Below are 57,671 nucleotides of genomic sequence, written 5' to 3'. Positions count from 1 at the left end.
GCGCCGCCCGCCGAACGCAGGTGGATGGCGACGAAATCCCGCAGGCCGCCGGCGCCGATGTCGAGCCGCACCTGTCCGTCGCTCAGCTTGCCCAGGCGGGGGATGACCACATCCGCCACCTGAACCCCTTCCTTGGTCGGCCGTTGTTGCAGGAAGGGGTCTTCCGGCTCCTTTTCGGTCCCGTCGCCCGCCGCCTGCAAGACCTTGACGGTGTCCGTGCCCGGCTCCATGCGCAGGTAGTAAACCGTCCCGGTGGTGGCTGCACGGTCCTGCAGGTAGCGCAGGGTCGAGGCCAGGGTCCGTGCCGAGGTCTTCAGGTCCTCAGCCTCGGAGCTGGGCAGGCGGGGGATGACCAGCGTCATCACCATGCCGATGATCACCAGCACCACCACCAGCTCTATGAGCGTGAAGCCCCGGCGGTCAGACACCTTGCTGCACACCCGCCACAGCGGCGCAGAGACACGGAGACATCGCGGTGTTCATTTCAGAATGAACGATGCGGAAAGCACGATGCTCCCTGTTGTATTCCAGATGACCCGACATACTTTTGTTTTGTCTCCGCGTCTCTGTGGCTCTGCTGTGATTTACAGAAATTCCGAAAGTTTCTCCCGCTCGTCCACCAGATAAAACTCCAGGGTCTTGCGCAGGGCTTCGTCGGCGCTCGTTACCGGCTCCCATCCCAGGCATTCCTTGGCGCGCTTAATCGAGGGGACGCGGGTCAGCATATCCTGGTATCCCTTGCCGTAGAACTGGTCGGAGGAGGTCTCCACGATCCGGCATTTCTCGGCCTTTTCCCGGTAAAGCGGGAATTCGGCCACCATGTCGCGCAGCTTGTGGGCCAATTCCTTGACGGACAGATCGTTGGCCGGATTGCCGATGTTGAAGATCTTGCCGTCGGCGCAACCGTCCCGGTTCTCGATGATCCGCATCAGGGCGTCGATGCCGTCTTCGACAAAGGTAAAGGAACGGCGCTGGTTGCCGCCATCCACCAACTGGATCGGTTCTTCGGCCAGGATGTCGTACAGGAACTGGGTCAGGACCCGGGAGCTCCCCTCCTTGGCGGTATGGATGCTGTCCAGCTTGGGACCGATCCAGTTGAAGGGGCGGAACAGGGTGAACCGGAGCCCCTCGTGCATGCCGTAGGCGTAGATCACCCGGTCGAGCATCTGTTTGGCGCAGGAGTAGATCCAGCGCTCCTTGGCGATCGGCCCTAGCATGAGGGGCGAGTTGTCCTCGTCGAACTCCCGGTCGGGCGACATGCCGTACACCTCGGAGGTCGAGGGGAAGATGACCCGTTTCTTGTACTTGTGGCACAGCCTGATGATCTTGAGATTTTCTTCGAAATCCAGTTCAAAGACCCGCAGCGGGTCCTTGACGTAGGTCACCGGCGTGGCGATGGCAACCAGCGGCAGCACGACGTCGCATTTCTTGATATTGTACTCGATCCACTCCTTGTTGATGGTGATATCCCCCTCCAGGAAATGGAAGCGGGGATCGCCCAGGGAACGCTCAAGCTTGTCGCAGGCCATGTCCAGGCCATGGACCTCCCAGTCGGTGGTGGTGAGAATGCGGTGGGTCAGTGCGTTGCCGATAAAACCGTTAACGCCGAGGATCAGTACTTTCATGCTCTTTTCTCCTTGATGGCGGCTCCGTTGGGGAGCCGGCGAATTTCATATTTCAGATAAACTGCAGGGCATTCGTTATAAAATCTGCGGCGGCGACCTCGTCCCCATCCTCGGCCTGGAGCGACCGGATCTCCAGCAGCCCTTGGCCGGTACCGACCAGAAGCGGGCGGTGCGACACGATGCGCCCCGGCTCTCCGCTCCCCTCAACCGGCCAGGCGGACCAGATGACGACCTTTCTGCCATCCAGGTGGCTGAACGCGCCGGGGTAGGGGTGGGTTACGCCCCGGACCAGGTTATAGATGCGCAGGGCGCTTTGCTGCCAGTCGATTTTGCCATCGGCGGGCTTGCGGCCCCCAAAGTAGGCGCCCTCGGCCAGGTTCATGGGGATGCACGCCGCCCTCCCCTCCCTGAGTTGCGGCCAGGCGCGGGCCATAACCGCCACCGCCGCATCGGTAATCTTGTTGAAGACATCGAACGCCGTGTCGGTGAAAGCGATCTCCACCCGCTCCTGGTCCACGATGGCTCCGGCGTCGGGTTTCTCCACCATGTGGTGCAGGGTTGCCCCGGTTTCGCTCTCGCCGTTGATCACCGCCCAGTTGACCGGCACCCGGCCGCGGTACTTGGGCAGGTACGAGCCGTGCAGGTTGAACGCGCCTTGTTTCGGGATCTCCAGCACCGCCGGTTTGATCATGTTACGGTAGTAGAAGGAGAAGAGGAAATCCGGCGCAATGGCCCGCACCCGGTCCACGTTCTCCGGGAGGGAGATGTCCGTGGTCAGGTACGGAATACCGTGGCGGTCCGCCAGCTCCCGCACCGATTTGAACCAGATCTCCTCCGTGGGGGAGTCCTCGTGGGTGAAGATCAAGGCGATATCGGCCCCCTGGCGCAGCAGCTCCTCGATACAGCGATAGCCTACATTATGGTAGGCGCAGACGATCAGTTTGTCAGATTGCAAGGTTATTCCCATGGAATGGTTATTTTCAACTATCCACTCAGGTTGTTCAAAAATAGTCAGATCGTCGCACCCGCACGAAGGGCCTTTCGAGGATGAAGGCCTGATGGCTGTTTTTCAACAACCTGTTATTCTTCAAAGCCGTAGGTTTGCCGCACCACGTACCGGGGGCGTTTGCGTACCTCCTGGTAAATCCTGCCCACATATTCACCGACGATGCCGATGCCGAAGATGATGATGCCGACAAAGAAGAACAGGATGGCGAACAGGGTGAAGACCCCCTCAACCTCCGCCCCGACGATGAAGCGCCGCACCAGCAGGAACAGGGCAAAGATCAGGGAAAAGAGGGCGGTGCTGATGCCGAACAGGGCAAAGATCTGCAGCGGCACCACCGAAAAGCCGGTCATCAGGTCGAAATTGAGCCGGATCAGGCTATAGAACGAATACTTGCTCTCCCCTTCCACCCGCTCGGCGTGCCCCACCTGGATCTCCGTGGGGTTGGAGGCAAAGGTCTGGGCCAGGGCCGGGATAAAGGTGGTGGATTCCCGGCAGCGGTTGATATTGTCCACCACGTAGCGGTGGTAGGCCCGGAGCATGCAGCCGTAGTCCTGCATCTGCATGCCGGTGATCCGGTTGGTGGTTATGTTCACGATGCGCGAGGCGAACTTTCTGAAGAAGGAGTCCTGGCGTTTCTGGCGGATGGTACCGACCACGTCGTGCCCTTTTTCGATCTCCGCCACCAGGCGCGGGATCTCCTCGGGGGGATTCTGCAGGTCGGCGTCCAGGGTGATGACGATCTCCCCCCGGGACATCTCGAAGGCCGCAAGGATGGCCATGTGCTGGCCGAAGTTGCCGTTGAACTCGATCACCTTGACCCCCGGATACTGCTGCACCATCCGGCGCAGGATCTCCAGGGAGCGGTCGCGGGAACCGTCGTTGGTGAAGAGGATCTCGAACGGCTTGCCGATGCCCTGCACGGCCGGATAGAGCCGTTCCATCAGGGGGCCGAGGTTGCCCTCCTCGTTGTAGACCGGTACGACGATGCTCAGGTAGGGTTGTTCCGTGCGTATTGTATCATTGTCCATCAGCTTCAAGCACCTCGATCAGCTCTTTTCCGTAGAGCCCTTTTTGCCACTCCCGCATTCCGGCGATTCCGTCCAGTCCGGCACGTGTGGGTGGGTTCATATCCGCCGCAGCCTCAAGAAGCCAGTTGGGAGCGATCACTCCCGGCTCCAGCCCCAGGGCCGCACTCGATTTCTCACGCCACGACTTGAGCCGCTTGAGCCGTTCCTTGGCCCCCTCGGACGGGTCTTCCCTCCGGGTACGCGGAAACCGCGGCAGCCTCTCCTCGGGCAGTTCCAGGGCGGTTGTAACAGCCGCCAGTAGGGCAGACCCATGGCGGTTGAGCTGCTTGGGTGTCATCCCCTTGATGCCCGCCAACTCGCTCAACGAGCGGGGCTTCTTCTCCGCCGCCTCCAGGAGCGTCTCGGCCGACATGACCTTGAAGGGGGGCCGATCCACCTGTTGCGCCTGACGGTCGCGGTAGCGCAGCAACTCTTCCAGGGCAGCCAGGCTGCGCCCCTTGAGTTTACCCGCCCCCTTGCAGGAGAGAAACAGCGGCCCCTCCTTTTCGCTCACCCGCGCTTGGCACACCAGAGCGCACTCCTCCTCCTGCCAGGCAAGGCGGCCTTTCCCGGCCAGTTCGCCGTGCAGCTGGTCATACAGGGGCAGCAGGTCGGACGTATCTGCCGAGGCATAGGCGCACATCTCCGGGCTGAGCGGCCGCTTGCTCCAGTCGGCCTTCTGGTATTTCTTGTCCAGTTCGATGCCGAAGCGCGCCCTGAGCAGCGCGGCGAGGCCGAACTCGGCGACACCCAGAAAGCGGGCCGCCAGCATGGTGTCGAAGAGATTTTTCACCTCGATGCCGAAGTCCCGGTGCAGGGAGCGGATATCATAATCCGAGCCATGCATCACGATCAGGATGGCGGGGTTACCCAACGGTGCGGCCAAAGGCGACAGGTCCTCCAGGGCCAGCGGGTCTATCAGCCAGCTTTCGCTGCGGGTTGAGACCTGGATCAGGCAGACCTTCTCCCGATAGTGATGGAGCGAATCCATCTCTAGGTCTACGGCCAATTCATGGTGCCGGCAGAGGTGCTCTGCCAGTTCTTTCAGGCGTGCTGCGGTAGTGACGATTTCGCACGTTCCGGCCTGCCGGGTTAGATGTGTCAAGCCGGAAACTCCTTTACGATGTGGTAGGTGGTGGTGCGCTGGGCGGCACGGAAGCCGGCCCCGCGGATAAGGTCGATCATCTCTTCCCGGGACATGCGGAAGCTGCAACCGGCTGCGGCAACGACGTTTTCCTCCAGCATGGTGCCCCCCAGGTCGTTCGCCCCGAAAAAAAGCGCTACCTGCGCCATTTTGGCGCCCTGGGTGACCCAACTGGCCTGGATGTTGGGGACATTGTCCAGCACGATGCGGGCCAGGGCCAGCACCTTGAGGTATTCGACCCCGGTGGCGGTATCGCCGCCCAACTCCGTATTGCCCGGCTGGTAGGTCCAGGGGATGAAGGCCGTAAACGAGCCGCCCTTATCCTGAATCTCCCGCACCCGGAACAGGTGCTCGACGATGTCCTCCGGTTTCTCGCGGCTGCCGAACATCATGGTGGCCGTGGTCGGCATGCCGAGTCCGGCGGCCTTGGACATGACCTCCGCCCACTGGCGCCAGCCGATCTTGTTGGGCGAGATGGCGCCGCGGACCTCATCCACCAGGATCTCGGCCCCGCCGCCGGGTATTGAATCCAGGCCGGCTTGTTTGAGGCGCCCAAGGGTCTCGTCCAGGGACAGTCCCGAGTTCTTCGCGATGCTGACCACCTCGGCCGGCGAAAGGGAATGGTTCTGCACCATGGGAAAGCGGGACTTGATCTCGCGGAACAACTGTTCGAAAAAGCCGATCTTCAGGTCCGGGTTGAGCCCCCCCTGCATGAGGAGTTGCGTACCCTCCTGCCTCACCAGTTCCTCTATCTTGGCGAAGATCTCTTCCTGGGTGAGCACGTAGGCGTCCGCCGCGTCGCCGTCGCGGTAGAATGCGCAAAAGGCGCATTTCGAGTTGCAGATATTGGTGTAATTGACGTTGCGGTCAACGACAAACGACACCACCCCTTCCGGGTGGAGCTTGCGACGTATCCTGTCGGCGTAGATCCCCAGTTCCAGCAGCTCGGCGCTCTCCAGCAGCCGCAGCGCCTCCGCGCGCTCCATGCGCCGCCCCTCAACGATATCCGTGGTTTGTTGTATCATCATTGCCCCTGCGTCACACCTTCCTCAAGCACGCGTCTGACCTCGTCAGGAAGCCGTCGCGCCCGGCGTTCCGGGCTGATGCAGGCAAGGGTGACCTGGGCCTCCACCAGAACCCGGCCGTCCGACGGCCGCACCGCCTGTTGCCTGACGACGAAGGATGCGCCACCAATCCGCTCCGGGCGGGTGATGATCGACAGAAGTTCGTCGTGCAGCGCAGACGCCTTGAAATCGATTTCCATTCTGATCACCGGGAAAACGAAACCGGCAGTGGCGAGTTCCGCCACACCCAGGCCACGCTCCCGAAAATACTCCGTCCGGGCCCGCTCAAAGAACTTGAGGTAACTGGCATGGTAGACCACGCCGGCTGCGTCCGTGTCTTCGTAGTAGATGCGAACGTCCATGTCTATTTGAGCCTCAGGTTGAGCGTACGCACCGTACCGCTCTCGCGGAATCTGACCTGCAGGCGGAGTTCCCTGACCGATTCAGCTTCGCCGGGGAAGAAGATAAAGCCTGAGGCCAGGGCCTCGGCAGACATGATCTTGCCTTCCATCCCCTTCTCACGGACGTCGTCGGCGATCTTGTATTCCCGCTCCCGGTCGTCGCCCTTGGAGGCGCCGCCGATGACGGCCCCGCCTACCCCGCCCAGGACGCCCCCCTTGACGAGGGACGAGCCGGCATCATGGCCGGAGACGATCCCTATCGCCAAGCCCAGCAAGGCACCGGTTGCAGCGCCCCAGGCCGCCCCCTTGCCCGCCCCGCTGGTGATGGATCCCGCCTGGGTCGCCTTGTCGACCCGTTCCACGGCCTCGCGGTTGGAAAGGAGCTTCCAATAGCGGTTCGAACTGTCGATCAGAAAGGTTTGGCCGGAAACGACCTCCACCCCCTGGCCGCTCTTGTTATCGATGACAACCTGGACCGGCAGCAGCCCGGCGTCCCGAATATTGAAACCAAAGGCGTCCTCGGCCTGTTGCTTATCGGCAAAGGCCTCGGCCCCCACACGAATCCCGGCAACGTCCTGATAGTTTACATAGTCCTGCGGCGGTCGAAATGAAACCGAACGGCTCTCGTATGTGGCGCACGCGGAAAGATGCGCCGCCATCATCAAGAGCAAGATGATTTTCTTCATGGCTCATCTCCAATCGTAAAAGTACTGCCTACTACTGTCACTTTAGTGCAGAATCGGCCCGTCTGCAACTTCATTCTATGCCAAAAGGCCCCTTTCCGGCGCTTTCAGGAACAGGGCGGCCAAATTTGCCCCAGAAAACGTTTTGGCAGCCAAGGCAACCACATATATGGATAGAACCTTAAAATGGCGTCAGCGGCAATTTTTGGAATTTCATCTCTCAAACGCCCATTTCAAGCGGCTTTACGAGGTATAATCTCGATCAGGTTACGCTCTCCCTTGCTGAGCGGCAGCCGGTAGGGCGTGACCGACACGATTTCGAACCCCAGGGCGGCGAGGCGTTCTTCATCCGCCTTGATTTCATCGGCAACGCCCGGCCCCTTCATGGCGATCAACCGCCCGGTTCCGGCCAAGAGCGGTGCGGCCAGCCCGACAAATTGTTCCAGGCGCGAAAAGGCCCGCGAGGTTATCAGGTCAAAACCGTGGCCGCGGGTGCCGCACAATTCCTCAACCCGCCCGTGTATGGCCTCGAAGCCGTCAAATTTCAGGAGGCGGGCCACATGCCGCTGGAAGAGGATTTTTTTCCCAACCGCATCCACGGAGGTTACCGGGACCGAGGGCTTGACGATCTTCAACGGGATGGCCGGCACCCCTGCCCCGGAACCGATATCAAGCACCCGCTCGTTGTCACGGACGCAACCAGCAAACATCAGGGCGTCGATGATGTGCTTCACCGCTATCTCATCATCGGAGATGATGGCGGTAAGGTTGATTTTGCGATTCCACTTTTTGAGTTGATCGGCAAACAGTTCAAAGGCCTGGAGACTCTCCTCCGAAATTTCCAGCCCCATCTCCCGTGCCCCCTGTTCCAGTGCGTGGCGGATCACATCTCCTCCGGCCCGGCTTCCTGGCCGCTCTGTTTTCCGCCTTTGGCTTTCAAGGCTATGGACAGCACCGAGATGGCGGCCGGCGTCACACCGGGAATGCGCGAAGCCTGCCCCAGGGTGTCGGGACGGTTCTTGGCCAGCTTTTCGCGGACTTCGGTCGTGAGCCCATTGACCGAAAAATAATCCATTCCCTCGGGCAACGGCGTACCTTCCAATTTGCGCGCACGTTCCACCTGATCAAGCTGCCGTTCGATATACCCCCGGTATTTTACCTGGATCTCCACCTGTTCGCGAACCTCGGGCGGTGTTTCACGTGAAACATCGTCGAATTCCGCCAGCTCCTTATAGGTTATCTCGGGACGCCTGAGCAAATGTTCGAGAGAGGTCCCCTTCTGGATATCACCCAGGCCATGCAGGGCCAGAAATTCCTGTTCCCGGTCATTCATGGCCAACCGCCCGGAGCAGATCCGTTCGTATTCGGCGGCGACCATCTCCCGCTTCCGCAGAAAATGCCCGAAGAGTTCGTCCCGCACCAGGCCGACGTCATGCCCTTTCTCGCGCAGGCGCATATCGGCGTTGTCCTCACGGAGCAAGAGGCGGTACTCGGCCCGGGAGGTAAACATGCGGTATGGCTCCTTGGTCCCTAGGGTAACCAGGTCGTCGATCATCACCCCAATATAGGCCTCGCTGCGTCCCAGCACCAACGGCTCCCTCCCCTTGACCCGCAGGGCGGCATTGATGCCAGCCATCAGCCCCTGCCCGGCGGCTTCCTCATACCCCGAAGTGCCGTTGATCTGGCCGGCGTGGTAAAGGTTGCGGATCAGCTTGGTCTCCAGGGAGGCGCGCAACTGAATCGGGTCCACGTAATCGTACTCAATCGCATAGGCCGGGCGCATGATCTCCACCCGCTCCAGCCCTTCGATGGAGCGGTAAAACGGTATCTGGATGTCGATGGGGAGCGAGGTGGACATACCGCTGGGATAAACCTCAACGGTCTCCAGCCCCTCCGGCTCGATAAAGGTCTGGTGGCGCTCCTTGTCGGGGAAACGCACCACCTTGTCCTCGATGGAGGGACAGTAACGGGGTCCGATCCCCTCGATGACCCCGGCGTAGAGCGGCGAACGGTCTAGGCCGGAGCGGATGATTTCGTGGGAGCGCGGGTTCGTATAGGCGATGTGGCACGGCACCTGGGGCATGGTGATGCGCTCGGTGGAGAAGGAGAATGGTGCCGGCGGATCATCGCCATACTGGGGCTCCAACCGTGAGAAGTCGATGGTCCGCCCGTCTAGGCGCGCCGGGGTGCCGGTCTTGAGCCGCCCCACCTGGAAACCGAGGTGCCCGAGCTGGTCGGAAAGCCCCACCGAGGGGAGATCCCCCGCCCTGCCGCCCGGGTAGTTGGTCAGGCCGATGTGGATCAGACCGCGCATGAAGGTGCCGGTGGTCAAAATGACCGTTTTGCCGAGAAAGCGGATGCCGGAGCGTGTATCAACGCCCCGCAGCTCTTCGCCCTCCAGATAGAGTCCCGTCACCTCACCCTGCTTGAGATACAGGTTGTCCTGCTGTTCCAGTATCCGCTTCATGCGCAGCCGATAGAGCTGTTTGTCGGCCTGGGCGCGCGAGGCGCGCACCGCAGGTCCCTTACGGGTATTGAGGATGCGGAACTGGATGCCGGTGGCGTCGATGTTCCTGGCCATCTCCCCCCCGAGGGCATCGATCTCCTTGACCAAATGGCCTTTGGCAAGGCCACCGATGGCCGGGTTGCAGGACATGAGCGCAACCGCATCCAGGTTGATGGTCAACAGCAGCGTGGAACAGCCCATGCGGGCTGCCGCCAAGGCGGCCTCGCAGCCGGCATGGCCGGCCCCGACCACGATCACATCGTATATGGTTTCATAACAGTGCATCGATATCCTCTCCGAATCAGTGACGCCCGAATGCCGTAGTATCTGGAAGAGCCGGGGCACGCACGCCGCCGTGCCGTAGCAGCCCACTCACCGGGCCCATCCTCCACCTGATCGCCATAACCTCTTAAAATAAATAGGCAGAGGCCCTCCGGGCCAGCGCAGGCATGGAGGCGTCACGGGTTCAAGCCCTCACTATGTTTCACGTGGAACATGCCAGAATCCGTGATGCCGGAATGCCGTAGTGACCGGAAAACCGAAGCCCGCACATCGTCGTATCGCTCCAGCCCACTCACGAGGCCCGCCCTCTGCCCGATCGTCACAAACTCTTGAGACGCAAAGGCAGAGGCCTTCCGGACCAGCGGAGGCATGGAGACGTCACAGATTCAAGCCCTCGCCATGTTTCACGTGAAACATGGGCATCATTTTCCTATGCAAAATGACGAAAAGACCACGTCCAGAATATCGTCCGTCGTGGTTTCTCCGGTAACCTGCCCCACCGCGGACAGAGCATCACGCAGATCAATGGCCAGGGTCTCCAACTCGCGCCCCTCGCCCAATCCGGAGAGAAACCGGTGGAGGGCAGAACGGGCCGAGGCCAGGGCATCGCGATGGCGGACCCGGGAGATGGCCACGAATTCGCGGCTGTCCAGGGCCGATCCATGCAGAAAGGTCGTGCGGATCGCCTCACGCAGATCGTCGATGCCCGTACCGGTACCGGCGGACAAGGCAACGCGGGGCATTTCCCCCACAGTCGGCGGCAGATCGATGACCGGAGGGAGATCGCTCTTGTTCAAAACCACGATGGTGGTTTTCCCCTGCACGGCATCCAAGATCAGCCGGTCTTCGTCGCTGAACGGCCGCGCCGAATCGAGGACGAACAGCACCAGGTCCGCCAGGGGGATCTTGCCCAGGGCGCGGTTGATCCCCTCCCGTTCCACAACATCATCCGTGTGGCGGATACCCGCCGTGTCCAACAGACGGACCGCCAATCCGCCCAGATTGACGGTCTCCTCGATGATATCTCGGGTGGTGCCGGGGACATGGGTGACGATGGCGCGGTTTTCCTTGAGCAGGCGGTTGAGCAGGCTGGACTTGCCGGCGTTCGGCTTGCCGACGATCAGCACGGAAATCCCCTCCCTGAGGATGCGCCCTTCGTCGAAACCGGCCAGCAGGCCGCCGATATCGTCCAAAGCATCGCTGACCCCCGACCGCAGGGCAACGGTGTCGGTCTCGCCGATATCGTCCTCGGGGAAATCAATGGAGGCCTCCACAAAGGCCAGACTTCGCGTCAGGGCACGGCGAATGGTTTCAATCCGCTCGGAGAGCGCTCCGGCCCGCTGGCGTTGGGCAAGGGCCAGGGACGCCTCGGTCTTGGCGGCGATCACGTCCATGACCGCCTCGGCCTGCACCAGGTCGATCCTGCCGTTGACGAAGGCTCGGCGGGAGAACTCACCCGGTTCGGCCAGGCGCGCGCCGCAGGCCAAAACCGCAGTCAGGACCCGTTCCACCACCAGCATCCCGCCATGGCAGTGCAGTTCCAGCACATCCTCGCGGGTGTAGGAGCGGGGCGCCCGCATCAGGACCGCCATGGCTTCGTCCAGTACCGCATCGTCATCGGGAGCCACCACGGCGCCGTAGTGCAAAAAATGGCTGGCAAAAGCGGCACCCGTGCAAAAACGGAAGAGCCGCAGGCCGATGGCCTCCGCAAGGCTGCCGCTGACCCGCACGATGCCGATGCCCCCCTCACCCTGGGGGGTGCTGATGGCAGCGATGGTATCCTCAATATACATGGCTACGTCCTTGTTCCGTTCGTGGCATCAAAACAGATCCATCTGGCCCGGGTCCTTCGCGCCCTTCACCTTCCTGACTGGGCCGGCATTCGCGGCCGACAGCAGCGGCCCCGGTATCTCGGCGATGAACCGGGAGAGTTGCCGGGGAGACGGGCCGACCCAGGGACGCGCGGCGGAAGCGGTCAGAAGCAGCCACTCCTTGGCGCGGGTGAGGCCGACGTAGAACAGCCGCCTCTCCTCCTCCGTATCCACGTCACGCCAGAGGGTACAGGGGAGCAACCCCTCCTCCGCGCCGGTCAGGAAGACCACCGGGAACTCCAGTCCTTTGGCGGCATGCAGGGTCATAAGGGCCACAGCCTCGGCACGCTCGTCGTAGACCGTAGCTTCGGCGTAGCGACGCAGGTGGCTGCCGAAACCCGGCAGATCATGGCCGAAACTGCCGGCCAGGTCCAGGAATCTCACGGCGGCGGCATGGGCCGGGTCCAGGGAGAGGAACGGCAGCACGTCGAGCAACGCCGCAGCAAGGCCGCTACGGATCGCCACGGTACGGAACCGGGCCAGGGCCCGTTCCAGGCCAACGATACCGTCACGTAGCGCCTGGGGCAGTTCAAGGGGGGCAAGGGAGGCGAAGAAATCCCCCGTCAGGGGGAGTGCCGCCTCCATGCGACCGATGCTGGCCGCTCCGATCCCAGGAAGGGCACTCGCTAGGTGCAGCCAATCGGCGATGGTCTCCGACCCTGCGGCGGCCTGCACCCAATAATAGGCCTGCCGGATCTCCGCAGCAAGGTAAAAGGGGCTCACCCCGACCTGCTGAAACGGTATGCCGCGCCGCTCCAGGGCGGCAGAGATCTCTTCGGCCTGCCGCCCGAGGCGAAAGAGCACGGCGATGTCGCCGAAGCTCAAGCCCCTTCCCGTTCCGCCATCGCCGCCCCGGCCGGAATTGATGGAAAAATGCTCGATGCCCCCCAGCAACTCCTCGATGCGGCGCACGATGAATTCGGCCTCGGCCGCCCCGGATGGCGCGGTGTGCAGTTCGATGCCGCCCCGTCGCCCGGAAGCGGCGACCAGGGGCAGGCCGCTGCGCCGGCCATTATGGGCGATGACCGCCGTTGCCGCGGCGATGACCGGGGCGGGACACCGGTAGTTACGGCTCAGGGAAATCTGCTCGACACCGGCCATGCCGCCGAAACGGAAGAAAAACTCCGGGTCGCTCCCCCGGAAGCCGTAGATGGCCTGGTCGGGATCGCCGATGGCGAAGACGCGGGCCTGTTCTGCCAGGATGCTGACCAGTTCGAACTGGCCTGCATTCAGGTCCTGGAATTCATCGACGAACAGGTGCTCCACCGGGTTGCAGACCCGCTGGCGCAACTCGGGCTCCCGGCTCAGCCGCTGGGTGAACACCGGGACAACGGCATCCAGGTCCAGGGCGCCGAGACGGTCCAGCTCGTCGAGATAACGCCGGATGGCACCGGAGGCCTCGCCAGCCGGTTGGACAAAATAATCGGCCAATTCCTCGCCAAGGCGTTTGCGCTCCGTCACGCCCTGTTCCGGGAAGAGACGCTTGAACAGGCGTTCCCGGTCCTCCGGGCCAACCACCGCCAGCGTCGGTGCTTCACGACGGAGCCGGTCGAGGCAAAATTTGTGAAAGGTCCCCACGAAGACCGCCTCGCCGGCCCCACCCACCTGTTTCAATAGGCGCTCGCGCACCTCATCGGCCGCCTTGGTGGTAAAGGTGACGGCCACCATGCCGGCCGGATCGTTCCCCGCCGCCAGCAGTGCCGCGATGCGCGCTATCAGGGTAGAGGTCTTGCCGGTCCCCGGCCCGGCCGCCACCAGGATATGGCGGCTCGTGGAGGCGACGGCGGCCGTCTGCTCCGGGTTGGGGCCGGGGGTTGCCGCCGGGGCGTCGTCCACGGGCACCGAGGGAGTACCGAATTCCGGGAGCGCCACGGCCTCGGTCTTCCTTTTCCGGCGGCGAGGCGCCGGGCCATCACCGAACAGACTCCCCTGACCGGCCAACTGTTCCGCCTCCCCCGCTTCGAAGACCCTGATTACACCGTACTCACCGTCGAAACCGGGCTGGCGGATGACCCGGCCGGCGCGCATCCGCCCCACGGCCTCTCCCAGGACCGGCGAAGCGTGAAGGATCTCGTCCAGGGGGACGTGCAGCAGCAGGTTGAATTCCGACCCGAACCGCCCGATGGTGCGGCGGTACTGTTCCATGACCCCCTTGGAGGCCGGCCCGGCCCCAACGATCTCCCCCAGCACCTCGGGCAGGGGAATGAGGCTGAACACCTCCGGCGAATCCTCCCGGTAGAGCGGCTGCTCCCGGTCGGCCAGTTCCATCACCCGGTGGTAGACCCCAATGGTCAGGGGCCTGCCGCAGACCGGGCAGCGCAATCCGAGCCGGCGGGACTCCACGGGGTCGAGGCAGACATGGCAGGCCCGGTGGCCGTCGGCGTGGTACTTCCCCTCCTCGGGGAAAAACTCCACCGTGCCGCGGAAGGTCTCCCGCCGGTTCCCCTTGATGGCGTCCCGCAGGGCGAAAAAATCGAGGTCGGTGGCCAGGAGGTTGGCCTCTCGCCCCAGCTTGGCGGGGGAATGGCAGTCCGAGTTGGAGATCAGGGCGAAACGGTCCAGACCCGATATCAGGCGGTTCATATCCGGGTCGGAGGAGAGCCCGGTCTCCAGGGCAAAGATGTGGGGCGTCAGGTCGTCGAAACACTCCTCGATGGCGTTAAAGCCGGATTTCGAGCCGAACAGGGAGAACCAGGGGGTCCAGATGTGGGCCGGCACCAGAAACCCCTCGGGCGCCTGCTCCAGCAGGATCTCCAGCAGGTTGCGGCTGTCCAGCCCCAGGATGGGGCGACCGTCGGACTCGATGTTGCCGATGCCGGCCAGCTTGGCGTTCAGCCGCTCGGCAGAGGCGAAGTCCGGCACGTAGAGCAGGTTGTGGACCTTGCGCACCACGCCGTGGCGCTTGTAGATGCTGCTGATCTCCGCTGAGAGGAGGAACCGCACCGGGCCGGCAAGGGAGGTCACCCCCGGCAGCGGCGAGGCGACGGCAGCCTCGTTCTTCAACCGGAACAGGCCCGGCTCGGCAGGCTCCAACTCCTCCTTGAGGCGGCGGAACCAGCCGGGGTGGGTGAAGTCGCCGGTGCCGATCACCTGAATCCCCTTGACCCGCGCCCAACCGGCCAGGCCGGCAAGGTCACTCGCCGGGCTGGTGGCCCGAGAATAGGGGGAATGGATATGCAGGTCGGCGATGTAGTCCATGAAGGTGTCCTAGGGAGGTTGTTGAAAAACAGCCATCTTGCCGCCATCCTCGAAAGTCCTTTCGTGCGGCGTAGCGCTGCTACGCCTCCTCAGAACTTTCTGCGGGTGCGACGATCTGACTATTTTTGAACAACCTGAGCATTCCAACCGTTTGTTAAAAGCAAAAAGCGCCCGTGCTGTGCAAGGGCGCTTCGATTGTGCCGTAACCCACGGCGTCCGTCAATCCTTGACCAGCTTGTTGATGTACATCTGCTGGCCGATGGTCAGGATATTGTTCACCAGCCAGTACAGGACCAGGCCGGAGGGGAAGCTCAGGAACATGAAGGTGAATACCACCGGCAGGGCCAGCATCATCTTCTGCTGGACCGGGTCCATCTGGGAGGGGGTCATCTTCTGCTGCACGAACATGGTGACCCCCATGATGACCGGGGTAATGTAATAGGGGTCCTTGTCGGACAGGTCGGTGATCCAGAAAAAGAACGGCGCATGGCGCAGCTCGATGGAGGACATGAGCGCCTTGTAGAGGGCGAAGAACACCGGAATCTGGACGACCATAGGCAGGCAGCCCCCCAACGGGTTGACCTTGTGGTCGCGGTACAGTTCCATGACCGCCTTGTTCATGGCGTCCCGGTCGTTCTTGTACTTCTCGCGGATCTTGTTCATCTCCGGCTGGATCTTCTGCATCCCCTTCATGGACTTGTAACTCTTGTGGGTCAGCGGGAAGAAGATCCCCTTGAGGATAATGGTGATGATGATGATGGCAATACCGTAGTTGCCCACGTAGCGATAGAAGAATTTGAGGGTATACAGGAGCGGCTTGGCAATCACCGTAAACCACCCCAGATCGAGGGACTGTTCCAGCGAGCTGCCCTGGGCCTTGAGGATATCGAGATCCTTCGGGCCGACGAACAGCCTCTGTGTTACCGTGGCCGCCTGTCCCGGATTGATCGTGAACTGCGGGGCCGAGGCGATGGATTCCAGGAATCCGGCGGCGTTCTTTTTCAATTCAACGGAAGCGATGCTCCCCTTCTCGGCAAGGATGGCGCTCAGGAAATATTTGTCGGCAAAGCCGGCCCAGAGGATGCTCTTGTCATACTTCTTCGAGGCACCGGCCACGTCCTTGGCCTTGTCCGCCTTGAGGCTGTTGTCCGAGTAGAGGTAGGAGCCGGCCGTATCGAGGCGGTTGTCCTTAACCTTATGTTCCGCCGGATAGGTCATCACCTGCTGGATGGTCCCGACCAGGGGCGCAGCGGAGTTGTTGAACACCTGGGTGTCCAGCTTGATGCCGTAGGTGTCCCCCGCAAAGGTGAAGACCTTACGCACGGTGAACCCTTGACCGGACACGTAATTGAAGGTCAGTTGCCGGCTCTCGCCGCCGGTCAGGGTAATGGCGCTGGTATCCGGCACGAATACGGTGCCGTCCGGGAGGTTGAACCCGGCCCCCCTGGTGGAAAAGTTGAGAAGGGAGGGATCGGCGTGAGTCCCGAGCGCAACCGAACTGGCGGCGGGGGTATTCTGCTCGCGGTACTTCTTGAGGGTAAGGCTCTTGAGACTTCCGCCCTGCGAAGAGAAGACCGCCGTGTAGAGGCCGGTCTCCACGGTCACGTCCTTGACAACGGCCGGGGTGGGCGCGGGGGTTCCGGCCGCTGCCGGGGCCGGCTGTGCCGGCGTCGTAGCAGCCGGGGCCGCTGTTGGCGTGGCAGAGCTTGCTGTGGGGGTGGCTTTAGGCGGGATTTGTGTTTTTCCCGGTCCGAAGACCATGGAAAAAACGTAGAAAACCGCTATCGAAAGAATGACTGCCAGAAATGCGCGCTTTTCCATAAAAGCTCCAGTTGTGCTCTCTTGATTAAGGTACCGGATCGAACCCGCCCGGATGAAAGGGGTGACATTTACAAAGCCTGATCAGGGTAAGCCAAACGCCCCTGACAACACCATACCGTATAATTGATTCGCGGGAATACTCGGAACAGGAGGGATAAAACCGGCAGGTCTGCGGAAGAAGCGGCGATAGCAGCTTCTGGTACAGCCTGATTACGATGAGCGCAATGCGCTTGAGCATGGGGATATGCCGATATGCCTGAAGGCCTTTTCAAGTTCTCGTCGAACAGCGCCGAAATCCATCATTGCAGACTCGCGCCGTGCCACGACGTTCAAATCCACGCACGGTAGAAAGAGCCGCATCTGCCTGAATGTTTCTCTGGTATACCGCTTGATCCTGTTGCGAACCACGGCGCAGCCGACCTTTTTGCTGACCGTGACCCCCAGGCGCGCCTGACTGCCGTCGTTTTCCTGCCAGACAACGAGGAACCCCTTGGTGGCAAACTTGTGGGGAGAGTTCAAAAGCCTGAGGAATTCCAAACGCTTTCTCAGTCGTGCCGACTTTGGAAAACACCGGCACTCCACTCTCCCACAAGTATTACTTGGCAGCAATGCGAACGGACAGACTTTTACGGCCTTTGGCCCTTCTGCGCTTGATCACGAGACGGCCGTTCTTGGTGGACATGCGTACCAAAAAGCCGTGGGTACGCTTGCGAGAGGTGTTGCTGGGCTGAAATGTTCTTTTCATATCGTAGCTCCTCTGAATAATTGTATCAGGAAATGAGTTTTTAACCATATCACCTTGAAATTGTCAAGAAAATTATTACTCGTCCCGAACAACCACTTCCAAGTGATTTGCCTTGAAAAATGACCCCGCCTCTGTTAATCTGCATTAGCTCAAAAAGTCCTGAATATTCAGCAAAGTATGTTTAAACATCTGATTTAGTTATGGTATAAGTTATCAACAGGTGTTGAAAATCATGTTGATAACTGTTGATATTCATAAGGGTCCGCGACGTAAAAGCACTTCATACCATTGGTAATCTGTCACATGCGACCATTGTGGATAACCCCACTAACCTCCACCCTTTTGATAATGAGAATGTGATGTGAATATGCATGAAGCTTGGCAACAAGCCGCCGAAAATCTGGAAAAAGTTCTTTCCGAGCGAGATTTTGCCACCTGGATCAAGCCGGTAAATTACAGCCACCACGATGGCAATACGGTCTATCTTTCCGTTCCCACATCTTTTTTCAAGGATTGGCTGGAAGAAAACTATCAGAAGGTCATCCTCGGCGCACTGACGGTCACCTCGGGGCATAACCTCTCTCTCTCCTTTGTGGTCAGGGACCATAACAGCGAGTCCGAAACCCTTTTAGCGGAAGATCTCATCATCAAGGGTCACCAGGAAGAGGCTGAACAGGCGAAGAGCGCCCAGCTGGATTCCACCGTTACCCCCCTCAATTCAAAATACACCTTCGACCTGTTTGTCAGCGGCACCGGTAACCATTTTGCCCATGCAGCCGCCATGGCCGTGGCCAACAATCCGGCCGATACCTATAACCCGCTCTTCATCTACGGTGGCGTCGGCCTCGGCAAAAGCCACCTGCTGAACGCCATCGGCCACACCATCCGCAGCACATCGCCCTCGTTGAATGTCTGTTACTGCTCGGCAGAAAAGTTCATGTACGAGATGGTAAACCACCTTCGCCTCAAGAAGATGGATATATTCAGAAACCTGTTCAGGAATGTCGATGTGCTCCTTATCGACGATATTCAGTTCATATCAGGGAAAACAGGGACCCAGGAGGAGTTTTTCCACACCTTCAACGCCCTCCACGAGGCCCACAAACAGATCGTCATCACCTCCGACAAGTTCCCCCGGGAGATATCGGACCTGGAGGAGCGTCTCCGCTCACGTTTCGAATGGGGGCTGATCGCGGATATCCAACCTCCCGACCTGGAAACCAAGATAGCCATTCTCAAGAAAAAGTCGGAAGTGACCAAGATACGTCTTCCCGAGGATGTCACCTACTTTCTCGCCTCCAGCGATACGAGAAACATACGCGAACTGGAGGGCATGCTGATCAGGCTCGGCGCCTACAGCAGCCTGCAGAACATCCCCATTACCCTTGAGATGGCCAAGGAAAGCCTCAAGGACATCCTGGGTGACCGGCGCAAAGAGATCACCATAGAATTGATACAAAAAGCGGTGGCGGACCAGTTCGCTATTAAGATAGCCGACCTGAAATCGGAAAAGCGGCAGAAAAACCTTGTGCAGGCGCGTCAAATCGCCATCTGGCTCTGCCGGGACATGACAAAGGCCTCCTACCCCGACATCGGTTCGAAGTTCGGTGGCAAGGACCACTCAACCGTCATCTACGCCACCAAGAAAATCGACAAGGCGCTGCACGACGATCAGAAATTTTTCAAACTTGTCGACGATATCAGGCAGGGAATATTGAAATGAGACAACCCTGTTAACTAATTGTGGATATCTGTGCATAACCGTCGTACTGTTGATAACCGGGTCCTGCGTCCTGAAGTTGTCAACAGGGCTGAAATAGAAATTATTCCGCTAGATCGTCGTGTTGCACGGTTTTACCCATATCAACAGGACCAACAATAAACAACAAAGGTTTAAAGATTAAATACAAAACCTTTTCCTGTAAGGAGTGCCAGATGGAATTTACAATCGATAAGGAACTGTTCCTCAAGTCGCTGCAAAAGATTCAGGGTATCGTTGAAAAACGAACATCCATGCCGATTCTGTCGAATGTCCTTCTGGAGGCAACAGGCTCCTCGCTGCATGTAACCGCCACAGACCTTGAGGTGGGAATGAAGAGCACCTACCCCGCCGAAGTCACGACACCCGGAAAGATCACGGTCGGGGCCAAGAAGTTGTACGAGATCGTCAAGGAACTCCCCAACCAGGCCATCGTCTTCTCAACAAAGGACAACGACTGGGTCGAGATAAAATGCGGCAAGGTGAAATTCAACATCGTGGGGCTTTCTCCCGACGAATTCCCCTATTTTCCCGAAATCAAGGAAGAAAACCTTTTCGAGATAGAGAGCGCCCTGCTGAAGGGCATGATCGAAAAGACATCCTACGCCATCTGCACCGACGAGACGAAATACAACTTAAACGGCATATTCGCCAAGGTCGAGGTTAACGAAAACGGCGAAAACGCTTTCAAAATGGTTGCCACCGATGGCCACCGCCTCTCCATCGCCACCGGAGCCCTCAAGGGAACAGCCGGCCCAGAACTCCTGAAGGGGGTCATCCTCCCCAAAAAAGGCGTGTACGAGATGAAAAAGATCACCGACGAGGACAGCGGCACCCTGATGTTCGGCTTCATGGACAACAGCGCGGTGATCAAGCGGGGCGATTCCTACATGGTCATGCGTCTGGTTGACGGCGAGTTCCCGGATTATAACCGGGTTATCCCCGCGGCCAACGATCGCATCGTCACGGTCGACAAGGAAAATTTTACCCACTCCGTCCGCAGGATGGCCATACTCTCCAGCGAAAAATTCAAGGGGATCATGCTGGAGATATCTTCCGGCGGCGTGAAGATATCCTCGAGCAACCCCGAACTGGGCGACGCCATGGAGGATATCGACGTAGCGTACGACGGCGAGCCCATTTCCGTCAGGTTCAATGCCCGTTATCTCCTGGACGTGCTGGCCGTGGCCGAAACCGAAAGCGTGGAGATGAAATTCCGGGATGAACTCTCCCCCTCGATCATTGTGCCGGAAGGTTCGGATAGCTTTCTTGCGGTGATCATGCCCATGAGACTCTAGCGGCAGAGCGGGATGCTGCTCAAACACCTGGCGGTTGCCGGTTTTCGGAATATAGGTGCGGTTCGCATCAGCCCCGGCACAGGCTTTAACCTGTTGTACGGCCTCAATGGGCAGGGCAAGACCAACCTGCTGGAGGCGATCTACCTGCTGGGAAGTCCCCGCTCCTTCAGAACGGCCCGTCTTCCCGAACTCATCGGGCATGACCGGCAGATAGCCCAGATTCAGGGCGAGGTTCAGTCGGCCGGAACGCTGAACCGCATCAGGCTGACCCTGGAGGCGGCCGGCCGCCGGGTGGAGGTGGACGGCAAGGGGATTCAACGGGCATCGGACCTGCACGGCAGGCTGAATGCGGTGGTCTTTTCCCCCGACGACACCGGCATGGTCAGGCTGGGGCCCGACGCGCGGCGACGCTACCTGGACCGGGCCGTCTACACGGGGGATATCGGTTACCTGCATAGCTGGCACGGCTATCACCGGATTCTCAAGCAGCGCAACCATCTCCTGAAGAGTGCCGACCGGACCGGCCTGGATACCTGGACCGAGCAACTAGCCGAGGCGGGGGCTGAGGTCATCGAACGGCGCCTGCGCTACGTGGCGCAACTCAACGGCATGCTGCAACGCCACTATGCCACCATCTCCGGGGAGAAGGAGACGGCAGGCATCGGCTACCAGCCCGAAGGGGTGCAGGCGGAGGAGAGGGAAATCATCCGCGGCCAACTGCTGGAGCTGTTCGCCCGGCATGCCCGGAGCGATGAACGTTACGGCACGACAACGGCCGGCCCCCATCGGGACGACCTGATGCTCTGCCTGGATGGCCGGCCGCTGAAGAGCTTCGGTTCACAGGGGCAGCAGAAGAGTTTCGTTCTGGCGCTGAAGATGGCCGAGGTGGACAATCTCCAGGCCATTTTCCAAGAGCCGCCGCTCTTGCTGCTGGACGACATGAGTTCCGAGCTCGATGCCCGCCGGAACAAAAACTTGATGGATTTTCTCTTCTCCCGGGAGATCCAGGTGTTTATCACGACAACGGAACGATCACCCGCCCTGTTGGGCGCTGCTGCACACTGCGCCGTTTTCCGTGTGGAAGACGGCAATCTGACGTTTGAGGGAAATGAATCGCATGAGTGAACAGGCAAACATGACACAAACCGCTTCAGAAGAATACGGCGCCGACAGCATCAAGGTATTGGAAGGGTTGGCTGCGGTGCGCAAGCGCCCGGCCATGTACATCGGTTCCACATCCAGCGCAGGTCTGCACCATCTGGTGTACGAGATCGTGGACAATGCCATCGACGAAGCCCTGGCTGGTTACTGCGACAATGTCAGCGTGACCATCAACACCGACGGCTCGGTGACGGTGGTGGACAACGGCCGCGGCATCCCTACCGACATGCATGCCGGTGAAGGCCGGTCCGCGGCAGAGGTTGTCATGACCGTGCTGCACGCCGGCGGCAAGTTCGACAACGACTCCTACAAGGTCTCCGGCGGTCTGCACGGCGTCGGGGTCTCGGTCGTCAACGCCCTCTCCAAGTGGTTGGAACTGGAAATCCGCCGCGACGGCAAGGTCTGGCGCCAATCCTACCGCCGGGGCGATCCCCAGGCGCCGCTGGAGATAACCGGCGAGACCAAGAAGCGCGGCACCAGGGTTACCTTCATGCCGGACGAGGAGATCTTCGAGACCACCGAATATTCCTTCGACGTGCTCTCCCAGCGGCTTCGGGAACTGGCCTTTCTCAACGCCGGCGTGAGGATCAAGATCACCGACGAACGGGTGGAGAACAAGTCCCACGAATTCTATTACGAGGGGGGCATCAACTCCTTCGTTGAGTATCTGAACCGCAACAAGACGCCGCTGCACCCCAAGCCGATCTACATCAAGGGTGAAAAGGGAGGTGTGGAGACCGAGGTCTCCATGCAGTACAACGACTCCTACGACGAGAAGGTCTTCACCTTTGCCAACAACATCAACACCCATGAGGGTGGTACCCACCTAGCGGGCTTCAAGGCGGCCCTGACCCGCACCATGAACAGCTATGCCGCGGCCAACAACCTGCTCAAGAACGCCAAGGTGACCATCTCGGGCGACGACCTGCGGGAGGGACTGACCTGCGTCATCTCGGTCAAGATTCCCCAGCCCCAGTTCGAGGGGCAGACCAAGACCAAACTGGGCAACTCCGAGGTCAAAGGGTACGTGGAGACCCTGCTGAACGACAAACTGGCCCAGTTCCTGGAGGAAAACCCCCAGATCGCCAAACGGATCCTGGAGAAGTCCATCGAGGCGGCCCGGGCCCGGGAAGCGGCCCGCAAGGCCCGCGACCTGACCCGCCGCAAGGGCGCCCTGGATATGGGCGGCCTGCCGGGCAAACTGGCCGACTGCCAGGAAAAGGATCCGGCCCAGTGCGAACTGTATCTGGTCGAGGGCGATTCCGCCGGCGGTTCGGCCAAGCAGGGACGCGACCGGAAGTTCCAGGCCATCCTGCCCCTCAAGGGGAAGATCCTCAACGTGGAAAAGGCGCGCTTCGACAAGATGATCTCGTCCCAGGAGATTCGCACCCTGATCACGGCCCTGGGCACCGGCATCGGCAAGGAAGACTTCGACATTTCCAAGCTCCGTTACCACCGCATCATCGTCATGACTGACGCCGACGTGGACGGGTCCCACATCCTGACCCTGCTTTTGACCTTCTTCTACCGGAACATGCAGGAGTTGATCCAGCGCGGTCACCTCTACATCGCCCAGCCGCCGCTCTACAAGGTAAAACGCGGCAAGAAGGAGATGTACCTGAAGAATGAAGCGGCGATGCAGAACTTCCTTCTGGAGGAGGGGGCCGAGGACCTGACCCTGCGCCTGGAGAAGGGGGACCGGACCTACATCGGGAAACAGATTATTCCGGTCATCAAGCAGTTAATCGAAAACCGCGCCATCTTCGACAAGGTGGTCAAGAAGGGGATTACCAGCGACCTGCTCTCGCTCATCATCCGCAGCAATGTGCCGGCTGACCTGGAAGAGCTTACCGCCCTGGAGCCGTACCTTGATACCATGAAGGCACTCTCCACCGGCGCCGACTATCAGGTGGAGGAGGATCGGATCACCTTCCGTATCGGCAATATCCGCGCCGTCATTGACCAGCAGGTGTTGTCCGTGCTTTCGACCCACGAATACGAATTGCTGGTCGATAACCATCGCCGCGTGATCGAGACCATGGCTGACGGCCACGCCTTTTTCGAACAACAGGAAGGGGGAAAACTCCTGTTCGAGACCAGCAACCACGAAGAGTTGCTCACCTTCTTCCTGGAGCAGGCAAAGAAGGGGCTTGCCATCCAGCGCTACAAAGGTCTTGGTGAGATGAACCCTGAGCAACTCTGGGAGACGACCATGAACCCCGAAAACCGTGTGCTGCTCCAGGTCAAGATCGAGGATATCGTCGAATCGGACGAAATATTCACCATCCTGATGGGCGACCAAGTGGAACCGCGCCGCGATTTCATCGAAACCAATGCGCTCAATGTGGTGAATCTCGATATCTAGCATCCCGGTTGAAGTCGTTTTTCATTCAGAACGATGAGTAACAGCAAAGGGAGTTAACCCGTGGGCTAACTCCCTTTGCTGTGTTCGCTGCATGAAAGCTTCCGAACGTATCCCGCCGTTCGTCGCCTCTTTCTTTAATAACTAAACGTACCGGCGATCCGCTCCAGTTCCGCCTGGGCAAGGCGATACCCCAACGTCGCCTGAAGTTCTTCCATCTCAGCCTTTGCGACTGCGGCAGCCGATTCGGCGTAACGGGCGCTTGTAGTGGCACCGGCTTTCACTTGGTTGGCGCTCAGGCGCTGCTGCTCCTTTCTGAGCTGCAGCGCTTCCCTGGCCACATCCACCATCATCCTTGTTTGGTCCAGTTTCCGGTACGCCTTGGTGATATCAACCGTGACACGCTGCTCCAGCCGTTTCACGTTCTCTTCGGCCTGGGTCATCTGCGCCCTGCGCTGGCCAACGACACCGCGGCGGTTCCCCCAATCAAATATATTCCACGTCAACTGCGCGCCGAATGTCCCGATGTTGTGCGCCAGGAACGGCACGCCATCCTGATAGGTGTGGCGGGCAAACAGACTGATGTCCGGGATATATTCGTCAAGGGCGGCGTTCACGGCATGGTCGGCCTTTACCACGGAAACTTTCGCCGCCTGCAGCTCCGGATTATGGGAGAGCGCTTCCTGGAGATACTGGGAGAGAGGCTGCGGAACGGGTGGGGGGCCATCCACCTCCGCCAGGATCAGTTCAGTATCCGGCGCCAGCCCCATAAGGTCGTTCAGTTCCGCCGTCAAATCGGTTATCAGTATTTCAGCGGCCAGGAGCGAGTGCCTGCTCTGGAGGCTCTGTACGCGGCTGCCCGCTGCCGCAACATCGAGCAAATTGCCGGCTCTGACGCCATCCTCGCTTTCCCGCACGCCCTCCTGTGTTGCAGCCAGTGCCGCCTGCGCCGCTTCTTTCTGTTTTTGGGCGATCAACACGCCGTAATAGAGTTGGTGTACTCCAAGGATGATCTCCTGTTCCGACTTTTTTGCGTCCCATTCCGCAACATGCTGGTCCGCTGCCGCGATTTTATTGGCCTCGTGGATTTTGAACAGCTGGGTTAGCGGCTGGCTCAAGGTCGTATTGCTGAGCAGCGTGGCAGAGGACCCCTGATTGAGCGATGTGGTTTTAGAAGGGAAGGGCCCTACCCCCGGAACGTTTCCCAGGCTGCCGGCAGGTATGGTGACCAGTTCCTGGTCAGAAACGCCGACATATGATGTCGAGTTTGACAGCCGGGGGAAATAGTCCGCCCGGGCCGAAGTGATGCGCTGCCGATTTTCCTGAACCTTTGCCAGGGAAATCTTCAGTGCGGTATTTTGCTTCCGTGCCAGATCCACAGCTTCGGGCAGTGTGAGTTTCACTTGCTCCGCCGAGGCCAGTCCCGTGCCGATACTCAACAGGCCGGCCACGGCCAAAGCAACGATAGGAGCAACCGGTTTACCCGTTCTGGATTTGACGATCACATACAGAACCGGCACGACCAGCAACGTAAAGAACATGGAGAAGATCAAGCCGATGGCAATAACGCTGGCCAGGGGGCTCCAGAGACTGGACCCGGAAAGGATCATAGGCGTCACCCCCACCGCTGCGGCCATGGTTGTCAGAAATATGGGGCGCAGGCGTCGCTCCCCAGCCTCCGTTGCCGCCTGTTCGATGGTTTGCCCCTCGGCAATCTTTTCCTTGATGTAGTCCACCAGGATGATGGCATTACGCACCACGATGCCGCAGAGGCTTATCATCCCCATGAAGGCGGTAAAACCAAAGGGGTTGTGGGTGAGTAGCAGGCCGAGCACCGCACCGGGCAGAGCCAACGGTATTGACGACATGATGACCAGCGGCTCGCTGATGGTTCTGAACTGCACGAGAAGGACCAAGAAAATTGCCAGAAGGCTGATCCCGAGGGCCACCGTCATCTCTGGAAGCGTTTGCTCGCTATTGGAAACCTCTCCGCCATAGGCAATCCGGTATCCGGCCGGAAGCTGCATGGCCTTTATTTGCGGCTGGACCGTTTTCAACAGGTCGGAAGCATACCACCCCTGTTTGACAAAACCGCGTACCGTGATGGTTCGCACACCGTTGCGGCGGACAATCCTGCTGGTCTGCCACTCGGGCTGGAGGGTCGCTATGGAGTGGAGCGGCACGCTGGCATGGGTAAGCTGGGAGGTCATGTAAGCGTTTTGCACATCGGCGAAGGATGTGCGGGAACCCTGGTCCAGGCGAAGCAGTATGCTCACCGGCCGGTCGCCTTCCCACAACGTGTTGACCGGCCCGCCGTCAAGGGCTCCGCTCAAGAGCCGGGATACGGAGGAATTCGTTATGCCGAGCCGGTTTGCCAGTTCATTATTGACATTCACATCCACCAGGCAGGAATCGTTGAAAAAATCATTGTAGACGAACTGGGCATACGGGACGGCGGAAACGATCGTTTCGACCTGGGAAGCAAGGCGCTTCAGTTCGCCGATGTCATCGCCGGAGATGCGGACCTCGATCGGGGCTTCCAGCAGTTCCCCCTGCTGCAACTCCTTGACGATGACCAGCGCCTCGGGGGCCAGCTTTGCCAGACTGGTTCGCAGTTCGTTAACGAGCAGCGGCGTTGCTTCGACAGACTTCGTGTTGACGATGAACTGGCCATAGGCGGCGTCCGGCAACTGGGGATTGACATTGTAGTAAAAACGCGGGGCACTCTGCCCGGTGAAACTGGCGTAGTGGGTTATTTCGGGCTGGCTCGCCAGGTGTTTCTCGATGCGGCGCATTACCGCATCCGTGCTCTCGATCCGGGAACCCTGGCTCATCCAGACGTCGATGACAAACTGGTTGCGCTCGGCAGAGGGGAAAAACTGCTCGCGCACGGTCCCGAAGAGAACGATACCCACGGCAAAGGCAACAACGCCGAGCAGTACGGCAAACCGCTTTTTCGCCATAAACCATGCGATCAGGATTTTGTAGCCGGCCTGGAGTTTGTCCAGTACGCTGAACTTCTTTTTTGTCTCCTTTGCTTCCCCGTTTTCGTGGTCGTGCAGCCCCTTTTTGATGAAAAACCGGCAGAGTATAGGAGTGAGCAGCACCGCCACGATGAAGGAAACCGTCAAGGCGATGGCGACCGTGAGCGGCAGCGCTCTGATAAACTCCCCGACCGACCCGCTGAGGATGAGGAGCGGCAGGAATGAGAAGATGATCGTAATCGTCGCCGTGAATACCGGGACCACCACGTCGGTGGCCGAACGCCAGGCCGCCTCGGCTTTCGGCACCTTCCGGTCAAGAAGCTCCACATAGTTGTCCGCAATGACAATGGCATCATCCACGACAATCCCGAGTACCACGATCAGGGCGGCGATGGATACCTGGTGCAGGGCGATGCCCAGGGCGTTCATGACCCCCAGGGTCGCACACAGCGTGATGGGTATGGCCAGTGCAGCGATTACGGCAACCCGGATCGGCAGGAGGATAATGGTCACGAGGATCACGGAACCGATTGCCAGCAGGAATTCATGGCTCAGACTCGTCATGCGGCTTTTTACGACCGCCGGCTGATTGGCGATCAGTTCAAGCTGGATGTCCGGCGGCAGGGCACTTTTCAAGCGGGTGATTACGTGGTCGATCTGCTCCCCAAGCTGGACGATGTTTTTCCCTTTTTGCATCTCCACGGAGAGGAGTATGCTCGGCTCGCCATCGTGGCGCACCAGGAATGTGGGGTCCTGATACCGGCGCTCGACCGTGGCGAAGTCGCGCAGGTATACCGGCTGTCCGGTTCGGGATACATCGACCATGGTCCTGCGGATCTGTTCTTCAGCAGTAAAAAAACCGGTCGTGCGCAGGGGTATCTTGGCCTGGGACGCCTCGAAATTCCCGGAACCGGCAATGATGTTTTGCTGTTGCAGCGCCTGGACAACCCGGGCCGGGTCGGCAAAATACTGGGAGACCCGCTCAAGGCTGCTGGTGATCCAGATCTCTTCGCTTTGGCCGCCATAGGTGGCCAGCTTGCCGATATCACGGATCGTGCGGAGCTCATCCTGAATCCGGTCCACATAATCGCGCAACTCCCGGTAGCCGTAACGCTTCCCGTGCACGGCGATAAGCATGGCGACCGTATCGCCGAAATCAGAATTGACAATGGGGCCGCGCACGCCATCGGGCAGTTCCGTGGCCCGGGTTTCGTTCAGTTCATTGCGTAGCTTGGCCCAGAATTGATCGGCATTTTTCACGCGATCTTCAAGCTCGACATTGATGGCGACCAAGCCGGGGCGGCTTGTTGAATAGGTTTTTCCCTTCCTGACCTCGGGAAATTTGAAAATATGTTTCTCGAGGGTCTTGGTTACCTGTTTTTCCACCTGTTCGGAGGTGGCGCCCGGATAGAGGGCCAGCACCAATCCTGTGCGGATTGTTATGGCGGGGTCTTCCGTGCGGGGCATGACAAGGAAAGCGCGAACGCCGATGATAACCAGCATAGCCGCGAGGATGACGGTTACGGTCGGGTAGCGTAATGAGACCTTGGCCAGATTCATTATCGCGCCCCCTTCTCAAGGGTAGGAGCCGTCTTTCCGGGAATCTCATCAGCCGCTGTTACGGAAACAGAGGCGCCGTCCCGAAGACGTTCCTGGCCGGCAAGGATGATGGACTCGTTCCCTGCAAGCCCCTGCTTGATTTCGATCTCATTGCCGTATATGGCGCCGGTTTCAACCCGCTTGGCATACGCCCGTTTTTGGGCGGGATAGTAGATGTAGACCATCGTGGCGCCCTGCGGGTCGCGTACAATCGCATCAACCGGCATGGTCAGCACCTTGACCTTCCTATCACCAAGAATATGCGCTTCTGCAACCATACCTATCCTGAGTTCGTGTTTCTGGTTCGGAACGCTGATACGGGTCATAAAGGTGCGCGTGGTGGGGTCGGCGGAAACATTCACGAGACGCACGGTCCCCTCGAACGACCGCCCTGGCAATGCCGGCAGCGTGATGGTGGCTTTCTGTCCAGCACGGACGAGGCGCACATCGGTCTCGGGCACCCCCACACTGATTTCTATGGTATCCAGCTTGACGATTTCGAAGACCGGTCGCCCCGGACTCGCCATCTCGCCCGGTTCTACGGACCGTTTGGCAATAAACCCGGTGACCGGCGCGTGGAGCGTTGCGTCGGCAAGGTGCTTCCGGGAGAGTTTTTCCGAAGCAACGGTCTGTTCCACCTGTTCCCGGGCGGATTCGAATGCGGACCTGAATTTCTGATAATCGTTAGGTGCCAGGCTCTTCGAGTCGTACAGCATCTTCATCCGCCGATGCTCATCCTCGGCGCGCGCACAGGCTACCCGGGCCATCTCCACCTGTGCCGTGGCCGATGCCAACGCCAGCCGATAATCGGTCGGATCGACCGATGCCAGCAGTTGTCCCTTCCTGACTAAGTCCCCTTCCCGCGGGCCGACCTGGACCACCTTCCCTGAGACGAGGAACGAGACATTTGCCGGGGCATCAGGAGAGGCGGTGGTCCCGCTGACCGACACCGTCTCTTGATCTTCCTGTTGGTGCAGTGTGCCGACCTTCACCGGTATCGGCGCACTCACGCTCTGATCGTTTTTTTTACCTGAAGAGCAGGCCGGGAGCGTCATGGCCACTACCCCTGCCAGAATAAGAACGGTTGCTTTCATTACGGACTCCTTTAGCTTGTGTTGAATAGATTATATTAGCACCGTGAATCAAATGAACAGTGTTAAGTTGTTGGGTAAAAAAAATCGTGCTGCAACGGGTCAGCGTAGTAAACCCTTCAAGCTCATATCGATGGTAGTTTCAATGAGCTTGTCCCGTTCAACCCAGGGGAAGTCGGGACAAGCTATCAACAGCGACACTATGCCGTGGCTATGGGCCCAGAGCGCCTGAAAGACGCTTTCCGGGTCTAGGGGAGCCCCCGACTCCATGAGCACGTCATGCAACTGGCGACGCACCAGTTCAAGCAGTTTATTGCCGAAGCTGCCCTCCATTAATACGCTTGTTACGCTAACGTACTGGGACATATCGGTCATATAGGTAATCTGGTAGCGATCCGGCTCGGCGAGGCCAAAATCGATATAGGCCCGCAGGGTCGCGCGTAAACGCAGAAAAGGGGAAAATTCGTTGCTGGCTGCAGCGCTCATTGCGTCAAATTGGCGTTCCAGCGCTTCTTCGCAGAGATGGAAGAGAATCTCGTCCTTGTTTTTGAAATAGAGGTAGATCGTGGTGGGAGAATACTCGATGCGTTTGGCAATGCTGCGCATCGAAAGCTTGGCATGTCCCTCGGCAAGCAGGATTTCCCGCGCGGCGTCGAGGATATCCTGCCGGAGCGATTCTTTCTGCCGCTCTTTTCGTTCAACTATGCCCATGGGATGTCCCGTCCATGTTCTGCTAAATAATATTGTTATCATAATTAACATCGTTAAGTTGGTAGTGTCAAGAAATAAGTTTGAAGGGGCTTCTCCGGTCCGCGCCTCTTCGCCGTGACGGAGGACATCGACCAAAATTTTATTGAGAAGCCTCCCTACGCGCCGATTGCCGGAATTACTGTTGTATCCTGCGGGGAAAAGGCGTCCCGTGGGGCTGAACCTCGGGATTTTGGCCTTTCTCAGACCAAAATAATTTTTGCCGGGGGTTGATGTTTGGCCATTGTGGCAATAGAATAGTAACATATAAAAAAATTAGCATGTTGACCAACATGCTCGGTATCCGACTAACCAGAGGAGGCGTGGCAATGAAAGTGACGCGTAGACAGTTTTTCAAAATATCCGCCGGCGGGCTGGGGAGTTCCAGCATCGCGATGCTGGGTTTTTCACCCGGCGAAGCGCAGGCCGAGGTCCGCACGTTCAAGCTGGCCCGCAGTACCGAGACCCGCAACACCTGTCCCTACTGCTCGGTGAGCTGCGGCCTGATCATGCATAGCCTGGGGGACCGGGCGAAAAACGCCGAGTCGGCGATCTTCCACATCGAGGGGGATCCGGACCATCCGGTGAACCGCGGCACCCTCTGCCCCAAGGGCGCGGGGCTGGTGGATTTCATCCACAGCGAAAACCGGCTCAAGTACCCGGAATACCGCGCCCCCGGCTCCAGGGAGTGGAAGCGCATCTCTTGGGACGAGGCGTTTACCCGGGTGGCCCGGCTGATGAAGGACGACCGGGACAAGAACTTCATTGCCAAAAACGCCGCCGGCGTCACGGTCAACCGCTGGGTGACCACCGGTTTCCTGGCGGCCTCCGCCTCCAGCAACGAATCCGGCTACATCACCCACAAGGCCATCCGCAGCCTGGGCGCCCTGGCCTTCGACAATCAGGCCCGAGTCTGACACGGACCAACGGTGGCCAGTTTGGCCCCCACATTCGGTCGCGGTGCAATGACCAACCATTGGGTTGATATCAAGAACGCCAACGTCATCGTCGTCATGGGCGGCAACGCCGCCGAGGCTCACCCCTGCGGCTTCAAATGGGTGACCGAGGCCAAGGCCCACAACCACGCCACATTACTCGTGGTGGACCCCCGCTTCACCCGTTCGGCATCGGTGGCCGACTACTACGCCCCCATCCGCACCGGCACGGACATCGCCTTCCTGGGGGGGGTGATCAACTACCTGCTCTCCCACGACAAGATCCAGCACGAATACGTCAAGGCCTACACCAACGCCACCTTCATCGTCAACGAGGGGTACAAATTCGACGAGGGTCTGTTCTCGGGCTACGACGAACCGGGGCGTAAATACGACAAGTCCACTTGGTCCTACGAGATCGGGGCGGACGGCTTTGCGGCGGTGGACGAGACCATGCAGCACCCCCGCTGCGTGCTGCAACTGCTCAAGCAGCACTACTCCCGCTACACGCCGGAGGCGGTGAGCAACATCTGCGGCACCCCCAAAGACGCCTTCCTCAAGGTATGCGAGACCATCGCCACCACCTCGGCACCCAACCGCGCCCTGACCTTCATGTACGCCCTGGGGTGGACCCAGCACTCGGTGGGATCGCAGATGATCCGCACCGCGGCCATGGTGCAGCTCCTGCTGGGCAACATGGGCGTGGCCGGCGGAGGGATGAACGCCCTGCGCGGCCACTCCAACATCCAGGGGCTCACCGACCTGGGGCTACTGTCCGACCTTCTGCCCGGCTACCTCACCCTGCCCCGGGAAAACGAGACCGACTACCAGGCCTACGTGGACAAGCGGACCCAGAAGCCGGTGCGACCCGGCCAGATGTCCTACTGGCAGAACTATCCCAAGTTCCACGTCAGCCTGATGAAATCCTGGTACGGCGACACGGCGACCAGGGACAACAACTGGTGTTTCGACTGGTTGCCCAAGCTGGATAAGGTGTACGACGTGCTCCAGGTGTTCGAACTGATGTTCCACGGCAAGCTGAACGGCTACGTCTGCCAGGGCTTCAACCCCCTGGCCGCGTTCCCCAACCGGGCCAAGCTGAGCAAGGCCATGTCCCAGTTGAAATACCTGGTGGTGATCGACCCCCTGGCCACGGAGACCTCATGCTTCTGGGAGAACCACGGCGAATTCAACGACGTGGACCCGGCCACGATCCAGACCGAGGTGATCCGCCTCCCCTCCACCTGCTTCGCCGAGGAGAACGGCTCCCTCACCAACTCCGGGCGCTGGCTGCAATGGCACTACAAGGGCGCCGAGCCGCCGGGAGAGGCCAAGCCCGACGTGGACATCATTGCCGGCATCTTCCTCAAGCTGCGGGAGTTGTACAAAAAAGAGGGAGGCGCCTTCCCGGACGCGCTCATGAACCTCACCTGGAACTACAGGATCCCCCACGCGCCGTCCCCCGAGGAATTGGCCATGGAGTACAACGGCAAGGCCCTGGCCGACCTGACCGACCCCAAGGACCCGACCAAGGTAGTTCTGAAGAAGGGGCAGCAACTGGACGGCTTCGCCCAGTTGAAGGACGACGGCACCACCTCGTCCGGCTGCTGGATCTATTCGGGGGCCTGGACGGAAAAAGGCAACATGATGGCCCGGCGGGACAACTCCGATCCCTCGGGCCTGGGCAACACCCTCAACTGGGCCTTTGCCTGGCCCGCCAACCGGCGCGTCCTGTACAACCGGGCCTCCTGCGACCCGTCCGGCAAACCGTGGGACCCGAAGCGCACGCTGGTGTACTGGGACGGCGCCAAATGGACCGGCCCCGACGTGCCCGACTTCAAGGCGGACTCCCCGCCCTCCGAGGGGATGAACCCCTTCATCATGCAAGCGGAGGGCGTGGGACGGCTCTTTGCCCTGGACAAGATGGCGGAAGGCCCCTTCCCCGAACACTACGAGCCGTTCGAGACCCCCATCGACACCAACCCCCTGCATCCGAAGGTGATCAGCAACCCGGCGGCGCGGGTGTTCAAGGGCGATCTGGAGGCCTTCGGCAAGGGGAAGGAGTACCCCTACGCCGGCACCACCTACCGCCTCACCGAGCACTTCCACTTCTGGACGAAGCACACCAAGCTGTCCTCCATCATGCAACCGGAGCAGTTCGTGGAGATCGGCGAGGAGTTGGCCAAGGAGAAGGGGATCAAGGCCGGGGACCGGATTAAGGTCTGGTCCCACCGCGGCTTCATCAAGGCGGTGGCGGTGGTGACCAAGCGCATCAGGCCGCTCACGGTGAACGGCCAGACCGTCCACCACGTGGGCATCCCGTTTCACTGGGGCTTCAAGGGGGTTGCCAAGAGCGGCTACCTGGCCAACACCCTGACCCCCTTCGTGGGGGACGCCAACACCCAGACGCCGGAATTCAAGTCGTTCCTCGTCAACATCGAGAAGGTTTAGAAGGTTGTTGAAAAACAGCCATCTCGCCGCCGTCCTCAAAAGCCCTTTCGTGCGGCGTAGCGCTGCTACGCCTCCTCAGGGCATTCTGCGGGTGCGACGATCTGACTATTTTTGAACAACCTGAGTTTTTTAACAACCTCTATAGGAGACGGACCATGGCACTGCAATCACTGGACATAACCCGCCGTTCCGCCACCACCACCCCTTCGCCCGGCCAGCGCCGGACCATGGAGGTGGCCAAGCTGATCGACGTCACCAAGTGCATCGGCTGCAAGGCGTGCCAGGTGGCATGCATGGAGTGGAACGACCTGCGGGACGATGTGGGCATCAACCACGGCGTCCTGGACAACCCGACCGACCTGACCGAAAACTCCTGGACGGTGATGCGCTATGCCGAGGTGGAACTGGAACCGGGGAAACTCGAATGGCTGATCCGCAAGGACGGCTGCATGCACTGCGCCAATCCGGGCTGCCTCAAGGCCTGCCCGGCCCCCGGAGCCGTCGTCCAGTACAGCAACGGCATCGTGGATTTCCACGAGGAGAACTGCATCGGCTGCGGCTATTGCATCACCGGCTGCCCGTTCAACATCCCCCGCCTGTCCCAGAAGGACAGCAAGGTCTACAAGTGCACCCTCTGCTCCGACCGGGTGGCGGCGGGGCTGGAACCGGCCTGCGTCAAGACCTGCCCCACCGGCGCCATCGTGTTCGGCTCCAAGGAGGCGATGCTTCACCACGCCGAAGAGCGGATCGCGGACCTCAAGAGCCGGGGGTTCGCCAAGGCGGGGATCTACGACCCCAAAGGGGTGGACGGTACCCACGTGATCTACGTGCTGCACCATGCGGACAAGCCCGAGATCTACAGCGGTCTTCCCAAGGACCCATCCATCGGCGCCATGGTCGAGCTCTGGAAGGGGGCCACCAAGCCGTTGGCCTCCCTGGCCCTCGGCGCCGTCGCCGCCGGCGCCTTTATCCACTACGTGACCAAGGGTCCCAACGAGGTCTCGGAAGAGATCGAGAAGGAGTTCGAGGAATGAAACGAGATCCCGATAAATTAGATCGTTATACGGCTCCCGAGCGGGTCAACCACTGGCTGGTGGCGTTTGCCTTCATCCTCCTGGCATTGTCCGGTCTGGCGCTGTTCCACCCCGCCTTCTACCCGCTGAGCCAGCTCTTTGGCGGCGGCGTCTGGACGCGCATCCTCCACCCCTTCATCGGGGTGGCGCTGATCTTCTCCTTCGGCAGCATGTTCTTCCGGTTCCGGAAGCTGTGTGTCCTGACGCCGAGTGATTGGGAGTGGCTGCGCCATGCCCGCGAGATGATGGGCGGCGATGACCGGAACATGCCGGAGGCGGGCAAGCTGAACGGCGGCCAGAAGCTGCTGTTCTGGCTGCTGGCCGCCTGCATGACGCTGCTCGTCCTGTCCGGCATCGTCATGTGGCGCGCCTATTTCTCGTTCCTCTTTCCACCTGCCGCGATCCGCCTGGCCGCGGTCGTGCATGCCGCGACCGGGGCGGGGATGATCTCCCTGATCATGGGCCACATCTATCTCGCCATCTGGACCAAGGAGAGCATCGGCGCCATGCTGTACGGCAAGGTCAGACGCGCCTGGGCGAAACAGCACCACCCGGCATGGTTCCGGGAGATGACAGGAGGACGTAAATGAGCAACGAAGACCAGATGCTTGAGCCGGGGCAGATCGAACCGCCGGCCGGGGAGATACGTTTCCTGTTCCTGGCCGAACGCGACCTGTTCGCCCGCCGTGCCGAGCGCTTCCGGCTCCTTGCCCCCGGCCACCCCCTGGCGGATTACTTGAGCTTCCTGGCGCTGTTGGCTGATGCCCAGCAGGAGGCCCTGGACAGCTTCCCCATCCTGCCCCTGCCCACCCTGGAAGAACGGGCGCTCTGCCGCGACCGGGACATGCCGCTCCTGGACGCCCGGCTCCGGCACCGGGACCGTGCCTGGCTGGAAGGGCTCGGGCTGATCCTGCGCCGCATGGCCGGGGCGGAGGTGCCCGCGGCCGCCCGCGAAGCAGCGGCGGGGCTGTTGACTTGTGCTGAATGCAGGCTGGAGGATCTGGCCGACAAGATACTGGCGGGCGATCAGGCCGCCGTCCCTCCCCCGGAGCTCCCCTTTGTCGCCGCCGCCCTCCAGGTCTACTGGGTGCACATGGCCACGGCCCTGGGGGAACACGCCTTTGCCCGGCTGGAAGCGGGCGGGGTCTGCCCGGTGTGCGGTTCGGCCCCGGCCTCCGGCATCGTCCACGCCAACGGCTCGAAACAGGGGCTGCGCTACCTCTCCTGCTCCCTCTGCGCCACCCAGTGGCACATGGTGCGGCTCAAGTGCAGCAGTTGCGAGGCCACCGAAGGGATCGGCTACTACAGTCTGGAGGGGACCAACGGCGCGGTCAAGGCGGAGAGCTGCCCGGACTGCAACGCCTACCTGAAGCTGTTGTATCTGGAGAAGGACGGCCGCATGGAAGCCACGGCCGACGACCTGGCCACCCTGGCGCTGGATATGCTGATGGCAGAGGAGGGGAAGGTGCGCGGCGGCCCGAACCTGTTCCTCCATCCCGGCGGCGAGGTGGAAGAGGCCTGAAGCGGTGATCATGCTGCGATAAAATGATACAGACAGAGGCACCCGGAGGCGATCCGGGTGCCTCTGTTCGTGGAATTGATTCACGGCTTCGGCATTGACGCCGCAGCGGTAACGGCATTGGGCGCGCCTTTATGTGGAACAGAGAAGCCCTTCGTGATAATCTCCGGTGCGGCGGTGGTTGACCCGGACCCAGTGAGTGGCGAGACGACGCGCCGGCACGGGCCCTTGCGATGCCACCCCGGATTTCGACCCAAATGAGAAGGTACCCATGCCCCGCTCTACCATGATCAGTTATGTCCTGGCTGTAACGGCCGCCGTGGCCGTGCTGCACTTCCATTTGCTGCCGGCCGCGTTTGCCGGCCTTACGGTGTATGTGCTGACCTTGAAGCTCGCCCGCCACCTCCCCAAGAACATGAACCGCGTTGCGCACACGGTCGCCCTGGGCGTTGTCGTCATGTGCGTCATCGCCTGCCTGACCAGCGCGTGCGCCGTCGCCTGGTCATTCATCGGCAGCAGCCAAGGCATCGGCGCCCTGCTTGCCATGGTGGTCGAAACGTTCGGCAGTCTGCGCCGGGCGCTGCCCACATCGGTTGCCGAGGTGCTGCCGACGACCATTGAAGGGCTGCGTCAGCAGATGGTCGAGATGCTGGGCGATCATGTCCAGAAGATCTCAATCGCCGGCATGGAGGGGCTCAAGGTCTTTGCCCATATCCTGCTGGGCATGGTCGTCGGCGGGATGGTTGCCGTCCATCATTTCAAGGAGCACGACGAGGTGCCACCGTTTATGGGGGCGTTGCGTTCCCGGCTGCGTGCTCTTGCCACGGCCTTCGACAAGGTGGTTTTCGCGCAGGTGAAGATCTCGGCCTTCAACACGACGTTGACCGCCGTCTACCTGCTGATCGCGCTGCCGCTCTTCGGCGTTCACCTCCCCATGGCAACGGTTCTGATCCTGCTGACGTTTGCCGTCGGGATGCTCCCCGTGGTGGGCAATCTGGTGTCCAACTCGGTGATCGTCGTGATCAGCCTCGGCGTCTCCCCGGGGGTCGGCGTCGCCTCACTACTGTTTCTGGTGGTGATCCATAAGGCCGAATATTTTTTGAATGCCAAAATTGTCGGGCATGAGGTCCAGGCGACCGCCTGGGAACTCTTGAGCGCCATGCTGCTCATGGAGGCGGTCTTTGGCCTCGTGGGGCTCGTAGCGGCTCCGGTGGTGTATGCCTGGCTCAAGGCAGAGGTCAAGGAGCAGGGGATAATCTGACGTAAAGGTTGCCGGGCAAGCCGGGAATCCGGTTGCCATCATTTCACAGGGAGGTAGTGCTATGCCGTACGTGAACATCAGGATCACCCGTGAAGGGGCAACCGCCGAACAGAAGGCGCTATTGATCAAGGGGGCCACCCAACTGCTGGTGGACGTGCTGGGGAAGAACCCGGCCACCACGGTGGTGGTGATCGATGAGGTGGAGACGGATAATTGGGGCATCGGCGGGGAGAGCGTTACCACGCTGCGGAAGCGGAAGAGTTGAACCGAGAACGGCAATAAGCCGCTGGCGGGAGCAACGGCCGCCGAAAGAGGGAGATGTTTCATCTGCTTCGAAAAGACCGCGTCCTGGTATGCGGTCTTTTTTTGTTCGCGATCCCTGTGCTATGAAATATGGTTGCCGTCATTGCCGGGAACTTGTACCCTTGGAGAGAAGGAGACAGATACTATGACCGATACTATCGTCCGCGCCATGAGCGCGTCAGGTGGGATACGCGTGCTGACGTGCAGCGTCAGCGGCCTTGCCCGTGAAATCTGCTCGCTGCAACAGGCATCAGCCACGGTAAGCGTGGCCCTGGGCCGCGGCCTTGCCGGTGGCGCATTGCTCGGGGCCCAGCTCAAGCCGGGCCAGAGGGTGGCGCTCAAATTCGAGGGCAACGGCCCCATGCGCAAGATGATCATCGAGGCGGAATCGGATGGCGCGGTGCGGGGATGCGTCGGCGACCCCGGTGCCGAGGCCGAACCGCAGAACGGTAAGTGGAATGTCCCGGATGTGCTGGGGCATGCCGGTTTTCTCACGGTCTCAAAGGACCTGGGCATGGGGGGGGAACCGTACCACGGCATGGTGCAACTGCGCAGCAGCGAGATCGGCGACGACCTGGCCTACTACCTGACCGACTCGGAACAGGTTCCCTCGGCTGTCGGCCTGAGTGCCTCGCTGAATGAGGAGGGTGGCGTTGCGTTGTGCGGCGGTTTTCTGGTCCAGGCGCTGCCGAAGGCGGACAGCGCGGAGATCGATGAGATGATGCAGCGGATTGCGGGACTGCCGCCGCTCTGCGCGCTTTTGCAAGAGGGGGGGCCTGAAGCGATCATGAGCGGGCTTTTCGGCGGCATGGCCTACAACCTGCTGGAAACGCGCGAGGTGTTCTTCCGTTGCGGCTGTAGCAAGGCAAAGGTCGAGCGCGCCCTGCTGACCCTGGGGCCGGATGAACTCAGGGAAATGGGGGAGAAGGAGCAGGGAGCCGACATCACCTGCGAGTTCTGCCGGCAACGGTACCGTTTCGACGAAGCGGAACTGGCGGCGCTTGCCGTCCGGTCCCCCGCATCGGCCGGCGTCTGACGGATGCGGACCATCAAGCTGACCATAGAGTACGACGGCACTAACTATTCCGGCTGGCAGATCCAGCCCAATGGCCTGGCGGTACAACAGGTCATCGAGGAGGCCCTGGAACGCCTGCTGGGAGAAGTGGTGCGGCTCCGCTCGTCGGGGCGGACCGACGCAGGGGTGCACGCCCGCGGCATGGCGGCTGCCTTTACGACGCACCGGGACCTGCCGTTACGCGCCTTCGTCGAGGGGACCAACAGGTTTCTGCCGGCGGATATCGCCATCATCGATGCCAACGAGGTCCGGGCCGGTTTCAAGCCGATCGGCGACGCCCTGGCCAAGCACTACCGCTACACCATTCTCCTCTCCCCGGTGCGCTCGCCGTTGCACCGCTTCCACGCCTGGCAGGTGAAGGAACGGCTCGACCTGAAGGCCATGGGCGAGGCCCTGCCGGCGTTCGAGGGGCGGCACGATTTCGCGGCGTTCAGGGCTTCCAATTGCGTCGCCAAAACAACGGTGCGGAGGATCGACTCCGTTACCATGCGGCAGGAGGATGGCTTTCTTTTCATCGATGTGGTGGGAGAGGGATTCCTGAAAAACATGGTCCGGGTCATGGTGGGGACGCTGGTCGATATCGGCAAGGGGCGTTTTGCTCCGGACCACATCGCCTGGCTGCTGCAGAACCGGGATAGAAAAAAGGCCGGCGTTACGGCGCCGGCCTGTGGACTCTGCCTGATGAAGGTTTTTTATCCCTTGGATGGCAGGGATGAAGATGAGTCTATTTTTCAACCAGCAGCTTTTTGACCAGGGTCTCCATGGAACTGCCGATCTCGTCGGAAAACCCTCTGAATACCTCGACAACCTTGCCCTTCTTGTCGATGACGATCATGACCGGCACCGAGCGGACGCCGAACCCTTCCGTAACCGGGTCCCCCGCCAGGGCGACGGGATAATTGATGTGATGTTCCGCGGCAAATGATTTGACGACGCGCTCCCCATCCTCATCGGCACTCATACCCAGTACCTGCAACCCCTGCTTTCCGTATTTCTGGTTCATCTTCACCAGGTGGGGTATGGACATGCGGCAGGGCTCGCACCACGTGGCGAAGAAATCTATGACCAGCACATATCCCCGGTAGTTTTCCAGGGACACCGGTTGGCCCGACGTCGTGACCACCTTGAACGCGGGGGCCGGCAGCCCCGCCTTGGGCAGGGCCAGGAGCTGGGCCGGCAGCAGGGCTATGAGCCCGGTTATGGCAAGGCCCATGACAAGCCCGCGGACAGGTCTGATACGCTTCATCATGTTGTTAGAGCGCCTTGGCGATCAAGGCGTCCAACTGGGATTTGGGAACCGCTCCGACGATCTGGTCGACGACGGCCCCACCCTTGAACAGGATGATGGTGGGAATGCCGCGCACGCCGTATTTGCCGGGTGTTGCCTGATTTTCGTCCACATTGACCTTGCCGACCTTGACCTTGCCGGCATATTCGTCGGCAACCGCATCGACAAGCGGAGCGATGGCCTTGCAGGGGGCGCACCATGTGGCCCAGAAATCAACGAGCACCGGGATATCGGACTGGATTACCTCGCGCTCAAAATTTGCATCGGTGAATGCAAGTACCTTTTCACTGGACATAAAAAACATCTCCTTTTGGTGGGTTCATATTTGAAAAATGATATACCAGCCGGGGAAAAAATCAAGAATAAACTCGGTAGGTATCCCATTTGTTGAATTACGGGACGAAAGGTTGTATGTTGGCAATTCTTCGATCAAAAACCACGATTCCGCCCCGCCTCTCCGCACCGCCCGGCACAAAGTGAGCGGGCCGGGGGCTTTTTGCGGAAGGGAGCCGATGCCGTATCTTGCCCTGAACATAGATATGGGGAAACGGGCCGTCCTGATAGTGGGGGGCGGGAAGGTGGCCGCCCGCAAATTGCAGACCTTGCGCGAGGCGGGGGCCGTGGTCCGGGTCGTCGCCCCGGCGGTACTGCCCGCGATACGGGAGCAGGAAGCGTCCGGCGCCGTGACGATACGGAGCGGCGGCTATGAGACCGCCGACCTGGACGGCGTTACGCTGGTGGTGGCGGCAACCGATGACCCCGCCGTGAACCGCAGGGTGGCGCTCGAGGCCGTGGAGAAAGGCATCCTTGTCTCCGTTGCCGACCAGCCGGAGGCGGGAGATTGCCATTTCCCGGCGGTCCTGCGGCGGGGAGGGTTGGAGATCGCCGTTTCGACGGGCGGCCGCTGCCCGGCCCTCGCCGCCGAGGTGCGCGACGCCATCGCCGGCATGATTGGTAATGATTACGCAGATCTTGTGGAGCAACTGGCCGCCGACCGAGAAAAGCTATTGACGGAAGGGAATGGCACCACATACAATAAAGCGCTTTTACGCACGAAGGCGAGATGCCTGATCGCCGAGCTTTCCGCACCCAAGGACATTTCATGAGCCAGATTTTCTTCTATTGCACCCTGGTGTTGTACGGTTTGGCTACCGCGCTCTACCTTGGCTATTTGCTGCGTACGACGCAGGGCGTGGCGACGTGGGCAAGCCGGCTGGTCGCTGCCGGTTTTGTGGCCCATCTCCTCTCCACCATCCACCGCTTCAATTCGGCCGGCTACCTGCCGATCACCAACATGCACGAGTCCCTCTCCTTCTTCAGCCTCGTCATTGTGGGGGCGTTCCTCCTGTTCGTGCGCAAGTACAAGATCGCCATCCTGGGCTCGTTCGTCATCCCCTTGGCGCTTCTCATGATCATCGGCTCCAGCGCCTTCCCGTCGGTGATCAAGGAGCTCAACCCGGCCCTCAAGAGCGGCTGGCTGTGGGTGCATACCATCATGGCCTTCGTCAGTTATGCGACCTTCACCATCGCCTTCGCCGCCGCCGTGATCTACCTGATCCAGCAGCATTTTCTCAAGAAAAAGAAATTCGGCGCCCTGTTCCAGAAGCTGCCTTCCCTCGACACCCTTGACGACATCAACTATCGCTGCCTGACCATCGGTTTTCCGCTCCTGACGGTTGCGATCATCTCGGGCGCCATCTGGGCCGAAAAGGCCTGGGGTACGTACTGGAGCTGGGACCCCAAGGAAACGTGGTCGCTGATTACCTGGTTCATCTATGCCGCCCTTCTGCACGGCCGTATGACCACCGGTTGGCGCGGAAAGCGCGCCGCCCTGCTCTCCATCGCAGGGTTTCTGATCATGCTGTTTACCTTTATCGGGGTGAACATGTGGCTGCCCGGCCTCCACAGCTATAAATAGGATATCGTACTCTAGCTCATCGTTTCAGCAGTTATCACATGCTGTAAGGAATGCGTGCTGAATGAATATTATCGTCGTTGGTCTCTCCCATAAGACCGCAACCGTTGAAATACGGGAAAAGGTCGCATTTTCGCCCAACCTGATCGAGAAACCGCTCCACGAACTGGTCGCCCTCGACGAGATCGTCGAGGGGGTGATTGTCTCCACCTGCAATCGGGTCGAGATCTATGCCACAACCCGCGACATCGCGGGGGGCATCGCCCGGATCAAGCGCTTCTTGGCGGAATATCACCATATCCCCCTTGAATCCCTCGAGCCCCACCTCTACAGCTACCATTCCGAAGCGGCCATCCGCCATGTCTTCCGGGTTGCGTCGAGTCTGGACTCCATGGTCGTGGGGGAACCCCAGATCCTGGGTCAGATCAAGACCTCCTACGGCTACGCCGCCGAATACAAGTCATCCGGCATCATCCTGAACCGCTTTCTCCACAAGGCCTTTTCTGTTGCCAAGCGGGTGCGCACCGAGACCAAGATCGCCTCTTCGGCGGTTTCCGTGGCCTTTGCCGCGGTTGAGCTGGCCAAGAAGATCCTGGGCAGCCTGTCCGACAAGACCGTGATGCTGATCGGCGCCGGCGAGATGTGCGAACTGGCCGCCAAGCACTTCATGAACAGCGGCGCCCGCGGCGTGATGGTGACCAACCGCACCTTCGAGCGGGCCGAACGCCTGGCCGAGGAATTCAGCGGCGAGGCGGTGCGCTTCGAGGAGTTGTTCCAGCACCTTCACCGGGCCGACATCGTCCTCTCCTCCACCGGCGCCCCCCATGTCATCATCGGCCCCAAGGACGTGGAGGATGTGGTCAAGCGGCGCAAGTTCAAGCCGATGTTCTTCATCGACATCGCCGTGCCCCGGGACATCGACCCCAAGGTGGACGACCTGGAGAACGCCTACCTCTTCACGGTGGACAACCTGCAGGAGATCGTCCAGGCCAATCTGGCCCAGCGCAGCCTGGAGGCCGAGAAGGCCGAGGAGATCATCAACCAGGAGATCGGCCAGTTTTTCAAGTGGCTCGCGTCCCTGGAGGTCACCCCCACCATTGTTGCCCTGCGCAACCACTTCGACGAGATCCGCCGGGCGGAGTTGGAAAAGACCCTGTCCAATTGGAAGGACCTGCCCCCCGACGCGGAGAAGCGCCTGGAGGCCCTGACCATGGCCATGATGAACAAACTGCTCCATACCCCCACCACGGTGCTGAAGAAGGCCGGCCAGGGGGGGCGTGTGGACCTGTACGTGGACGGCTTGCGGCAGCTCTTTGAACTCGAGGCTGTCCTCGAAGAACACGAAGAGCTGGAACTTGAAGTGTAGCGCACGGGGCACCCGGCCATGAGGCTGCCGCCGCTGATTGCGGGCCGCCTGGTCAAGCGTTACAAGCGGTTTCTGGCGGATGTTGAACTGGAGGATGGCACGGTTGTCACCGTCCACTGTCCCAACTCCGGCAGCATGAAGGGGTGTGCCGTCCCCGGCAGCCGGGTGTACCTCTCCCGCAGCGCCAACGAGGAGCGCAAGTATCCCCTCACCTGGGAACTGGTGGAGGCGGACGGCTTCTGGGCCGGCATCAACACCGCCCTGCCCAACCGCTTGACGCGGGAGGCGATCGAAGACGGCACGGTGGCGGAGTTGCAGGGGTACAAGGCGATCCGGCCCGAGGTGCCCTATGGCGAACACAGCCGTATCGACCTGCTCCTGGAAGGGGTAGAGGGACGCTGCTTTGTGGAGGTCAAGAACGTCACCCTGGTGGAAGGCGACCGGGCCCTGTTCCCGGATGCCGTCACCACCCGCGGCCAGAAGCATTTGCGCGAGTTGATGCGGGTCGTCGAGGAGGGGGACCGGGGGGTGATCTTCTTCACGGTCCAGCGCGGAGACGGCGACAGCGTTTCCCCGGCCGACGCCATCGACCCGGAATACGGGCGGCTGCTCAGGCTGGCCCTGGACAACGGCGTGGAGGCCCTGGCCTACCGGGCGTTGGTGACGCCCCAGGAGATCAGACTGACGGAGCGGCTGCCGGTCATCGTGTAAGGCTCGAAGGCTAAACAGCATAAATCTGCCACAGAGACACGGAGACACAGAGAAAACCGGGAGAGCAAGACAGGCCAAAAGACAACATTCCTGCTTTTCCCGAAAAGCATTTCGCCTTTCTCTGTGAGCCTCTGTGTCTCTGTGTCTCTGTGGCAGACGTTGATGTGTTTTTTTGAATTTGTTTGAATTTCCCCGTGAATGGAGACAGATTATGCCCCCCAAACAGTTACGCATCGGCACCCGCGCCAGTCAACTGGCGCTCTGGCAGGCCAACTGGGTCAAGTCAGAACTGGAGAAGCGCTATCCCGGCATGGAGGTCACCCTGACCAAGATCAAGACCATCGGCGACAAGATTCTTGACGTGCCCCTGGCCCAGGTCGGCGGCAAAGGACTGTTCGTGAAGGAGATCGAAGAGGCCATGCTGCGGGGGGAGATCGACATCGCCGTGCACAGCATGAAGGATGTCCCGACCGAGTTTCCGGAAGGGCTGGGGCTGCACTGCATCACCAAGCGGGAAGACCCGCGCGACGCCGTTATCTCCCGCAACGTCAAATTCAGCCAATTGCCCCAGGGAGCCCGCATCGGCACCAGCGCCCTGCGCCGCCAGGCCCAGCTTTTGAAGGTGCGCCCCGACCTGCAGATGGTTATTATCCGCGGCAATGTGGAAACCCGCATCCGCAAGCTGGAAGACGATAATCTGGATGCCGTCATCCTGGCCGCAGCCGGTTTGAAACGGCTCGGTTTCACCGAAAAGGTCGCCGAATACCTGGACACGGATCTCTCCATCCCGGCCATCGGCCAGGGTGCGTTGGGTATCGAGTGCCGTCTGGACGACGCCGTGATCACGGAGACCATCGACTTCTTCAACCACCCGGACACCAGCTATGCGGTACGGGCCGAACGCGCCCTGCTGAAACGCTGCGAGGGGGGCTGCCAGGTGCCCATTGCGGCCCATGGAACGGTCAACGGCGGGGTCTTGCGCCTGGTCGGTTTCATCGCCGCGGTTGATGGTCAGCGTTCCGTACGGGGTGAGGTCAGTGGCCCGGTCGCGGAATGCGAGAAGCTGGGCATCCAACTGGCCGACCAGCTCCTCGGCGAGGGTGGCAAGACCATCCTTGAAGAGGTCTACCAGAGAGAGATAGGTTCCCCTTCACATCCATGAGCAATCCGTCGCAGCATACGGGGATGATTTATCTCGTCGGCGCCGGTCCCGGCGATCCGGGGCTGATCACCCTCAAGGGGGTGGAGTGTCTGCAGCGGGCTCAGGTGGTGATCTACGACTACCTGGCCAACGAGCAACTCCTGGCCCATGCGCCGGCCGATGCGGAGCTGATTTACGCCGGCAAGATCGGCGGCCGCCACAATCAGGACCAGGAGGAGATCAACCGGTTGCTGGTGGAAAAGGGGCGCGAGGGAAAGATTGTGGTCCGGCTCAAGGGGGGCGACCCCTTCGTTTTCGGGCGGGGTGGCGAGGAATGCGAGGCCCTGAGCGCGGCCGGTGTCCCCTTCCAGGTGGTGCCGGGCGTTACCGCAGCGGTCGGTGCGGCGGCCTATAGCGGCATTCCCCTGACCCACCGCGATTTCACCGCCTCGGTGGCCTTTGTCACCGGCCATGAGGGAAAAGACAAGAGCGAGTCGGCCATTGACTGGGACCGCCTCTCCCTGGGCAACGGTACGGTGGTCTTTTACATGGGGATCACCACCCTGCGGAGCAATATGGAGCGTTTGCTGCGGCACGGCAGAAGCCCGGAAACGCCGGTGGCGCTGGTACGCTGGGGAACGGCACCGGCACAGCAGGTCTTGACCGGCACCTTGGGCGACATTGCCGACCGGGCCGAGGCTATCGGCTTCAAGCCGCCGGCCGTGACCATTGTCGGCGAGGTGGTCGCGTTGAGAGACCGGTTGCGGTGGTTCGACAACCGCCCGCTTTTCGGCCGCAAGATACTGGTAACGCGCGCCGCCGACCAAGCCGGGGAATTTGCCGCCATGCTGACTGACCGCGGGGCGACGGTTATGGAGTGCCCCACCATCAAACTGGTGGACCCGGAATCCTGGGAGCCGCTGGATAGCGCCATTCGGAGCATGAGCCACTATGACTGGCTGGTGCTGACCTCGGTCAATGGGGCTCGCCGCTTTTTCCAGCGTCTCGCCTTCCTAGGCCTGGATGCCAGGGCGGTGGGAACCTGCCGGGTCTGTGCGGTGGGACCGAAGACGGCCGAAGCGATACGCGCCTGTGGCATTCTCCCCGACATGGTCCCCTCGGATTATAAGGCTGAAGGGGTGGTGGCCGAATTCGCCAAGCTGGCAATGAACGGTACCAGGGTTCTTTTCCCCCGCGCCGACAAGGCCCGGGAGGTCATCCCCTGTGAGTTGAAACGCATGGGAGCCCAGGTGGACAGCCCGGTCGCCTACCGCAACGTCATGCCGGACCGGTTGCCGGCCGAAGCGCTCTTTTCCCTTGAAAAGCGCACCGTCGACTGCATCACGTTTACCTCCTCATCCACGGTCCACAACCTGGCCGATATGCTGGGCGGCGACCTCCTGGTGAACATGCTGAAGGGGGTGTCCGTGGCCAGCATCGGGGCCATTACCTCCAAGGCCTGCCGGAGCCTGGGGCTCAAGGTCGACATAGAGCCGCCCAACTCTACCCTGGCGCATCTTGTCGAAGAGATTGAACGCCATTACCGTTCCGTCCGCTAGGTCGTCCAAACCAGCGTTGCGATCAAGCGATGACGTTGCGGCTTCCCTTGCCCCAAGCCACAGTGCTTGTTGTTCGCGTGCATCCGCGTCCCTTCTCTCCTCCCCCCACCGACACTCATGTTTAGCGCCACCCAGTCCCCTGATACAAAAAGGTTTTCAGGGCGTAGTAACCTTTTCGGGAGTTGTGGTGTCTAGAAGGTAGATGTCATTATTTCCGGAGGTACAAAATCATGGGAAATTCCCACAACGGTATCAAGAGAATTGCGGCGATGCTTTGTATTACGGCAGTGACGGCGTTTGCCGGCATTGCACAGGCGCACGATGGCGGTTGGGACGACGGCGGCTGCGGCAAGCAGCAGCACAGGCACATGGGTAAACTCTTCGGCAAACTTGGCCTGACCGACGCCCAGAAAGCCCAGGCCAAGGCGATCTTCCAGGGGAACAGGGATGTGGTGAAGCCGATTGTCGCCAACCTCCGCACGGAACGTAAAAACCTGGAGGCGCTGCTCCACGCCGACAGCATCGACGAAGCGGCCATCCGCGCCGAAACTGCCAAGATTGCCGGCATCCAGGCGGACCTGAATATCAACAAGGCCAAGGTCGGCGCCCAGTTTCGGGCCATTCTGACGCCGGACCAGCTTGCCAAGCTGAAGACGCTGCACCAGAAACACTCCGAAGCCACGGATAAGTAGCCGGAGAGGGGGCGCCTATCACCGTTGGGGGATAGGCGCCCAAAGATGAATCCACAAGACCGGCCCGTGCGGGTTGGCTGTTTTTGCCTTTTTGGAGAGCAGAGCGATGAAGAAAATACTGAGTGTCATGGTTATTGCCGCCCACCTTACGGGGTGCGTTGCGTACCAAAGCAGGGCGGTCCCCTTTCGTGCTCCGCAGGATAACGCCACCTCTTTGAATGTAAACGGCTTGAGGGTCGGGGCCGAGGCATTCGACGATCCCGCCAAGGCAGACGACGCCTTTGGCTTCGATGTCCGCAGCGCCGGCCTCCTCCCGATCCAACTGGTGCTGGACAACCAAAGCGGGCAGGGGGTTGAGGTCATGGCGGCGCAAACCTTCCTCATTGATGGCGGCAACCGCTACTGGAAGGTCCTGACACAAGGGGAGGCAATAGGTCGTGTCGATACGGCGACCGCCGGAGGGGCAATCGGCAGCGGTGCCGGCAAAGGGGCCATGTACGGCGCCGCGGCCGGTTCCATTCTTGGTTTGGCCCTGGGGGTCGTATCTGGCCATAGGGCCGGCAGTGCGGCGATAACGGGGGGCGTTCTGGGTGCAGCCGGCGGCGCCGTCATCGGCGGGGCATCAAAGGCCGATGATCGGGAAGAGCGGGCGCGGATTGCCGGCGATGTCCGCGAAAAGGTGATAGAAGGCAAGGCAATCCCTGCCGGTTCACTGGCCAGCGGGTTCATCTTTTTCCCGGGTGAGGCTCAAAGCGCCAAGGCGTTGCGGCTGCAGATCCGTTTTCGCAGCAGCGGGGTTCAACAGATTCTGCTGTTGCCGTTCACGCCGGGCGAATCACCACGGATTCTGCCCGAATCAACCGTGCGGCCGACGCCTGCCGACGGCTAATGTCCCGTGCGAGGTCTCGCGAACAGAGCGAAAGGTAAAGGTTACGCCGCACCACAAGGTGAAAACAGGAGGTAATGGGTATGGTAATGTTCAAGAAACGGGGATGGTATCCGCTGGCAGCGTGTCTGGCACTCCTCGGGACGTCACTTATGACGTTCGGGGATGCATGGGCATGGCGGTCGCCTCCACCCGCATACTGGTCGGGCCCGCGTTTTCGGGAACTGCCCCGGGAACACCGGGTCATAGGGTACGGCAGGGATTCGTTTTATTTCACCCGGGGCCGCTATTATCGCCGGGGGGGCGATGGCTTCTTTCTGGTTGCTCCGCCGTTTGGCCTGGTCGTCCCCTCGCTCCCCTTGGGTTTTGCCGCCCTCGTGGTGGGTGGGCTTACCTACTATGAATTGAACGGCATCTACTACCGGCAGGCCCCCGAGGGGTATGTGGTGGTGGAACCGCCGGCGACGGTGGTAACCCCCGCGCCGAGCGCCGTCGAGTCCGCTCAGCGGGTCGTGGTGCAGAGCGAACTGCTGAATGTGCGCAGCGGCCCGAGCCTGGAGCAGGATATCCTGACCGAGGTCGGACGGGGAACGGTACTGAACGTGCTCGGCAAGGTGCCGGACTGGTACTATGTGGAGTTGACGAACGGCGAGCGCGGCTGGGTTATGGAACGGTTCGTCACGCCGATGAAGCCGGTTCCCCAGGGGTAGGCGTGGGTGCAGATATTGTTATGTCATGAGAGGAGCAAGAGACCCGCGGGGCTTCTTGCTCCTCTCGGTTGGGCTAGGCAACATCAGTCGAGAGATGCCGTGACGCTGTCCGGGGTACGTGATTTTACCCGGGCAGAAACCTTTGGAACATTTCAGAAGTAGCGTTTCAACAGACCGGCGAAGACTTGCCCGTGGCGAGCTTCGTCCTTGCACATCTCATGAACGGTGTCATGAATGGCATCGTAATTGAGTTGCTTGGCCTTGGTCGCCAACTCTTTTTTGCCCTTGCAGGCTCCGTTTTCCGCTTCAACACGCACCGTAAGGTTTGCCTTGGTGTCGGCTTTGACGACTTCTCCCAGCAACTCGGCAAACTTGGCGGCATGCTCCGCTTCCTCGAAAGCGATTCGTTTATAGGCCTCGGCAACTTCGGGATGTCCCTCGCGGTCAGCCTGACGGCTCATGGCCAGATACATGCCGACTTCGGTGCATTCGCCCATGAAGTTACTTCTGAGACCTTCGATGATCTCCTGATCGACTCCTTGTGCGACACCGATCCGGTGCTCATCGGCCCAACTAAGGTCGCGGTCGTCTTTCAGGACGAATTTCTCCGCCGGGGCCTTACATTGAGGACACTCGGCCGGGGGAGCATCTCCTTCGTGAACATAGCCGCAGATGGTACAGACGAATTTCTTCATTACACGCTCCTTTTCCTTTGCAGGTGATTTTATAGTGCTGGCCGTGAGGCAGGTTTTACCGCACGGCGTGCCACGGTGAAACCATGGCAACGGGCCAAGTAACCAAATCCCTATAAATCAGTGGGCATACAGACGTTTCTGGGGGAATTTGCCACGTTGCCGCAGTTCTCGCACCTGACCGTCGGCTGGTCCGTGACCTGCTTGATAATGTCCCACTCCTGCTGGCTTTCCAATTCGCAGAGGTGACCTTGGTGTTCCTCACGAACGCTGCAGGTATCGTTTTTCGTCTCTGTTGCCATGGCATTATGCTCCTTTATCGTGGTAGCTGCAAAAGCTATTTGAATAGTCTTACCCGCTTCGCACAAGGTTGAAACTCTTTTTCATCGGGCTGGGAAACCGGCTTGCCGAACGGCATCTGGGCCATCAGCTTCCATGCCGCCGGGATGTCCCAAGCGGTTTTTACCGCCTCGTCGATAACCGGATTGTAGTGCTGCAACGTGGCACCGAATCCCTCAATTTCCAAAGCCGTCCATATGGCAAACTGCAACATGCCTGAGGACTGGTTGGACCAGACGGGGAAGTTATCCTGGTATAACGGAAACTTTTGCTGCAACCCTTTGATGACGCTGGTATCTTCAAAATAGAGAATCGAACCGTAGCCGCTGCGAAACGCGCCATCAATCTTGCCTTCGGTAGCTGGAAAACTCTCCGGCGGCACGATCTTCCGCAATTCGTCCTTGGTCAGATCCCACAACCGATCATGCTGTTCGCCGAGGAGGATGACCACCCGGGCGCTCTGCGAATTGAACGATGACGGCACATGTTTCACCGCCTCCCCTACGATCTCCTCGATCCGCTCATCAGTGGCGACCCGTTCCTTGCTGATGGTGTAATAGGATCTTCTCGTCTTTACGGCATCCCAAAATGAACTCTTCATAAAACATCTCCTTTTAGATTATTGAAAGACTGCTTCCGTGACTGGTCAGATCGTCAGCAGGAGTACCGCTGTTTCCCTGCCCCGCGGTAAGCGACTGGTCCTCATCGCTCGCCGGTTACACATTTGATTAATGTCAAACGATTTAATATTAAACTAAAACGCTTGAAACAAAGAGTCAAGAACATTTTTGCCGCCAGTTTTCCGGTAACAGCCGGCAAGTTGCCGGTTTCACCGCGCCTTTGGAATAAAAAGACTAAAAGACTATTTTTATCCTCTTGACAGGTGCCCGATTGGCTGGTATTAGTTACTCATTCGATGTAACTATTCCAAAAAAGGAGAGAATCCCATGCCTATCGCAACACTCGTCACCCAACAAGCCCCCGATTTCACCGCCGATGCGGTCATGCCCGACAATACCTTCGGCCAGATCACCCTGTCCAGCCTCAAGGGCAAAAACGTCGTCCTGTTCTTCTACCCGCTGGACTTCACCTTTGTCTGCCCGTCCGAGATCCTGGCCTTCAACAAGAAGCTGGACGAGTTCAAAAAGCGCAACACCGAGGTGATCGGTGTCTCCATCGACTCCAAATTCACCCACCTGGCCTGGAAGAACACCCCGGTCGAGGACGGCGGCATCGGCAACATCCAGTACCCGCTGGTGTCCGACCTGAACAAGAGCATCGCCAGGGAATACGGTATCCTTTTCAACGAATCCGTTGCCCTGCGCGGCCTCTTCCTGATCGATACCAAAGGCGTCATCCGTCACGCGGTCATCAACGACCTGCCCTTGGGCCGCAATGTGGCTGAAGCCCTGCGCATGGTGGATGCCCTCCAATTCGTCGAAACCCACGGCGATCAGGTCTGCCCGGCCAACTGGCAGGAGGGCGACGAAGCCATGAAAGCGACAGAGGAAGGGGTTGCCAGCTACCTCGCCAAACATGCCAAATAACATGGAGACATGCTGTGTACCCGATGCCCGCTAAAGGACGCCACGATCCTCCCGTGGCCATACGGGCACCATTCGTGAAAAGGCGCGGCATTCTTGCTGCGCCTTTTTTGTTCAGCCGCCAGTAACCACGGCACACTTGTAGGCTGTTGAAAAGCCCAGGTTGTTCAAAAATAGTCAGATCGTCGCACCCGCAGAAGGCCACACGGAGGCGTAGCAGCGCTACGCCGCACAAAGGGACTTCGAGGACGGCGGCGAGATGGCTGTTTTTCAACAACCTCTTAGAGAGAGTCGCCGCCATGCAGATGAGCGATATGGGACAAAATCCGTTACTGTTCGGCCATGACAACCGGACCGGCATCATTGCCGTGGAGCCGGCGGGCCCGTTTATGCGCCTCTTTTTCAGGACGGGTCATGGTGTCCAGTTCCATGACGAGCCGTTCCGCCCGTTCATCCTGCTCAGTGACCCGGCCCTAGTGAGCGGTTGCCGGGCGCCCTGCTCGGTGCGTCAATTGGCGGGCGACGATTTCTACCGGTTCCAACTCCTGTTCGATTCATGGGGCGATTGCCTGACGGCGCGGGACTTCCTGGCCGCCAAAACCGGGGTGCCTGCCGGCAGCGCCGACGCCCCCTACCTGTTCATCTCCGACCTTTCCCACCAGTACCTGCTGACCACCGGCGCTACGCTGTTCAAGGGGCTGGAGTTCGGCGACCTGCGCTGCCTGGCGCTGGATATAGAAACCTACTGCGCCGAGGGGTTCGAGTTCTCGAACCCAAAACGCCGGGAAGACCGGATCGTCTCCATCGCCCTCAAGGATTCCCACGGCCAGGAAACCGTACTGCGCGGCGACCTGCTCGACGAGCCGGCCATGCTCCGGGCGCTCAACGAGGCGATCCAAAGCTGCGACCCGGATGTCATCATCGGCCACAACATCTTCCGGTTCGACCTGGAGTACATCGCCACGCGCGCCGCGCTGCACGGCATCCGACTCACCTGGGGCCGTAACGGCGCCGCCCCCCACATCACGGCCAATTCCCGCTGGGCCCTGGCGGAGAAGGTCATCGACTATCCGCGGTGGGATGTGTACGGCCGCCATATCATCGATACCTATTTTCTGGTGCAGCTCTATGACATCTCGCTGCGCAGCCTGGAAAGCCACGGCCTGAAACAGGTGGCCCGGCATTTCGGCATCGCCGCTGACGAGAGGGTCTACCTGGAGGGGAACGGGATTGCCGCAACCTTCGACCATGACCCGGAGTTGCTCTACCGCTATAACCTGGACGATGTGCGCGAGACCCTGGCCCTGTTCCGCCTGCTGGGCTACCCCTGGTTCCTGCAGACCCGCATCTTCCCCTACTCCTTTCAGAACTGCCCCCTGCGGGGCAACGCAACCCGGATCAATGCGCTCTTTCTGCGGGAGTACCTGCACCGTGGCCATGCCATCCCCCAACGCACCGGCGAAGCGCCCGCCTTCGAGGGGGGATACACGGAGAGTGCGGTGCAGGGAGTCTCGGGGCCGATCGTCCATTGCGACGTGGCGTCGCTATACCCCTCCCTGATGCTGACCTACCGGCTCGGCCCGGTCAAGGATACCCTGGGGCTTTTCCTCCCGATGCTGGCGGAACTGCGCCGCTTCCGGCTGGAGGCAAAGCGGGCTGCCCGGGAGAGCGCCGCCGAGAGCGAGCGCCACTACTACGATGCCCTGCAACAGGTCTTCAAGGTGCTGATCAATTCGTTTTTCGGCTACCTGGGGGCTCCGCTGCACAACTTTTCCGACCCCGAGGCGGCCGCCGAGGTGACCCGCCTGGGGCGCCTGACCATCAGGAGCATGATCGCGTTGCTGAAGGCGGAGGGGGCGGTGCCGGTGGAGGTGGATACGGACGGGATTTACTTCAGGCCCCCGGACTCGTGCGTTACGGAGGCCGACGAGGCGGCCCTTGTGGAACGGGTATCCCAGGGGGTTCCCGAAGGGATCGAGGTGGAGATGGACGGCAGGTACCGGTCCATGTTCGCCTACAAGGCCAAGAACTACGCCCTCCTGGGGTATGACGGCCGGGTCGTCATCAGGGGGAGCGGACTCCGTTCCCGGGGGCTGGAGCGATACCTGCGGGAGTTCATGCGTGAGGCCATTACGCTGCTGTTGACCGGCTCATCGGCGGATATAGAGCGGCTGTACCAGGGGTATCTGACCCGCCTCCGGTCCAGGGATCTGGATGTGGCATGGGTTGCCCGCACGGAGACGCTCAACGAGTCGCCGGCCACCTACCGGGAGAAGGTCGAAAAGGGGCGGCGCAACCCTGCCGCCGCCTTCGAGATCGCCCTGGCGTCGCAGCGCGTTTACCGGGCCGGCGATCAGGTCAGCTACTATGTCGGCGGCTCGGGCCGGGACGCAACGGCGTACGAGCATTGCCGCCCCGTGAGCGCCTTCGTCCCCGAGCGCCCCGATATAAACATACCCTACTACGTCGATAAGTTGCGCCACCTCAAGCAGCGCTTCGAACCGTATCTTCCCAAGGAGCCGACGCTTTTCGACCTGTGAACCTTCTTGCATGCAGAGGTCGTTTGTGGTAAGAGGCTACTGAACAGTAATCGCGGACAAAAGGAGATGCCATGAAGACGAACCTGCTGCTTTCCGTTATGCTACTGGCCGTCGTACTGACGGTTCCGGTTATGGCCCGAGCCGATCAGCAGCCTGAGATGATCGCCGAAAAGATGGCCGTCAAATTTACCCGCGGCGTAACCAATTTTGCCACCAGCATTGTTGAAATCCCCAAACAGTCGGTACTGACCGTTCGCGATATGGGGAAGGTCGGGTATGTCGTTGGTCCGCTCAAAGGGATCGGCATGACGCTGTACCGGGGATTCATCGGCGTGACGGAGGCGGTTTTCTTCCTTGTCCCCCAACCCGGTTATTACGACCCCATGATCGACCCGGCCTACGTGTGGGAAGGTTGGGAGCCCAAACGGGATACGTCGGCAATTTCCTCCCAAAGCGGTACGGAGCCTTCCCCGCAGGAGGCGCACTAGCATGCGGCGGATTCGTTCCCTGACGGCAGCGGGCCTCCTGCTGGCGGTAAGCCTCTGCGCGCAACCGTCCCGCGCCACGGACCAGTTCAAGACGGTGGAGACCTCGACGCCCCAGGAGGTGGTCGGGGGGATGTCTGTCAAGATGGTTCGCGGGGTATCCAATGTTACTCTGGGATGGTGGGAGTTGCCGAAGCAGGTCTATCAGACTTTTCACGAGGATGGGGTCGGGATGGGGCTCACCGTCGGGCCTCTCAAGGGGATCGGCATGACGCTGGTCAGAACCCTGAGCGGCGTGGGCGAGGTCCTCACCTTCCCTTTTCCCTTCCCCGGTTTCTATGCCCCCTATTTCGAACCGGAATACGTCTGGCAGAAGGAACGTAAATAGATGGCCAGGCGTGCAGCCCCGGGACGTCTCCCTTGGGGCTGCGCCGGAACCGCTACTGCGCCAGTCTCTGATGCAGGTAGCGCTCGAACTCAACCTTGAACTCGCTCCGTTTCAGCGCCATGTCCACCGTGGCCTTGAGAAAGCCCAACTTGTCGCCGCAGTCGTGGCGCAATCCCTCGAAAAGACAGCCGTACACCGATTCTTCTTTTGAAAGTTTGAGGATGGCGTCGGTAAGCTGAATCTCGCCCCCCTTGCCCGGTTCCTGTTGTTCCAAAATCCCGAAGATCCGCGGCGTCAGGACGTAACGGCCGATAATGGCCATGTCCGAAGGCGCCTCCTCCCGTTTGGGTTTCTCCACCATGTCCTCCACCTGGAAGACGCGTTCGGATAACCGGTCCGCCTTTACGCAGCCGTAGGAGGAGATATTCTCCAGGGGGACCTTCTCAAGCGCCAGCACCGAACCTGCACGCTCTTCGAAGACATCCAGCAGTTGCCGCAAACAGGGGCGTTTGCTGTCGATAATGTCGTCACCCAGCAGGACCGCAAAAGGCTCGTTGCCCACAAAGTCCTTGGCGCAGAGGATGGCGTGCCCCAGCCCGAGCGCCTTTTTCTGGCGGACATAAAAGATATCAAGCATCTCCGCTATTTCACGGATGGCCTTCAGGGTCGCCAGTTTCCCCTGTTCCTCCAGATGCGACTCCAATTCGATGGAGATGTCGAAATGGTCTTCAATGGCCCGCTTGCCCCTGCCGGTAACGAACAGAATCTGCTCGATGCCCGAAGCAACCGCTTCCTCGACCACGTACTGCACCAGTGGCTTATCGATCAACGGCAGCATTTCCTTGGGTGAGGACTTGGTGGCGGGTAGAAATCTGGTGCCGAGTCCGGCGACCGGAAATACCGCTTTCTTGACTTTCATGTGAGCCCCTCTCGCTAGTTCGGATTTTGGCTGGTCACCCTCTCTGCCGTCCCATTGTCATGCCAGACGCACAACCCTGTGGCGCGCGGGCGGGAACGTCACTGTATACTACGTTTCAACCCGGTGATTTGTAAAGATATTTTCGCGGGCTACCGGGAGACGGCACATGATTTTCGACAAAAAAAATCCCCCAAACGGGGGATTTTCAAGGTAGACACCGGGGGTCAATGTCCCCCGCAACAGCTTCCGCCTGCGCAGGCCGCGGGCTTGGGGCCATCCGCCTTGTGGCAGTATCCCTCTTTGAACCAGCCATCACCCTTCAGGCTGAACGAGGTGGAGGATATCATTTTTTGCACGGCCCCGCCGCACTTGGGGCATTCACTGGCCGGCGGATCGGAAAATTTTTGACGAAGCTCGAACTGGTGGTTGCAGGCTGAACAACAATATTCGTAGACAGGCATAACTCCTTATTCCAACCTCCTTGGTTGATCGGTTTTTCTTTGGTGCTCAAACTATAGTAATAACTATGCGACCTATTTGTCAATGTCGATGCTTGACTTTTACAATGACGTTTAGTATCAGTTTTGTATACGGCATAAGGCCCTCGCTTGCTGCGCGGGCAACTCCGCCATAGGGCGCAGGGGGGGCGGCGATCTGGCGTTATCGCTTGCGCTAAATCGCGGAGAACCGCCACCAGTGATTGTGATCGTTACCGGCAGTCGTTGTGCAGCAATCTTCTATCCTGCTATTTTTTCGTCACTTTTCTAAAACAATACTCTTATCAGTAAGTTACAAGTATTGTTGGCCTGTTTCGTGCAGTAATTATCGGTCTCGAATACGGGGTAACACCCGTATTTGCGCCACTGTGAGGGAATTTAAAGATATAACTAGTTTTAATTATTATATTTTTGGTGGTCTTGCGCCGTCGTGCCGATTGGGGCGGCAGGGATTGCCCGCCCGTGAAAACGCCATATCGCGGTTGGACGCGTGATATGGCGATTTTGCCGGTAAACTTTGCATGCACTTCATTCTTATTCGATTTCGTCGTAATTTTATTTTAATATTGTATTTCAATGTATTATGCGATTGATGCTTTGCGTTTAACGGTAAGAAACGGCTTGTGCTGGCCGCCGTTTCGCGTCAGGGCGATAAAGTGTTCGTGTTTTGGCAATGTTCTCGTTGACCAGATATTAAGGGATAGAAAGGTGGTGAAGAAGCGCACGAAGTTTGTTTGGTTTTAAAGTTTTGAGATTACATGAAAGGAGGTTTCTGATGACATGTAAAAGATTTTTCTGCCTGTTGGCCTGTTCAGCGGTTGTGTTTGGCTCGACCGCTGCGTGGTCGGCGGAGATTCACGGCAGAAGCTCGACCCAGTTTGGCTGGTTCAACGACATCTTTACCGGCAACAAACAGGCCGAATTCGGAGAGTATCTCAACCTGTCGGTCACGCAGATCGACAAAG

The 57,671-nt window shown here is 60.0% G+C and carries 51 protein-coding genes and 1 pseudogene (1 of these 52 running past the window's edge); 26 read left to right on the top strand and 26 right to left on the bottom strand.

Annotated elements, in window-relative coordinates; translation table 11 throughout:
• From F6V25_RS00260 to rpmH, 16 genes are all read right to left on the bottom strand, one after another.
• A protein-coding gene (locus F6V25_RS00260) for a pilus assembly FimT family protein (protein ID WP_188055554.1) crosses the window boundary here: on the bottom strand, positions 1-428 show its 5' portion. 76 nt of this gene lie to the left of the window's left edge; 428 of the gene's 504 nt are visible here — the first part of the coding sequence; its start codon is at positions 426-428; the stop codon falls past the left edge of the window.
• Positions 429-584: 156 nt separating this feature from the next.
• Complete coding sequence (locus F6V25_RS00255) at positions 585-1,625, bottom strand: bifunctional UDP-4-keto-pentose/UDP-xylose synthase (protein ID WP_149308237.1); 1,041 nt, start codon at positions 1,623-1,625, stop codon at positions 585-587.
• A gap of 52 nt (positions 1,626-1,677) precedes the next feature.
• Complete coding sequence (locus F6V25_RS00250; RefSeq protein WP_246166914.1) at positions 1,678-2,580, bottom strand: formyltransferase; 903 nt, start codon at positions 2,578-2,580, stop codon at positions 1,678-1,680.
• Positions 2,581-2,705: 125 nt separating this feature from the next.
• The gene (locus F6V25_RS00245; RefSeq protein ID WP_151126123.1) at positions 2,706-3,662 is read right to left on the bottom strand and encodes a glycosyltransferase; all 957 of its coding nucleotides are present in this window, start codon (positions 3,660-3,662) and stop codon (positions 2,706-2,708) included.
• On the bottom strand, positions 3,652-4,806 hold the full coding sequence (locus F6V25_RS00240; RefSeq protein ID WP_151126122.1) for a ribonuclease D: 1,155 nt from the start codon (positions 4,804-4,806) through the stop codon (positions 3,652-3,654). The genes F6V25_RS00245 and F6V25_RS00240 overlap by 11 nt, the downstream gene beginning before the upstream one ends.
• Positions 4,803-5,873 (bottom strand): cyclic dehypoxanthinyl futalosine synthase, encoded by a 1,071-nt coding sequence (gene mqnC / locus F6V25_RS00235; RefSeq protein WP_151126121.1) that lies wholly within the window; start codon positions 5,871-5,873, stop codon positions 4,803-4,805. The genes F6V25_RS00240 and mqnC overlap by 4 nt, the downstream gene beginning before the upstream one ends.
• The gene (locus F6V25_RS00230; protein ID WP_151126120.1) at positions 5,870-6,271 is read right to left on the bottom strand and encodes a YbgC/FadM family acyl-CoA thioesterase; all 402 of its coding nucleotides are present in this window, start codon (positions 6,269-6,271) and stop codon (positions 5,870-5,872) included. The genes mqnC and F6V25_RS00230 overlap by 4 nt, the downstream gene beginning before the upstream one ends.
• 2 nt (positions 6,272-6,273) lie before the next feature.
• Entirely contained in the window at positions 6,274-6,996 is a 723-nt protein-coding gene (locus F6V25_RS00225) for a putative periplasmic lipoprotein (protein ID WP_151126119.1), read from the bottom strand.
• Positions 6,997-7,226: 230 nt separating this feature from the next.
• Entirely contained in the window at positions 7,227-7,880 is a 654-nt protein-coding gene (gene rsmG, locus F6V25_RS00220) for a 16S rRNA (guanine(527)-N(7))-methyltransferase RsmG (protein WP_246166913.1), read from the bottom strand.
• A complete protein-coding gene (gene mnmG, locus F6V25_RS00215; RefSeq protein ID WP_191966030.1) occupies positions 7,877-9,784 on the bottom strand; it encodes a tRNA uridine-5-carboxymethylaminomethyl(34) synthesis enzyme MnmG in 1,908 nt (635 codons plus the stop codon). Before mnmG ends, rsmG begins: the two co-directional genes overlap by 4 nt.
• Before the next feature lie 419 nt (positions 9,785-10,203).
• Entirely contained in the window at positions 10,204-11,574 is a 1,371-nt protein-coding gene (mnmE, locus tag F6V25_RS00210) for a tRNA uridine-5-carboxymethylaminomethyl(34) synthesis GTPase MnmE (RefSeq protein ID WP_151126118.1), read from the bottom strand.
• A gap of 27 nt (positions 11,575-11,601) precedes the next feature.
• On the bottom strand, positions 11,602-14,850 hold the full coding sequence (locus F6V25_RS00205) for a UvrD-helicase domain-containing protein (RefSeq protein WP_151126117.1): 3,249 nt from the start codon (positions 14,848-14,850) through the stop codon (positions 11,602-11,604).
• A 219-nt stretch (positions 14,851-15,069) separates the two neighbouring features.
• On the bottom strand, positions 15,070-16,671 hold the full coding sequence (gene yidC, locus F6V25_RS00200; RefSeq protein ID WP_151126116.1) for a membrane protein insertase YidC: 1,602 nt from the start codon (positions 16,669-16,671) through the stop codon (positions 15,070-15,072).
• 25 nt (positions 16,672-16,696) lie between these two features.
• Positions 16,697-16,909, bottom strand: coding sequence for a membrane protein insertion efficiency factor YidD (gene yidD / locus F6V25_RS00195; RefSeq protein WP_149308215.1), 213 nt, complete (start codon positions 16,907-16,909; stop codon positions 16,697-16,699).
• Positions 16,882-17,253 (bottom strand): ribonuclease P protein component, encoded by a 372-nt coding sequence (gene rnpA / locus F6V25_RS00190; protein WP_275095073.1) that lies wholly within the window; start codon positions 17,251-17,253, stop codon positions 16,882-16,884. Before rnpA ends, yidD begins: the two co-directional genes overlap by 28 nt.
• A 13-nt stretch (positions 17,254-17,266) precedes the next feature.
• On the bottom strand, positions 17,267-17,416 hold the full coding sequence (gene rpmH, locus F6V25_RS00185) for a 50S ribosomal protein L34 (RefSeq protein ID WP_149308211.1): 150 nt from the start codon (positions 17,414-17,416) through the stop codon (positions 17,267-17,269).
• Between the two features lie 367 nt (positions 17,417-17,783).
• Here rpmH and dnaA point away from each other — a divergent pair, with 367 nt between their 5' ends.
• The 4 genes from dnaA (at position 17,784) to gyrB (ending at position 23,999) form a co-directional block, all read left to right on the top strand.
• Positions 17,784-19,139, top strand: a complete 1,356-nt coding sequence (gene dnaA, locus F6V25_RS00180; protein ID WP_149308529.1) for a chromosomal replication initiator protein DnaA — start codon at positions 17,784-17,786, stop codon at positions 19,137-19,139.
• 212 nt (positions 19,140-19,351) lie between these two features.
• The gene (gene dnaN / locus F6V25_RS00175) at positions 19,352-20,473 is read left to right on the top strand and encodes a DNA polymerase III subunit beta (protein ID WP_151126114.1); all 1,122 of its coding nucleotides are present in this window, start codon (positions 19,352-19,354) and stop codon (positions 20,471-20,473) included.
• A 12-nt stretch (positions 20,474-20,485) separates the two neighbouring features.
• The gene (recF, locus tag F6V25_RS00170) at positions 20,486-21,598 is read left to right on the top strand and encodes a DNA replication/repair protein RecF (RefSeq protein ID WP_151126113.1); all 1,113 of its coding nucleotides are present in this window, start codon (positions 20,486-20,488) and stop codon (positions 21,596-21,598) included.
• Positions 21,591-23,999, top strand: a complete 2,409-nt coding sequence (gyrB, locus tag F6V25_RS00165) for a DNA topoisomerase (ATP-hydrolyzing) subunit B (RefSeq protein WP_191966028.1) — start codon at positions 21,591-21,593, stop codon at positions 23,997-23,999. Before recF ends, gyrB begins: the two co-directional genes overlap by 8 nt.
• 134 nt (positions 24,000-24,133) lie before the next feature.
• On the opposite strand, the gene F6V25_RS00160 is transcribed toward gyrB, so the two are convergent.
• The 3 genes from F6V25_RS00160 to F6V25_RS00150 form a co-directional block, all read right to left on the bottom strand.
• Entirely contained in the window at positions 24,134-28,540 is a 4,407-nt protein-coding gene (locus F6V25_RS00160; RefSeq protein ID WP_151126112.1) for an efflux RND transporter permease subunit, read from the bottom strand.
• A complete protein-coding gene (locus tag F6V25_RS00155; protein ID WP_151126111.1) occupies positions 28,540-29,673 on the bottom strand; it encodes an efflux RND transporter periplasmic adaptor subunit in 1,134 nt (377 codons plus the stop codon). Before F6V25_RS00155 ends, F6V25_RS00160 begins: the two co-directional genes overlap by 1 nt.
• Positions 29,674-29,772: 99 nt before the next feature.
• Positions 29,773-30,381, bottom strand: coding sequence for a TetR/AcrR family transcriptional regulator (locus F6V25_RS00150; RefSeq protein ID WP_191966027.1), 609 nt, complete (start codon positions 30,379-30,381; stop codon positions 29,773-29,775).
• Positions 30,382-30,650: 269 nt separating this feature from the next.
• On the opposite strand from F6V25_RS00150, the gene fdnG reads away from it, so the two are divergent.
• From fdnG to truA, 8 genes are all read left to right on the top strand, one after another.
• The gene (gene fdnG / locus F6V25_RS00145) at positions 30,651-33,803 is read left to right on the top strand and encodes a formate dehydrogenase-N subunit alpha (protein WP_476739182.1); all 3,153 of its coding nucleotides are present in this window, start codon (positions 30,651-30,653) and stop codon (positions 33,801-33,803) included.
• 155 nt (positions 33,804-33,958) lie between these two features.
• Positions 33,959-34,837 carry a formate dehydrogenase subunit beta gene (gene fdxH / locus F6V25_RS00140; RefSeq protein WP_151126108.1) on the top strand — a complete coding sequence of 293 codons (879 nt, stop codon included), beginning with the start codon at positions 33,959-33,961 and terminating at the stop codon, positions 34,835-34,837.
• Positions 34,834-35,466: a formate dehydrogenase subunit gamma gene (locus F6V25_RS00135; RefSeq protein WP_151126107.1), complete on the top strand. Its 633-nt coding sequence runs from the start codon at positions 34,834-34,836 to the stop codon at positions 35,464-35,466. The genes fdxH and F6V25_RS00135 overlap by 4 nt, the downstream gene beginning before the upstream one ends.
• Positions 35,463-36,398 (top strand): formate dehydrogenase accessory protein FdhE, encoded by a 936-nt coding sequence (fdhE, locus tag F6V25_RS00130; protein ID WP_151126106.1) that lies wholly within the window; start codon positions 35,463-35,465, stop codon positions 36,396-36,398. The genes F6V25_RS00135 and fdhE overlap by 4 nt, the downstream gene beginning before the upstream one ends.
• Before the next feature lie 268 nt (positions 36,399-36,666).
• On the top strand, positions 36,667-37,656 hold the full coding sequence (locus F6V25_RS00125; RefSeq protein ID WP_151126105.1) for an AI-2E family transporter: 990 nt from the start codon (positions 36,667-36,669) through the stop codon (positions 37,654-37,656).
• Positions 37,657-37,717: 61 nt separating this feature from the next.
• Positions 37,718-37,921 (top strand): 2-hydroxymuconate tautomerase family protein, encoded by a 204-nt coding sequence (locus F6V25_RS00120; RefSeq protein WP_151126104.1) that lies wholly within the window; start codon positions 37,718-37,720, stop codon positions 37,919-37,921.
• A gap of 183 nt (positions 37,922-38,104) precedes the next feature.
• Positions 38,105-38,995 (top strand): Hsp33 family molecular chaperone HslO, encoded by an 891-nt coding sequence (gene hslO / locus F6V25_RS00115; RefSeq protein ID WP_151126103.1) that lies wholly within the window; start codon positions 38,105-38,107, stop codon positions 38,993-38,995.
• A 3-nt stretch (positions 38,996-38,998) separates the two neighbouring features.
• Entirely contained in the window at positions 38,999-39,784 is a 786-nt protein-coding gene (gene truA / locus F6V25_RS00110; RefSeq protein WP_151126102.1) for a tRNA pseudouridine(38-40) synthase TruA, read from the top strand.
• Here truA and F6V25_RS00105 read toward each other — a convergent pair.
• Both F6V25_RS00105 and trxA read right to left on the bottom strand, forming a co-directional pair.
• The gene (locus F6V25_RS00105) at positions 39,759-40,283 is read right to left on the bottom strand and encodes a TlpA disulfide reductase family protein (RefSeq protein ID WP_151126101.1); all 525 of its coding nucleotides are present in this window, start codon (positions 40,281-40,283) and stop codon (positions 39,759-39,761) included. The genes truA and F6V25_RS00105 overlap by 26 nt on opposite strands.
• A gap of 4 nt (positions 40,284-40,287) precedes the next feature.
• Positions 40,288-40,617, bottom strand: coding sequence for a thioredoxin (gene trxA, locus F6V25_RS00100; protein WP_149308187.1), 330 nt, complete (start codon positions 40,615-40,617; stop codon positions 40,288-40,290).
• A gap of 217 nt (positions 40,618-40,834) precedes the next feature.
• Between trxA and F6V25_RS00095 the strand changes: the two genes are divergently transcribed.
• The 9 genes from F6V25_RS00095 (at position 40,835) to F6V25_RS00055 (ending at position 49,302) form a co-directional block, all read left to right on the top strand.
• Positions 40,835-41,428, top strand: a complete 594-nt coding sequence (locus tag F6V25_RS00095; RefSeq protein WP_191966026.1) for a precorrin-2 dehydrogenase/sirohydrochlorin ferrochelatase family protein — start codon at positions 40,835-40,837, stop codon at positions 41,426-41,428.
• Entirely contained in the window at positions 41,425-42,240 is an 816-nt protein-coding gene (gene ccsB / locus F6V25_RS00090) for a c-type cytochrome biogenesis protein CcsB (protein ID WP_149308184.1), read from the top strand. Before F6V25_RS00095 ends, ccsB begins: the two co-directional genes overlap by 4 nt.
• Positions 42,241-42,301: 61 nt before the next feature.
• Positions 42,302-43,603: a glutamyl-tRNA reductase gene (gene hemA, locus F6V25_RS00085; protein ID WP_149308182.1), complete on the top strand. Its 1,302-nt coding sequence runs from the start codon at positions 42,302-42,304 to the stop codon at positions 43,601-43,603.
• A gap of 18 nt (positions 43,604-43,621) precedes the next feature.
• A complete protein-coding gene (sfsA, locus tag F6V25_RS00080) occupies positions 43,622-44,314 on the top strand; it encodes a DNA/RNA nuclease SfsA (protein WP_151126099.1) in 693 nt (230 codons plus the stop codon).
• Positions 44,315-44,525: 211 nt separating this feature from the next.
• Complete coding sequence (gene hemC / locus F6V25_RS00075) at positions 44,526-45,476, top strand: hydroxymethylbilane synthase (RefSeq protein WP_149308178.1); 951 nt, start codon at positions 44,526-44,528, stop codon at positions 45,474-45,476.
• A gap of 23 nt (positions 45,477-45,499) precedes the next feature.
• Positions 45,500-47,014 (top strand): uroporphyrinogen-III C-methyltransferase, encoded by a 1,515-nt coding sequence (gene cobA / locus F6V25_RS00070; protein ID WP_246166912.1) that lies wholly within the window; start codon positions 45,500-45,502, stop codon positions 47,012-47,014.
• A gap of 230 nt (positions 47,015-47,244) precedes the next feature.
• Positions 47,245-47,706, top strand: coding sequence for a Spy/CpxP family protein refolding chaperone (locus F6V25_RS00065; RefSeq protein ID WP_151126097.1), 462 nt, complete (start codon positions 47,245-47,247; stop codon positions 47,704-47,706).
• A gap of 106 nt (positions 47,707-47,812) precedes the next feature.
• The gene (locus tag F6V25_RS00060) at positions 47,813-48,595 is read left to right on the top strand and encodes a glycine zipper family protein (protein WP_191966025.1); all 783 of its coding nucleotides are present in this window, start codon (positions 47,813-47,815) and stop codon (positions 48,593-48,595) included.
• An 80-nt stretch (positions 48,596-48,675) separates the two neighbouring features.
• Complete coding sequence (locus F6V25_RS00055) at positions 48,676-49,302, top strand: DUF6515 family protein (protein WP_191966024.1); 627 nt, start codon at positions 48,676-48,678, stop codon at positions 49,300-49,302.
• A gap of 152 nt (positions 49,303-49,454) precedes the next feature.
• Here F6V25_RS00055 and F6V25_RS00050 read toward each other — a convergent pair whose 3' ends face one another.
• From F6V25_RS00050 to F6V25_RS00040, 3 genes are all read right to left on the bottom strand, one after another.
• The gene (locus tag F6V25_RS00050) at positions 49,455-49,997 is read right to left on the bottom strand and encodes an NADH peroxidase (RefSeq protein WP_149308167.1); all 543 of its coding nucleotides are present in this window, start codon (positions 49,995-49,997) and stop codon (positions 49,455-49,457) included.
• A gap of 110 nt (positions 49,998-50,107) precedes the next feature.
• Positions 50,108-50,296, bottom strand: coding sequence for a hypothetical protein (locus tag F6V25_RS00045; RefSeq protein ID WP_151126095.1), 189 nt, complete (start codon positions 50,294-50,296; stop codon positions 50,108-50,110).
• 35 nt (positions 50,297-50,331) lie between these two features.
• Positions 50,332-50,934 (bottom strand): nitroreductase family protein, encoded by a 603-nt coding sequence (locus F6V25_RS00040; RefSeq protein ID WP_151126094.1) that lies wholly within the window; start codon positions 50,932-50,934, stop codon positions 50,332-50,334.
• Positions 50,935-51,280: 346 nt separating this feature from the next.
• On the opposite strand from F6V25_RS00040, the gene F6V25_RS00035 reads away from it, so the two are divergent.
• The 4 genes from F6V25_RS00035 to F6V25_RS00020 all read left to right on the top strand — a co-directional run bounded on the left by F6V25_RS00035 (position 51,281) and on the right by F6V25_RS00020 (position 55,290).
• Positions 51,281-51,880, top strand: a complete 600-nt coding sequence (locus tag F6V25_RS00035) for a peroxiredoxin (RefSeq protein ID WP_151126093.1) — start codon at positions 51,281-51,283, stop codon at positions 51,878-51,880.
• A gap of 296 nt (positions 51,881-52,176) precedes the next feature.
• Positions 52,177-54,417, top strand: coding sequence for a DNA polymerase domain-containing protein (locus F6V25_RS00030; RefSeq protein WP_246166911.1), 2,241 nt, complete (start codon positions 52,177-52,179; stop codon positions 54,415-54,417).
• 71 nt (positions 54,418-54,488) lie between these two features.
• Positions 54,489-54,905, top strand: a complete 417-nt coding sequence (locus F6V25_RS00025; protein ID WP_151126092.1) for an exosortase system-associated protein, TIGR04073 family — start codon at positions 54,489-54,491, stop codon at positions 54,903-54,905.
• 1 nt (position 54,906) lies between these two features.
• Positions 54,907-55,290 carry an exosortase system-associated protein, TIGR04073 family gene (locus tag F6V25_RS00020; RefSeq protein WP_151126091.1) on the top strand — a complete coding sequence of 128 codons (384 nt, stop codon included), beginning with the start codon at positions 54,907-54,909 and terminating at the stop codon, positions 55,288-55,290.
• 52 nt (positions 55,291-55,342) lie between these two features.
• Here the strand turns inward: F6V25_RS00020 and galU are convergent, their stop codons facing one another.
• Positions 55,343-56,209, bottom strand: coding sequence for a UTP--glucose-1-phosphate uridylyltransferase GalU (gene galU, locus F6V25_RS00015; protein ID WP_149308142.1), 867 nt, complete (start codon positions 56,207-56,209; stop codon positions 55,343-55,345).
• A gap of 224 nt (positions 56,210-56,433) precedes the next feature.
• Positions 56,434-56,670 carry an FmdB family zinc ribbon protein gene (locus tag F6V25_RS00010; protein WP_151126090.1) on the bottom strand — a complete coding sequence of 79 codons (237 nt, stop codon included), beginning with the start codon at positions 56,668-56,670 and terminating at the stop codon, positions 56,434-56,436.
• A gap of 811 nt (positions 56,671-57,481) precedes the next feature.
• Between F6V25_RS00010 and F6V25_RS00005 the strand changes: the two are divergent.
• Positions 57,482-57,671, top strand: a pseudogene (locus F6V25_RS00005) (hypothetical protein); the annotation flags it as partial.

Origin of the sequence: Oryzomonas japonica, from assembly GCF_008802365.1 — a bacterium.
In the GTDB taxonomy this organism is placed as follows: Bacteria; Desulfobacterota; Desulfuromonadia; order Geobacterales; family Pseudopelobacteraceae; genus Oryzomonas; species Oryzomonas japonica.
This window is presented reverse-complemented; position numbering and strand designations above follow the sequence as displayed.

Bases quoted from the DNA above. Each gene is read 5' to 3' on its own strand.
- F6V25_RS00255 (WP_149308237.1), bottom strand. From the start codon at position 1,625: ATGAAAGTACTGATCCTCGGCGTTAACGGTTTTATCGGCAACGCACTG.
- F6V25_RS00245 (WP_151126123.1), bottom strand. From the start codon at position 3,662: ATGGACAATGATACAATACGCACGGAACAACCCTACCTGAGCATCGTC.
- mqnC (WP_151126121.1), bottom strand. From the start codon at position 5,873: ATGATGATACAACAAACCACGGATATCGTTGAGGGGCGGCGCATGGAG.
- F6V25_RS00230 (WP_151126120.1), bottom strand. From the start codon at position 6,271: ATGGACGTTCGCATCTACTACGAAGACACGGACGCAGCCGGCGTGGTC.
- F6V25_RS00225 (WP_151126119.1), bottom strand. From the start codon at position 6,996: ATGAAGAAAATCATCTTGCTCTTGATGATGGCGGCGCATCTTTCCGCG.
- mnmG (WP_191966030.1), bottom strand. From the start codon at position 9,784: ATGCACTGTTATGAAACCATATACGATGTGATCGTGGTCGGGGCCGGC.
- mnmE (WP_151126118.1), bottom strand. From the start codon at position 11,574: ATGTATATTGAGGATACCATCGCTGCCATCAGCACCCCCCAGGGTGAG.
- F6V25_RS00205 (WP_151126117.1), bottom strand. From the start codon at position 14,850: ATGGACTACATCGCCGACCTGCATATCCATTCCCCCTATTCTCGGGCC.
- yidC (WP_151126116.1), bottom strand. From the start codon at position 16,671: ATGGAAAAGCGCGCATTTCTGGCAGTCATTCTTTCGATAGCGGTTTTC.
- yidD (WP_149308215.1), bottom strand. From the start codon at position 16,909: ATGCTCAAGCGCATTGCGCTCATCGTAATCAGGCTGTACCAGAAGCTG.
- rpmH (WP_149308211.1), bottom strand. From the start codon at position 17,416: ATGAAAAGAACATTTCAGCCCAGCAACACCTCTCGCAAGCGTACCCAC.
- dnaA (WP_149308529.1), top strand. From the start codon at position 17,784: ATGCATGAAGCTTGGCAACAAGCCGCCGAAAATCTGGAAAAAGTTCTT.
- dnaN (WP_151126114.1), top strand. From the start codon at position 19,352: ATGGAATTTACAATCGATAAGGAACTGTTCCTCAAGTCGCTGCAAAAG.
- recF (WP_151126113.1), top strand. From the start codon at position 20,486: ATGCTGCTCAAACACCTGGCGGTTGCCGGTTTTCGGAATATAGGTGCG.
- gyrB (WP_191966028.1), top strand. From the start codon at position 21,591: ATGAGTGAACAGGCAAACATGACACAAACCGCTTCAGAAGAATACGGC.
- F6V25_RS00160 (WP_151126112.1), bottom strand. From the start codon at position 28,540: ATGAATCTGGCCAAGGTCTCATTACGCTACCCGACCGTAACCGTCATC.
- F6V25_RS00155 (WP_151126111.1), bottom strand. From the start codon at position 29,673: ATGAAAGCAACCGTTCTTATTCTGGCAGGGGTAGTGGCCATGACGCTC.
- F6V25_RS00150 (WP_191966027.1), bottom strand. From the start codon at position 30,381: ATGGGCATAGTTGAACGAAAAGAGCGGCAGAAAGAATCGCTCCGGCAG.
- fdxH (WP_151126108.1), top strand. From the start codon at position 33,959: ATGGCACTGCAATCACTGGACATAACCCGCCGTTCCGCCACCACCACC.
- F6V25_RS00135 (WP_151126107.1), top strand. From the start codon at position 34,834: ATGAAACGAGATCCCGATAAATTAGATCGTTATACGGCTCCCGAGCGG.
- fdhE (WP_151126106.1), top strand. From the start codon at position 35,463: ATGAGCAACGAAGACCAGATGCTTGAGCCGGGGCAGATCGAACCGCCG.
- F6V25_RS00125 (WP_151126105.1), top strand. From the start codon at position 36,667: ATGCCCCGCTCTACCATGATCAGTTATGTCCTGGCTGTAACGGCCGCC.
- F6V25_RS00120 (WP_151126104.1), top strand. From the start codon at position 37,718: ATGCCGTACGTGAACATCAGGATCACCCGTGAAGGGGCAACCGCCGAA.
- hslO (WP_151126103.1), top strand. From the start codon at position 38,105: ATGACCGATACTATCGTCCGCGCCATGAGCGCGTCAGGTGGGATACGC.
- truA (WP_151126102.1), top strand. From the start codon at position 38,999: ATGCGGACCATCAAGCTGACCATAGAGTACGACGGCACTAACTATTCC.
- F6V25_RS00105 (WP_151126101.1), bottom strand. From the start codon at position 40,283: ATGATGAAGCGTATCAGACCTGTCCGCGGGCTTGTCATGGGCCTTGCC.
- trxA (WP_149308187.1), bottom strand. From the start codon at position 40,617: ATGTCCAGTGAAAAGGTACTTGCATTCACCGATGCAAATTTTGAGCGC.
- F6V25_RS00095 (WP_191966026.1), top strand. From the start codon at position 40,835: ATGCCGTATCTTGCCCTGAACATAGATATGGGGAAACGGGCCGTCCTG.
- ccsB (WP_149308184.1), top strand. From the start codon at position 41,425: ATGAGCCAGATTTTCTTCTATTGCACCCTGGTGTTGTACGGTTTGGCT.
- hemA (WP_149308182.1), top strand. From the start codon at position 42,302: ATGAATATTATCGTCGTTGGTCTCTCCCATAAGACCGCAACCGTTGAA.
- sfsA (WP_151126099.1), top strand. From the start codon at position 43,622: ATGAGGCTGCCGCCGCTGATTGCGGGCCGCCTGGTCAAGCGTTACAAG.
- hemC (WP_149308178.1), top strand. From the start codon at position 44,526: ATGCCCCCCAAACAGTTACGCATCGGCACCCGCGCCAGTCAACTGGCG.
- cobA (WP_246166912.1), top strand. From the start codon at position 45,500: ATGATTTATCTCGTCGGCGCCGGTCCCGGCGATCCGGGGCTGATCACC.
- F6V25_RS00065 (WP_151126097.1), top strand. From the start codon at position 47,245: ATGGGAAATTCCCACAACGGTATCAAGAGAATTGCGGCGATGCTTTGT.
- F6V25_RS00060 (WP_191966025.1), top strand. From the start codon at position 47,813: ATGAAGAAAATACTGAGTGTCATGGTTATTGCCGCCCACCTTACGGGG.
- F6V25_RS00055 (WP_191966024.1), top strand. From the start codon at position 48,676: ATGGTAATGTTCAAGAAACGGGGATGGTATCCGCTGGCAGCGTGTCTG.
- F6V25_RS00050 (WP_149308167.1), bottom strand. From the start codon at position 49,997: ATGAAGAAATTCGTCTGTACCATCTGCGGCTATGTTCACGAAGGAGAT.
- F6V25_RS00045 (WP_151126095.1), bottom strand. From the start codon at position 50,296: ATGGCAACAGAGACGAAAAACGATACCTGCAGCGTTCGTGAGGAACAC.
- F6V25_RS00040 (WP_151126094.1), bottom strand. From the start codon at position 50,934: ATGAAGAGTTCATTTTGGGATGCCGTAAAGACGAGAAGATCCTATTAC.
- F6V25_RS00035 (WP_151126093.1), top strand. From the start codon at position 51,281: ATGCCTATCGCAACACTCGTCACCCAACAAGCCCCCGATTTCACCGCC.
- F6V25_RS00030 (WP_246166911.1), top strand. From the start codon at position 52,177: ATGCAGATGAGCGATATGGGACAAAATCCGTTACTGTTCGGCCATGAC.
- F6V25_RS00025 (WP_151126092.1), top strand. From the start codon at position 54,489: ATGAAGACGAACCTGCTGCTTTCCGTTATGCTACTGGCCGTCGTACTG.
- F6V25_RS00020 (WP_151126091.1), top strand. From the start codon at position 54,907: ATGCGGCGGATTCGTTCCCTGACGGCAGCGGGCCTCCTGCTGGCGGTA.
- galU (WP_149308142.1), bottom strand. From the start codon at position 56,209: ATGAAAGTCAAGAAAGCGGTATTTCCGGTCGCCGGACTCGGCACCAGA.
- F6V25_RS00010 (WP_151126090.1), bottom strand. From the start codon at position 56,670: ATGCCTGTCTACGAATATTGTTGTTCAGCCTGCAACCACCAGTTCGAG.